This is a genomic window from Serratia sp. L9, assembly GCF_050632285.1.
Taxonomy (GTDB): domain Bacteria; phylum Pseudomonadota; class Gammaproteobacteria; order Enterobacterales; family Enterobacteriaceae; genus Chania.
Genome location: NZ_CP192591.1, coordinates 921590 through 979260, shown reverse-complemented (window position 1 = coordinate 979260; position 57671 = coordinate 921590). Strand labels below are relative to the sequence as shown.

The window sequence follows — 57671 nt, the reverse complement described above, 5'->3', positions numbered from 1 at the left end:
ATCAGATCCTGAGTGACGCGACAGGCGAAGATCCCCATGAACGTGAAAAGTTGGCCAGCAAGCAGGGCCGGAACGGAGCCATACTGAAACAGCATCACGCCGGCAGCGATCATTAACAAGGTGATAAAAAGGAAAGACTTCCTTGCCATGCCTTTAAAAACGGGAACGAGGATGGAACCTAAAAACATGCCGCCAGCGCTGACCGCATACATAAAACTGGCGAATTGATCACTGACACCGAGCTTGTTTTTTATGTAAAAGATGATCAATAACTCCAGTCCGCCCGTGGCGAGCGTTATGCAGATGATGAACATGATCAGCAGGCGCAGTGGCTTACTCTGGTGTACCCTAACCAGAGATTCTTTCAGCGAAAGGTTGGTTAGCACAAACTTCTCTCGCAGACCCTTTACCTGATGCTCCACCGCTTGCATCGACGGTATTTTTGTCCAGTAATTGGCGAGTAGTGGGGCAAGGTAGGTTAACGCGTTGATCAGCAGCAGCACGGTATAGCTGAAATATTTGAGCAACACGGCACCAATGATGGGGCCAATCATAAACATAGCCGTATGGATTGACGCCAGAGCCGTAGTCGCTTCCACGCGATCTTTGGCGAACAGTGCAGGGACGAGCGTCATTTCCGTCGTGCGCGATACTTCGAAAGCAACGCTGGTCGCTGCAGCTAAAACGCACAACAGCGCAAACGGAAGCGCATCAATGCTGTAAAGAAACGCGATCGTTAACCCGATAGCGAACTGAACAAGCAATGAACAAAAGAAAATATGTTTTTTATTGGAAATGTCGACGATGCTGCCGGCATAGATCCCCGGAAAAACACGGGGTAAAAACTGACTGATGGAAACAATGGCCATATTTTGCAGCGAAGCCGTCATATGGTAGACCATCAGCGGTAAGACCACGGTATACATGGCGTTGCCGAGGCGATCAAAAGCCAATCCGGTAGCCCATGCTGTGAATCTCGTATTATAGATAAGCGTTCTCACTCTTTTCTCCTTAGATCGAGGTGGCTTGCGCCACCTCTCTCCGGCCAGATTAAGGCCTTTACGATGTCAGGCAATTAGCCATTGCTCTGAACAATGCGGCGCTTAGGCTTGGTCATTGTGTATCCTCCCGTTTAATAGTAGCCAACTACGTTGGCAGTGAATGTCGAAGCCAGAGCCTCAACGTATTTTAAGTTAAATAGGTTTCCCGGATTTTATTCAGCTTGCCAGCCTCAACCCGATAACTGTTCAGGAAACCGCCACGCCCGCCGACAAACAGCACGACCTCATCATTGGTTCCGGGAAATGCGGCGAAGGCTTTGGTATAGTCGGGAAGGTTTTCTTCTAGATCGACAATTTCCCCGTCGGCGTATTGATAAACGCCAACCTGATAACCGTATCCGCCTGCAAAAATAAATCCGTTACTATACGCGCAGGTTTCTTTGGTACTGACAAGAAACTCACCGGTTTCGGATTTAACTTTCATATTGTTACTGTCAATTTCAAATACACCCCCGGGCCCAGTCACGAAAAGATGCCCATGTTTATCTGTAATTAACCGTTTCAGGCGGGCATTAAATGTTATGCTTCCTAAAATATCCTGAGACTCTGAGTGCATAAATATAACCTGCTGATGGAAATCGCAGGTAAATGCCCGGTTTCCTTCGCGGGTATAGGCACAGGCGTATGAAGGACCATTCAATTCAATCGTATCAATCAACCCACCATCATTAACGTTAAATTCGTAAACTTTATTTGCATCAGAAGACAGCAGGCAGCGGTTCTGTGCTTTATTCAGCGACAGCCCCCTTGGAACGCCAAGAACCTGTTTAACCCACAAAATATGCCCCTGCTCGCTGCAGTGAAATACGTCCCCTTTGCGGCTGATACCTATATAAGAACCGTCATTCAAGGGTTTGATATCTTTTACGATACCAAAACCGTGACGATGGTGTGCCAGTTGCTTAACCTGAAGGCTGCCGAATATCCCTTCTTCCCAAGTAAATATCGCTACACCAACATCGGTTCCCGCATAAAGATATTTATCATTTTCCGGATGTGGTTCAAGCATCCATATGCATTTATTAAGAAAATGAGTTCTGCCGACAATCTCACCGTCGCTGTTTAATTTAAAAATATCACCAGTCTGAAGCAAAGTATATATGTTGTTTTTTTCATCAACAACAGCGTGAATTATTTGAAACTCAAGTGGGCCAAAAATTTTTTCCAGCTTGAATTCTTTATTGCTATTGTCGAAAACAGATATCTTACCGTTGAAACCACCAATATATATTTTTTCATAATCAAAAGAGAACGTAATAAACTCATTATCTTCATGAGAAACCTTATATTCCTTTACATTCTCACCGTCTTTATCAATGGATATAATTCCGGTGCGTACGCATTTATCATCTCCTAGACCGCCATCCTGTGTGGTGCAAAAACGATCATGCCTACGATCATAAACCACGCCGTGAATCACGTTACTATCTAGTTTACGACTGATGGGAAAATAATTTTCCTCGAGATTACCGATATACACCGTGCCGTCAACGTCGGAAAGCATATGCGTTTCTTCATTTTCAACGCAAATCGCGTCAAAAAAGCTGGGTGACGGCGATTCCCTGATATCCAGCAGGCGGAAATCATTTACGTCAATCACCACGATCTGGCCGAAACCGTTATTAGTGTAGAGACGGTCATTTAAAACAGCAATGGCGCGATTGGGTGAGGGTGACGGCTCTTCACCATCGAACAATTTTTCGCGGTCACATAAGTTCTCCGCCTCATAAAAATCGATGGGTTCCAAGGTATCGCGCTGCCATTTTCCAACCGTGCCAAAACGATCTTTGGTGAAAATAAACGTTTTATATAGCACCACCGCATTGATAGGTTTGTTGTAGCCCAATGCCGGGGATGAACAAATAAGATTTAGTTCGGTGTCGAACTTATGTAAACGGCCTTTCACGTCGGAACAAATCAGTTCATTGTCTGCATAAAAGACACGCAGCAAGCGGTTTGGAATATTCACTACGTCACTCCTTATGGAATTATTTTTTCTGCCAGTCGAAAACCCATTACATAGAGTTCCGTATCGTATCTGCCGTGCCGCCTGCGTGTTCTACACAGGTCGCGAAAGCGGGTAAAGCTTCCGCCACGAGCCACAGGGTAATTTTCCCCCTGGGTCAGCCAAAGATCGTCTTTGATTTCGGGATACTTACCATAAGGTTGGTAGCTATCCTTGGTGTATTCTTCTACATTTCCCGCCATATCGAGATGTCCGAACGGACCTACACCCAGCGGGAACAATCCAACGGGCGTCGCGTCAATAATTCCGCTTTCCACCGAATTGCATCGATCCATCTCGAACCATTCTCCCCAAGGATATTCCCGCCCTTCGTTTCCAGCCGCCGCGTATTCCCACTGTGCCTCGGAAGGTAAATGGAATACACGACCCGTTTTCCTGCTAAGCCAAGCTGCATATGCGCTGGCTGCTGTGTGGGTAACGGAATAAACGGGATAGTTCGACCGTTGGCGCGGATATTCCCCGAATGGCCAACTGGTGGGTAGTTCTTCGTAGCCTGTATCATCAAGAAAAAAGTAATATTCCCGGTTCGTTACGCAATATTTCCCCAGCGCAAAGCTCTCCAGCGTTACCGTATGTGCCGGACACTCTTTGGCGATCCACTCCTCCAGAACCCCATACTGCCTAAAGGCGTCCGTCACACCAGCCACTGCGCTTTCATCTAGGCCGAGCGTTACTTCGGCCCCAGGGATCACGATCATTTCAGGGTCATAAACCCTGATGCGTGGATCGCCCTTAAGCGCCAGTAAATTTCCTGCCGCGTATCGACGGGAAAAGGGCGATGCTCCGTTAGAAATGATGTCGATCAGAGCTTCGCGGCCAAGAACTGACAACGTTTCATATTCTGAGTCAAGATTGTCCAGTTCGTTAATGCACACGTAGGGGGCAGGCCCATTGCTTCTCTGGCGCTCAAAGCATTAATCTGTTTGCCCGATAAATCAGCATTTTCCGTTAGCAATCCCGTTAAGGAGATACAGTTTGTTCGCATTTCCGTTTATCCCTGAAGTACGAATTCACATATGCCTTCGTAAGTTGAGAATACAAAATTATCGTCAGTGGCTTTAATGCTTGAAATACCTGAAAATGAACGCCGCTGCCAATATGACCATTGCTGCTCGGCAATATCGAAAATCCCTACCCACCCGGTGTAATTTCCGATGGAGACATGTCTTTTATCTTTGCTTAACGCTACACATTTAATGGAATTTAGGCTTGGTGTATCAATGACGGTTACGCCATCTTTATGCCAGAGACGTAGCTTGAGATCCCGGCTCACGCTGACAAAATTATCAGTACCGTTACCATCGCAGCCATTGGCAATTTTTCCATGGGCATTGGGAATATATTGGTGGCAACTTAAATCGTCAGTATTGTGAAATGCGGTTGAGCTGTCGGCGCAGACGGAAAAAATGAACACATCTGACAGCGCAACGCCTTTGATTGCATTGGCATGCAGCCCGATCACTTTGATAACCTGAACCTTGCCATCAACCTCGCGTAATACGATACCTTCACCGGTATAGGTGCCAACGACGCACATGGCATTGTCACCGCCGATACTGGCCGCACAGTTAAGCGGAGAATGATGTTGATAAACTATTTCACCCGTTTGGGCATTAAACAATGTACCCATCTGGCCGCCGGTAAGTAATATCCCGTTAAACTCGCAAATAAAGTTACAAAGACTGCCAATTTCTGTGACGATCTGCGATCCCCGATATACATTACCCGCGTCACCGACGCTCCAGAGCTCTCCATTAAACAGTTGTACTGCGTTCAAACCCTGCGTCGGTTTAATATGATCCAACTGCCAGGTTTTCGCAGAGATAATATATTGTGCATAGCTATCGCCGAATGAGGCGAAAACCAAGTTGTCTTCATTTAGAAAAGCACAAGAGCGTGGCCAAATAATGGCGGGCAAATCGGCGGTATGATAGTTTTCCAATACCCCGTCGCGCTCCCGCCACAGTTTCATTTTGCGGTCGTAACTCAGGCTGACCATAACCTGATGTTCCGCGTCATACACCAAGCGTTTGATGCCAGCCTCATGCGCTAGCGTCATGCGCATGGTGCCCTGCGCGATCGTAATGATTTCTCCGTTATCGTTACCGGCGAATATAGTTCCGCAGGGCGCAATCGCGATGGTGTCCGTTTCCACATTATCGAGATCAATACATTGAACCTGCTCGCCGCTGTCGGGATCCCAAACCCGGATTGTACCGTCGTCGCTGGAGCTGATAAGATTGCCACTCCGACCCCATTCGACAGAAATAACGTCTGCACAATGGCCTTTTAAATGTTGAATTGGATTGCCATTAAGATCGGAAATCACGATGGTTTTATCCCGTGAGCAGGTTGCTACCAACGGTTTTTCGGGATGAAAAGAAACTGACTCAACATCATCCTTATGCATCTTTATAATGCCGAACAGCATCAGTTCAGGGAATGTCCAGATTCTGCAACTGTAATCGCTGCTGACTGTCGCGACATAATGCCCACATGGGCTGAAGGTACACTGATTTGCCAAATGATCGTGGAAAACTCTATTAACCGGCATTTTATTTTTAGCATTCCATAGGATAACCCGGTTATCATAGCCTGCGGTTAATACCCAATCATTACCAATAGTAGCAACTCCGCTAATTGGCGCAGTGTGTTTATGCATAATCAGTGCCTTCACATATTAAGGAGATGGTTAGTTTTTTCTTTTTTGCCGATAAATAGTCTTTATTGAATTTATTCAGAAACGTCCCGGTATTCACCACTCTATTTACATTAATACCATGATGTTCGAGCTGTGTTTTTTTATCAGGATTATTACTCAATAAACAAATTTCAAAGATATCTAGAGCTTTTAGCATCATTGCAGCGATTGAAAACTCTCGCTCGTCATGAGAAAACCCCAGTTCAATATTTGCTTGATAAGTGTCCATGCCTGAGTTCTGTAATTGGTATGCATCGATTTTATTATATAAACCAATGCCTCGCCCTTCCTGCCGTAAATAGAGAAGTAGGCCACCTTGATCTTCCAGCAATGACATTGCTTCAGATAATTGTTCACCACAATCACAGCGCAGAGAATGAAATACATCGCCTGTCATACATTCAGAATGAATTCGTACCAGTGGCACGGGGTTATTCTCCCGGTGAGCGAAACGCAGCGCGATATGTTCCTTTTCTACAGGAAAACCACGGAAGGTTATAAACTCAACCGGTTTCGTTATCCCTTTCAATGGGATAAGGGTACGGTTTCTAATGCATAATTCATCCATAAAAAGTGGCCCAGTACCATAAAATTTTCTAATGTAACATTTATAAAAAACAGTACACAGAATGTCAATGTTTTATTAACAAAAAGTTCACATTAACATAATTATTTATCAAGTGTTTGATATTATTGTATATTTTAATTTGAGTGGACTATGCATAGGTAACAATCTGGATTGTTTCTTCAATGGAGCCCTTTCTACAACGTTAATGGGTTTACCAAACTGTTGGCCTGGTTGCCGACTTGAGACTGAGGTGATGTAAAAATCTGAGATTCCGGCTACAACTCCTGATCAAAGCTTTTGTGATGGGCTGGGTACGTCTGAAAATACACCCGTTGGAACATCGGGTGTACCTGACTATTGTGGCGAGACGCTGGAACGTTTCCGCGATCCCCGTTTCAGCGATGATCGGATTTATTTGTGGGTTCGGGAGATCTTTGCGCTGGCTGCCGACTGGCAATCCTCATCCAAAGAGACAACACGATTTCTTCAAACCTTGATTTGCGCCAAGCGTGAGCGGCGGCCAGGTTTCTAATGAATAAAAAGGCACCGGATATAAAAATATCGGGTGCCTTGCTGAATCAAGATCTATTCTTCACTTTCTTCGTTATATCGCTTTGCTTTATAAGCCGGGTGCATCAGGTTCTCTACAGAGAAGATATCGTCCAGTTCAGCTTCGGTTAGCAATCCACGCTCCAGTACTACTTCACGTACGCTCTTTCCGGTTTCTGCACAAATCTTGCCGACGATGTCACCGTTATGGTGGCCAATGAACGGGTTCAGATAAGTGACTATCCCGATTGAGTTAAATACGTAGTACTCACAAACTTCCTTGTTTGCTGTAATACCATTAATACATTTTTCCAGCAGGTTATAGCAGGCGTTGGTCAGAATGTGAATTGACTCAAACATTGCCTGGCCAATTACCGGCTCCATCACGTTTAGCTGCAACTGGCCTGCTTCGGCGGCCATGGTAACGCAGATGTCGTTGCCAATCACTTTAAAGCAAACCTGGTTAACAACCTCTGGAATAACCGGGTTCACTTTGGCTGGCATGATAGAAGAACCCGCCTGCAATTCTGGCAGGTTGATTTCGTTCAGGCCAGCGCGTGGGCCGGAAGACAGCAGGCGCAGGTCGTTACAGATCTTGGAGAGTTTCACTGCCAGCCGCTTGAGGGCGCTGTGTACCATCACATAGGCACCGCAGTCGGAGGTGGCTTCGATCAGGTCTTCAGCAGGAATGACCGGCAGATTACTGACTTCTGCCAGTTTTTGTACTGCCAGATGCTGGTAGCCTTCCGGGGTGTTCAGCGCCGTGCCGATCGCCGTAGCACCCAGGTTCACTTCCAGCAGCAGTTCCGCGGTGCGATGCAGGTTACGGGTCTCTTCATTCAGCAGGACGCTGAACGCATTGAACTCTTGGCCCAGGGTCATTGGCACCGCATCCTGCAACTGGGTACGGCCCATTTTCAGAACGGTTTCGAACTCTTTGGCTTTACGGTCAAAGCCTTCACGCAGTTGGTTGATGGCGTCGATCAGTTTCTGGTTGGAGGCATATACCGCGATGCGGAAACCGGTAGGGTAAGCATCGTTGGTGGATTGGCATTTATTGAGATGATCGTTAGGGTTAAGGTACTGATATTCGCCCTTCTGGTGGTCCATCAGTTCCAGGCCGATATTTGCCAGCACTTCGTTGGTGTTCATGTTCAATGAGGTGCCGGCCCCCCTTGGAACACATCCACAGGGAATTGATCCATGCATTTGCCTTTATCCAGCACCTCATCACAGGCCAGGATGATGGTATCGGCAATTTTACGCGGGATAGTTTTCAGTTCTTTGTTGGCCAATGCAGCGGCTTTTTTCACCATGACCATGCCCCGAACAAACTCAGGGACATCGCTGATTTTACTGTTGCTGATATAGAAGTTTTCAATCGCACGCAGTGTATGAATACCATAGTAGGCTTCTGCGGGGACTTCACGTGTTCCTAACAGGTCTTCTTCGATACGAATGTTGTTTGGCATAACAATCCTCTCTAATATTTTTATGTTAGATGGAATGACAGGAAATATCTCGAGTTAAAAACAATAACTACCCATGTTGAAAATCCAATGGCTTGGAAAAATAAATTAGGACAATTTTAAATTTGTAAGCCGGTATTTATTATTTGTAGTTCTTGCGGGGTAGAACCAATCAGTAAGCAATATTAACGTGTATAAGTTAATGCTTAGATGCTCTTGCCTGATACCAATTGATCGCCGATTTAACAAGTTCTTCAGTTGTATCAATATATTTATCTGGGTTGGCACTGACTTTGTCACTTAAGATTAAAGGAAGTTCAGTGCAACCCATAATAATGACTTCCACCCCTCTGTTTAACAAGGCGTTATGTACACCGTCAATGAGTTCTTTGGCCAATTCAATATTACCGGCTTTATATTCGTAAATGCTTTTCATTACGCTAGATTGTTCTTCTTTTGTAGGGAGAACACACGCAATTTTGTTATCCAATAGCCTGTTGTTATACAGTTGGCTGGAAATGGTTGCGTCAGTCGCCAATAATCCAACTTTTTTAACCTGGTTATGAACAAGCACTGAAAGAGTCGCATCAATGATACTTATCATTTCCATTTTCGTTACCGCTTTCAGTTCTTCGAACCAGTAATGTGCAGTATTACAAGGTATTATCAGGCACTGCGCCCCGGCATTCTCAATGAGCTTGGTGTATTGAATTAGTTTATTCAGCGGTGACTGTTCATGATTCAGTATACAAGCAGATCGATCAGGGATATCTGGTATAGATAAAGCAATAATGGGAATGTGTTCTTGATCCTTAGACGCATTAGTATTTCTTATTATTTTGGTCATTGCGTCAACCGTGGCCGCTGGTCCCATTCCGCCAAGAATTCCAATGATGTTATTCATAAAAACCCCTCTTTACTGCAAGTATGATTTTAATCTATACTTAATATCTCATAATTATAAAAAATGTGAATTGCTAAAATAAAATAGTTAATGTGAAAAATGCATAACTTTTCAGTCGATGATGTTAAATAGCACTTAATATCTACAGAGGTTGAACATGATGAAAAACATAGAAACTAAATGGCTTTATGATTTTCTGGCTTTAGAAGATAGTCGTAATTTCACCTTGGCAGCTGAAAGTTGTAATATTTCTCAATCAGCATTTAGTCGCCGCATCCGAAGCCTAGAAGAAGCCATAGGTTTTGATTTATTTGATCGAAACTCATCACCTCTTAGTCTCACAGAAAAAGGCCGTGTTTTTCACTCAAAAATAAGGAATATGCTGGATGAACTTGAGTATAGCTTGAGCACACTTCAAGGAGGGAGTAATGTGAAAAGCCAGGTTAAGATCGCTTCAGCACACTCTTTATCTATTTACATCATTCCGGCCTTATTTAAGCTCATCCCTGATATTAAAAATATGGTTTTTTTCGTTGAGGCTATTGATGTGAACGATACCATCATCAGCCTCAAGGAAGGGAAATCTGATTTCATTTTCTCATTTTATGATGAAATGCTAATGTCGGGACAATTTCAGCAATTAAAAATACTGGAGTCACACCTCTATCCTATTTGTGCATTAAACCAGCAAGGTGAACCGGCATTTAGCTTCGAGCAAGACTCTATTCCTTTACTGAACTATACTGATAGAAGTTATATGGGGCGCAAAGTCGACCAATATTTATCACGCAATAACCCAGAAAAATTTAATACTATCTTTGTCTCATCAATGAGTGGTCTGCTAAAAAGAATGGTGCTTCAAGGACAAGGTGTTGCCTGGTTGCCAGACTATTCAATTGAGCAGGAACTAGCAGATAATAAACTATGTATCCTGCCCAATTGTAACGCAGTAATCACAATGGAAGTCTATGCTTATCGTTTAAACTCCAAACTTAACCTGCCCTCTGAACGACTCTGGTCATTTATAAAGTCTGAATGCTGTAAAATTTTATAAAACTAAAGGCGCAATAATAAACCCGGAGATAACACCACCAATGACACCTATAACACCAGGTAACATAAATGGATGGTTAAGGATATATTTCCCTACTCGTGTAGTCCCCGTGGTGTCAAATTCCATGGCCGCTAATGTTGTGGGATAAGTTGGCAAGACAAATACGCCAGTGACAGCCACATAGGATGCTAGAATAGCCCAATGAGGAACATCAAGAGCAATGGCTAAGGGGATAATTATTGGTGTTGTAGCGCCTTGAGAATAAAGCAGTGCGCAAGTCAGGAACAGTACCAAAGCTATCAGCATAGGGTAATCTTGCAGGATATCCCCAGCAACCAGTTTTATACCATCAAGATGTGCGTCAACAAAAGTAGTACCAAGTGTGACAATCCCCAAAATAACGGCTATTGAACTCATGCCAGCTCGAAAAGTTGGGGTAAGTACCACTGAGACAGCACTAATTTTGCTGAAAATGACCATGAGGCAGGAAACACTCAGCATACAAACTACAATAATATCCCGGGTCCCCATGGTTTTACCAATGTCAAAGCCCGGCCGTATTGTGGGGAACGCAGCCATAATGACAATGATGACGGTGGACAGAAGAAATAACGCCACAGACAATTTGGCGGTTTTAACATTGCTAACCGTATTTTCTTGATATTTTTTTACCAAACCATCCTGCAAACGCTGTAAATAAACTTCATCATCCTTAAGTTCACAGCCCTGCCGTGATGCCACGAAGGCAGCAATCATTGCGGCAATAAAGGATGTTGAAATACATACTGTAATTACTTGTATAAAGCTTACCCCTTGAGTTTCCATAATCACCAGCAATGCAGCCATCGCCGCGCTAATAGGTGATCCTGATATAGCCAACTGCGATGCGACGACAGAACCACTGAGCGTCCTCGAAGGGCGGATCCCTGCCTCCTTAGATACTTCAGCAATCACTGGTAATGTTGAAAATACAATAAACCCTGTACCTGCCATGATAGTCATGGACCAGGTAATAATTGGAGCTATTATATTGACATGTTTTGGGTTTTTCCTAAGTAATCGACCGGAGACTTGTACAAGATAATCCATTCCACCCGTCGCCTGGAGTACTGCGGCAGCCATGACAACAGCCATAATGATAAGAATAACGTCAACAGGAGGAGAACCGATGGGCAAACCGAAGCCAAAAGTCAGTATTGCAATGCCTAGACCACCAAAAAGACCGATACCAATACTGCCCATTCTCACACCACAATATATGCATGTAAGCACTACAAGCGCTTGTAGCCAAATCATAGTATTACCCCACTAGGATGAAAAAGTTAAGTATGTAAACAGAAACTCCACACTGGTTCGTATTATGTTAATTTATTGTTTTACTGATGGCGCAAGTATTAATAGGGTGAAATAACTGTCCTGAAATTTTTTACTAAAAACATCAGTTACTCTCTATATGAACAACTAGTGCAGAAAATGTGAAATGCAATTGTGGCTATTGCGATGCAAAAAATGCATACAAAATATTTTATGCAGGAAGGAATAACAGCATGGGGGAGTGACAGGCGATCCAAAAGAGAGAAACTCAATTCTTATGACATTGTTCCGACACAAGAAGAGGCTTTAACTATCCAGAACAAACCGCATGTTGCCTGTACCGGTTATACCGAGCTTATCCGCCGGCCTGCCCTATATAGAGGTGCAAAGTTGATGTCACGGTGGCCAAAAACTACCTCAATCGGGATGAGGTCAATGAGCTTAATCCTGTAATCAACATGTGGCTGGGTTTTACCAAAGATCAGGTTCGGCGTCGCCAGCAGGTGTTTTTGCATGGCTGTCAGGAAAAGCGGGAACCGTTGCTGCAATTTAACGGCCAAGGTGCGGGGACGGTCAGTAAAAAAGTGTTTCCTGCCTCCTCAACCAGGGACTTCGCCCGCTTTATGTCGCCTCAGAAGGAGGCTGCCCATCATCCAACTTGCTATAAAAGCTCTCCTCTAACTTGGTTTCCAATATTGAACGAACCTTAACCGCCAACCCTTTATAGAAGTCGGAGAGTTCATCGTCCATGCACAGCAAAACGATCTTACGCCTTTCTTTGCGGTTGTTGATTCTGATGATTTTCAACTGGTCAGAAAACGCCGGGATAGTGGTAATAAATAGCGGTGTGGTCAGCGTCCACCCATAGCCACAAGAGATAAGCTTCAAAATATCATCGGCATTGTCCATTTCGAACTGAATAGCCGGAGAAAGGTTGTTCCATTTCAACCAGTTGAGCGTTTGCATGCCCGTTGGTGTATTGTTGGTGTAGGCGATGTAATCCCGGTTTTTGCAGAGCTCTTCCAGCCGGGTTTCAAGCCAGGCTTTGGGGCAAACGCATAAGAACTCTTCTTCAATAAGCGGGTAGATCCTGACGTTGGGCGGCATCTCGGTATGCAACATGGTAATCGCCAGATTAATGCCACCGGTATTCAGTACGGATAATAGACCCGATGCGGTTCCCGTGATCTGGTAAATATGTTTCACTTGGGGCTGTAGGAATTTAAGAATGTCCAGCCCAACAGATTTGCTAATCGAATCAACAAAGCCGATTTTCAAATGCGAAATATTCCCATGGCCTATCGCGTTGATGTGTTCTTGCAGATGGATGCCGCTATCAATAATCTTTTTCCCTAAGGGATAAAGCGCTTGCCCGGCGATCGTCATCTGGATCGGGCGTTGGGAACGGTTAATCAATTCCGTATTTAAGCCATTTTCCAGGTTAGCGATCTGCTGGGAGATGGAAGATTGAGTAAGGTTGAGTTTCTTCGCCGCAGCCGTAAATGAGCCGGTCTCTATAACCGTTAAAAAAGCCTGTAACTGCTTAAAATCGAAGTTAATATCTTTCATTCTCACCTACACTATTATTTTTTTAATAATGATTATTTATCTTTCAAATGATATTTTTATTTGAACAACTTCAAGTTATCCACTCTTCTTGCGGGTTAAGGTGATTATACACCCTAATCCTGAAAGAGAGTCTGAGATGCGTGAAGAAAAGGATCTATTAGGAAGTTTAATGGTACCCGACGAAGCTTACTATGGTATTCAAACTCAGCGGGCGGTATTAAATTTCTCGGTATCGGGACGAACGGCGGGCGAGATACCGTATTTCTTATGGTCTATCGCTGCCATTAAGCAGGCAGCGGCGCAGGCGAATAGCCAGATTGGCGCCCTGGATGGTCAGAAAGCGGCCGCTATCGTCAAGGCGTCGCAGGAGGTGATGGCCGGTGATTTTGATGCCCATTTCCCTATCGATGTTTTTCAGGGCGGCGGCGGTACTTCGACAAATATGAACATGAATGAAGTGGTCGCCAACCGGGCAAATGAGCTCCTCACCGGAACGCGCGGGTATGACAGCGTGCATCCTAATACTCACGTCAATATGGGGCAGTCAACCAATGACGTGATCCCTGCGGCCATGAAGATGACCAGCCGTGCCAATATAAAGCAGTTGATCGTGCAATTAGAAAAGTTGGAAGCGGTGTTGGCCGATAAAAGCCGCCTATTTGCAGACAAAGTGAAGTTGGGGCGGACCTGCTTACAGGATGCGTTGCCGATGACCTTTGGCCAGCAGTTTGGCGCTTACCGCACGCAGGCCAGCAGGCTCAAAGAGAAACTGGCGTTGGTGAATGAGGAGGCGCTGCTTCTACCGCTTGGCGCGACGGCAATTGGCACCGGATTATCAACACATGAGGGGTATGTTCCGCAAGTTTATCAGTGTCTTGAGACCATAACCGGGGAAAATTATCGCCCAGAAGCGGATTTCTTTGATGGCCTGCAACACGGTGATTTCTATATTGAATTCTCCGCTCAGCTTAAAAAAATCGCCGCGTTTCTTTCCAAAATGGCGACAGATTTCCGTATTCAGGGATCGGGGCCACGCGCGGGATTTAATGAAATCATTGTTCCTGCCGTACAACCTGGCTCTTCCATTATGCCGGGTAAAATTAATCCGGTGATGCCAGAGTTGGTTAATCAAATCGCCTATCAGGTTATTGGCAACGATCTCACGGTTACCATGGCCGTTGAAGGTGGTGAGCTTGATCTGAATGTCTGGGAGCCAGTGTTGCTGAAAGCGTTATTTGAATCCTGTTCGCTACTGAGCCGGGTGATACCGCTGTTTATTGATAAGTGTTTGGTAGATATTGCAATAAATGAAGAAGTTAGTGCTCGCTACGCACAGGAAAGTACCGCTTTGGCGACGATCGTGGCGACCTTGTTTGGCTATCAGGTGGGGTCACGAATTGCCAAGGCGGCTTATGCACAAAAATGCAGCGTCAAGCAGGTTGTCTTGTCGGAAAAATTGCTTACACCGGAGCAGGCTGATTATCTGCTTGACCCGATGATCATGACCGATCCGAAAAAGAGTACGGCAGCGATTAAACGCTATCAAACTGAAATGAACGCATAATAGTCGTCCGATCTACTAAAATAGTTTTTAAGTGCAGGTAATGAATATTTAACATTCATTACCTTACTCCTCGTTGCCGATAAATATAATTTATATTATAGCTAATAGTAGGGTAAATATATGGTGATATTACATGTTATTCTTTTACTGGGGACCATCATGCTTGCCGCAAGATGGGGTGGAATCGGTGTCGGGTTTGCGGGTGGGGTCGGGTTAGCCATTGCTGTTTTTATCTTTGGTGTTCCGGCTGGTGCTCCTCCTGTCGATGTTATGCTGATTATTCTATCAACGATCATTGCTTTATCGGTTATGCAGCAAGCCGGTGGAATGGATTATTTAGTCATTTTAACGGAAAAATTATTACGCAATCATCCTGGTTATCTAAATATTCTTGCCCCTAGTGTCACTTTTATCTTAACGGTTTTATCGGGAACCGGTTATACCGCCATGTCGGTGATGAACGTTATCCAGGAAGTGGCTAAAGACAACGGTATCAGGCCCAGCCAGCCACTGAGCTCCGCCGTTGTTGCTTCGCAACTGGGGATTACGGCATCACCTATCTCGGCGGCAACGGCGATCATGTATGGTACCGTTGAGGTGATGGGGATCAGTTTCGGTGATGCCATGTTGGTGGTGCTACCCACCGCGCTTTTTGCCATGCTGGTTGCGGCATTTATTGCCAGCAGGCAGGGAGTAAGACTTGCCGATGATCCGATCTGCCAAAAAATAATGCAGGAGAATAAAACCGCTCTGAATAAACATACTAAACGCAGTATTCCGCGTGGTGCAAAATCATCCGTAGTGATATTCCTGCTCGGCGTTATGTTTGTAGTCAGTATGCTGTTGTTTAAATCGCTTATTGGTCATGCTATTAACTCCAGGGATTTAATTATTATTACGATGTTTATTGTCTCAACGATTATTATTTTCACCTGTAAGTTGGATATGAAGGAGATTAAAAACTCACCGATATTTAAATCTGGTGCTGAATCACTGGTTGTCGTGTTAGGTATCGTCTGGCTGAGTAGCACCCTTATTGGCGCTCATATAGAAGAGATCAAAATGGGAGCCAGCGAAATTCTGCGCACCTATCCGGTGTTGCTGGCTGCCGTATTTTTCTGTACCAGTGCAATGCTGTTCAGCCAGGGGGCAACCAGCGCGCTGCTTATGCCTATTGCGGCCTCTATCGGGATTAGTGCGGATGCGATATTAGCCAGCTTTGTCGCAGTGAGTGCGCTGTATATAACCAACATTTACCCAACGACAGCATTTGCGATTGCGACTGATGATACCGGATCATTCCTCAGCAAACGCTGGAATGGCTCCAGGATCGTTAACCATCCCTTCTTCTTACCTGGATGTCTGTCGATCATCTGCTCGGTGCCTTTTGGTTTTTTACTGGCAAAATTGGTTTTGTAGCGGCGAATGCAGCAAGGGGAGCACCAGGTTGCTCCCCTTGTTACAAGAGATTGATCCCCGAACTGCGCCAACTGCTTACCGCAAAAGGCCGTGCTGGCCGGGTAAAGGATACATATTTGGAAAATCGAATATGTATTTTACCTCTTTCTTTTTCAGTGTATGCTTTCATCACGCAATGATGGAGCGAACATGACACCGAATCCCCTGCAACTTTTCAAAAATCTGTCCGACGAAACCCGGTTGGGTATTGTGTTACTACTCAAAGAGATTGGGGAGTTGTGCGTATGCGATCTCTGCACGGCACTTGATGAGTCTCAACCCAAGATCTCCCGCCACCTGGCAATGCTGCGGGAGAGTGGTTTATTGCTGGATCGCAAGCAGGGGAAATGGGTTCATTACCGCTTATCCCCGCATATGCCTTCATGGGCGGCTCAGGTTATTGAGCAAGCCTGGCAGAGCCAGCGGGAGCAGGTTCAGGCTATTGCCCGTAAGCTGACATCCGCAAACTGCACAACTAACGGCAAGGCTATATGCCGCTAAAAATTTGCCATAACATATTCGAAAAATCATATATAAAAGGAGGTTTTATGTTACTGGCAGGAACTATTTTCGTCCTGACCCTTGTATTGGTTATCTGGCAGCCGAAAGGGTTGGGGATTGGCTGGAGCGCAACGCTTGGGGCGGTGCTGGCGCTGGCGTTTGGCGTGGTTCAGGTTGCTGATATTCCAGTGGTCTGGAATATCGTCTGGAACGCCACCGCCACCTTTATCGCGGTAATCATCATCAGCTTGTTGTTGGATGAATCGGGCTTTTTCGAGTGGGCTGCGTTGCATGTTTCCCGCTGGGGCAACGGGCGCGGGCGCCTGCTATTTACCTACATTGTTCTGCTGGGTGCAAGCGTTGCCGCGCTGTTTGCCAATGATGGAGCCGCACTTATTCTTACACCTGTCGTTATCGCCATGCTGTTGGCGCTGGGGTTCAACCAAGGCACCACGTTGGCGTTTGTGATGGCCGCCGGTTTTATTGCTGATACCGCCAGCCTGCCGCTTATTGTCTCGAACCTGGTCAACATTGTTTCTGCCGATTTCTTTAAACTGGGTTTTCGCGAGTATGCCTCGGTGATGGTGCCGGTGGATATCGCTGCGATTATCGCCACGCTGGTGATGCTGCACCTGTTCTTTCGCAAAGATATCCCACCGACCTATGATCTTGAGTGCCTGAAAGAGCCAGCAAAAGCGATTAGCGACCCTGCAACGTTCACAACCGGCTGGGTAGTCTTATTCTTGCTGCTGGTTGGTTTTTTGTGCTGGAGCCCCTTGGCATTCCGGTTAGCGCCATTGCTGCCGTCGGGGCATCAGTTTTGTTTGCGGTGGCCAAAAGGGGTCATGCGATTAATACCGGTAAAGTGCTACGTGGCGCACCCTGGCAGATCGTGATTTTCTCGCTGGGCATGTATCTGGTGGTTTATGGCCTGCGCAACGCCGGTTTAACGCAATACCTCTCCGGCGTGCTTGATCTGCTGGCCGCTCACGGGCTTTGGGCGGCGACGATGGGAACGGGCTTCCTGACGGCGTTTTTATCTTCCATGATGAATAATATGCCGACGGTACTGATTGGGGCCTTGTCGATTGAAGGCAGCACGGCCTCAGGGGTAATAAAAGAAGCCATGATTTATGCCAACGTGATTGGCTGCGATCTGGGGCCGAAAATCACACCGATTGGTAGCCTGGCGACGCTGCTCTGGCTGCATGTGCTTTCACAGAAGAACATGACAATCACCTGGGGATACTATTTCCGCGTCGGGATTGTCATGACACTGCCTGTGCTGTTTGTCACTTTGGCCGCGCTGGCGCTACGCCTTTCTTTCAATCTGTCATGAGATGCTGATATGAGCGACATTACTATCTATCACAACCCGGCCTGCGGCACTTCGCGTAACACGTTGGAGATGATCCGCAACAGTGGCGAAGAGCCAGCCATTATTTATTATCTCGATACGCCACCTACGCGCGATGAACTGATCAAACTGATTGTGGATATGGGAATTACAGTTCGCGCGTTGCTGCGTAACAACGTCGAGCCTTACGAACAACTTGGGCTGGGAGAAGACCCGTTTACGGACGATCAGTTAATCGAATTGATGCTGCAACATCCGATCCTGATTAACCGGCCGATTGTGGTTACTCCATTGGGAACACGTTTATGCCGCCCAAGCGAGTTGGTGCTGGACATCCTGCCTGGCCGGCAACAATCGGCGTTTTCTAAAGAGGATGGCGAAAGGGTGATTGATGAATCGGGTAAACGGGTTAACTAAGCTTTATACCCTGAGCCACTTTCCCGCAAGGCCACAACCACCAGCGAGAACGCCGGAGACGGCTGTTTATCGTACCGGGAGCGGGCCATATGGATCTCTACGACCGTACCGACACGAACCCTTTTGTGAAGCTGGCCTCATTCTTTAAAGTGAACTTGAAGTGGCCCCCAGCCAGCCGCTCCCTTCTGAGCGGCTTTTCCCCGTTCTGTCGCCTAACGCCCAGGCTGGTCAAACTCAAACCTGCGTAGTTGCAGATATCAGGACAAAACTAGGTTAATTCTGGGAAAGTTTTCTATCCTGTAAGTCACACACTTTTATAACATCTTCCTCATTTGTAAAGAATTGATCGTTTTCAACGATCAGTTTGATCTTATCGATCTGCACAACCGATTATCTTTACCTTTCACTCACCGATAAGATCGGGCTGGGTGCCGTTCAGCATTTCTATCAATCTTGTCGGTAATATTAATTTATTTCCGATTCCAGGGAGAGGTTGACGAATTATGACCATCATCACTTAATGAATTAATACCGACATCTGCCCTAATGCGACTAACAAATGCCCTCTCCTTCGGGGGAGGGGTCAGGGTGAAGGGGAATAACATAAGCTAAAGCCTCTCACCTCGCCCCTCTCAAAGGGAGAACGGGGCGTGACTATAAACGGGTGCTGACTTATTGGATGTTTTATAGCTTAACTGATAAGCATCAGGCATCCGCACGCCTTTATTTTTGCTTCCTCAATGACTATTTCGACGTCTGTTCGAAAGAGGGACCTTTGCACTTTTCGAGACAACGGAATATGACGATAACCAATACTTCTGCCGTATCAGCAAATACTCATTGGGCTGTATTACCGAATAGCCGGTTACCCAACCTGCTGTTACACCGCGATCGGGTGCAACGCATCCTGGTGATCAAGCTGCGCCACTTTGGGGATGTCCTGTTGACTACGCCGCTGCTCAGTACGTTGCGGGCCAACTACCCTAACGCCCTGATTGACGTTCTGGTCTATGACGGCACCGAAGCGATGCTGGCAGGGAATCGGGATGTCTATCTGACCTATAGCGTTGATCGCAGTCTGAAACGTCAAGGCTGCAAAGCACAGTATCGCGGTGAGCATGCCTTGTGGAACAGCCTGCGCACCGGTCACTACGATCTGGTGATTAATCTGTCCGACCAGTGGCGGGCGGCGCTGTATTGCCGTTTTCTCAAACCGACCTTCAGCCTCGGGTTTGCTTTCCCCAAACGTAGCAACTGGTTGTGGCGGGCTTGCCATTCGTTGCTGGTGCCGATGGATGGGCATGAACAGCAACACACCGTGCTCAACAACCTCTCCATTCTGGCCCCGCTAGCTTTACCGACTCAGATCAACAGGGTGACTCAGGCTTATCGGCAGTGTGATATCGATGAGGTTGACCGGCTTGGCCAACGCTATCAACTGGCGGATTTTGTGCTGGTTCAACCCACGGCCCGCTGGGCATTCAAAACCTGGTCGGTGGCGGGATTTACGCAGGTGATCAGCCATCTCATCGCCAACGGGGAAACCGTGGTGCTGACCGGTGGGCGCTCTGCTGATGAAACCGCCATGATCGCTGCCATTCTTGCGGGGTGTTCCCTGCCGCAACGGGTGATCAATCTGGCTGGGCGGCTTGATTTGCCGGAGCTTGCGGTGCTGATTGATCGGGCCAAGCTGTTTGTCGGTGTAGATTCGGTACCGATGCACATGGCCGCTGCACTGCAGACCCCCTCTGTGGTGTTATTTGGCCCCAGCAACCTGCAGCAATGGTCCCCTTGGCAGTCTTCGCACACCCTGTTGTGGGCAGGGGATTACCGGTCATTACCGAAACCCGACGAAGTGGATACTGAAACGCCGGAACGTTATCTGGAGGCTATTCCGGTCAGCGAAGTCATTGGTGCCATTGACTGCCAACTGGCGGGGCAGGCCGCAATTGCCTGAACCTATCTTGCACGGTGGCAGACACCGTGTTTAATCTGTCCTGATGTGAGCCATCACCATGTCATCAACGAATCTGTCTTCGGTATCAACATTCACTCCCGCCTGTTTTCGGTTATTCAGCTTCACGGCTTTTTTACTCGGTGTTTCTTTTCCCACTTCCAACGCGTTGATGAATACGGCGTTGGGTTTGGTTGCGGTATGCCTGTTGTGGCAGCGGGACTTCCGCCACGTGATGCCATTGCTCAGGCAGCCGCTGGTGTGGTTGCCTGCATTGATGTTTGCACTTTTGGCCATTTCACTGCTGACTCAATACCATGACTATGGCCCGAAGATGGTTGGCAAGTATCAGAAGCTGCTGTTTGTTTTGCCGCTGGCGTTGTTCTTCCTTGCCGATCCCCGGCTTATTACCCGCTTTATCAACGGCTTTCTGCTGGCCAATTGCGTGATACTGGCCATCAGCCTGACGTCGGGGGTTGGGCAGGTGACGCTGGGTGGCCTTGATCCACTGAACCCCACCGTATTCAAACTGCAGATAACACAGAACGTGTTTATGGCGTTTGCTGCTCTGGTGTGGCTGTCCCGAGCTTTTGCTCAAACGGGCCTGAAACGCTGGGGATACGGGGCTCTGGTCTTGCTGGCCATCGCCAACGTGTTGCTAATGGTGCAGGGGCGTACCGGGTATATAGCCCTTTTTGTTGGCGTGGGGGTCTGGCTGTTACTGACATTACCCCGTTGGCAGCGCGTAGGTGCTCTCGTGTGTGGCCTACTGATTATAGTGGCGCTGGTCCTGACACCGAATCGTGCCACGGAGCGCCTGGTTCTCGGGATTGAAGAGGTTCGTAGTTGTGTTTTGGCACCGGCTGGGCAGGCCTATCAGAACTGTGATAATTCGATGGGGCAACGCACCGCTTTTGCTCGTGAGTCTCTGCGCCTGATAAAACAGGCCCCGCTGCTGGGTAACGGAGCCGGGAGCTTCTGGTATGGCAACCTAGAGGTAGGCTACAGTGTGTATAACCCGCATAACGAATACCTGCTGGAAACGGTACAAAGCGGTCTGTTGGGGCTGGCGCTGTTTTTGGCTTGGATGCTGTGTTGTCTGCGGGTGGCCTGGGGCCAGCCAGCAACCTGCCGCAACCTGTTGGTTGCCGTGATTGGCAGCTATATGGCTTGCCATCTGTTCAATTCGTTCCTGCTGGATTCTGCTGAGGGGCACCTATTTATGGTGCTGACGGCTCTATTGGCGGGTTACCGCATTACTCCTCAGCAAGGCTGAGATCTGCCGGGGCGAGATTGCACCCGGCTGATTTTTTTGGCATTACTGGTTAGCGCCCCTCTCCTTGATGAGAGGGGGGCCGGTGAGTCTTAACCGCCAGGCATTACGGCTGATTGAGCCTGGTTTCAATTGCGCAAGGCTAAGCTGGCGCTGCTCGTTTCGCTTTCATAGCGCGCATCCAGACAGAGATCGAACGGCTGTGGCTGCCATTTCACCAATGCGCGGATCTCAAACTGAATTATGCCATTACACATAGGGGACTTCTGGTCCCCCTTCAGGCCGATCATAATCGATTCTGGTATCAACCGTGGCTCGAAGCGGAGCAGTGCTTCGCGGATTATACGCTCAATCAGGGTCCAGTTATGGGGGTGGAATACCCCCCAACCAGTGCTGAAATACCAAAGTTCATTACCGATGCGGCCACCTCTTTGTGCTTGTGCTTGCTAAGGCGTTCCTCAATATTGGCCGTATTGAGGATGTCGATGATGTTACGTTGGATCATGGTACGCATTGCGCGTGCATCAAAGTGATACTTGTCCCATGCCTCGGTGCTTTTTTCGGCTCATCATCAAGCAGGCGCTCTAACAAGCAGGGCAGGAAGGCTTTACGCTTGGCGTTCATGATTCAACGGGTCAAATTGGATTTTCCCCGCCTCAAATAGCGAACATTCGCCCGTATTGCTGATCCACATCTTGCGCCCTTGGCCAATATAGCGGCCTGACCCTTGCTGTTGCCACGTTGTTTTTAATCCTGTTTTGAACATCGGCTCGTCACTTTTTGGCGGCAGGGGATAACGTGCAGGCAAGTAGCCAGACCAGGTTTTACCCTTGACCTCAAGCTGCGCAGGTGCCCAAACCAGATCCATCAACCCCTGTGGGGCGTTAACCTGCAATGATTGCATATCGGCAAAGGGCACCCAGCGATAGCCCCCGCACAGATAAATTCGCACACCGGCCCCAATCGTTCATCACCATCGATTAACCAAAGGAAGCTACCGAGAACCTCGCAATGCCCGGCCTGAGCCTGAGCGGCCTCCAGTGCATGCAGACGTAGTGCCTCACCTTGCTCGTATTGCCCAGAGGTGTACAACGCATTGGCACGTTGCAATAACTGCGTCCATTCAGGTAATTGCCCTTCCAATGAGCCTGCCTCACGGTCGCCAGACAACACTGTTTCTCGCAGGCGTTCGCTTAATAACAGATTCTTGTACAGCTCGCATTGGCGCTGCAATTCTGGGTCAATTTTTAACAAGGTATCAAGCTGGTGTAATGCCCGATCCCAATCAGCCTGAACGCAGTACAGTTTAAACAGCCGTAGGCGTGCCTCGATATTAGCTGGCATGCGTTTGACCTCACTCACGGCCTGCGTGGTCCACTCATTCAATTCCAGTGTCTCTAAACCGATAGTGACAATGTTGGTGGTCATAGTTTTTCCTTCTTGAAATTAAAGGTGGCTATCCAGCCCCAGTTTATACAGCTCTCGATAGAGCAATTCCGACACCGTGCGCCGTTCAATCCTTGCCAGATGTTCAGGGGCCAGCATGGTCAGCAGATCGGGCTGCTCATCCTCATTGATTTCCGGTTGGTTAAAGGCCATCAGTTCTTCCAATACGCGTTCGATCAGGCTGCCCTCATCAAAAATGCATTCCACCATGGTTTTATCCTTAACCGTCTCAATAACGTTATCGAGAAAACTATCGCGCGCAGGTAGCAGGTTTTCCTGCTGATCCTCTTGCTGCAAAAACTCGCGGCTCTGATCGCCCCACAGTAAAAATCGTTTGTATTCAAAGGAGAGGCGCTTAAGAACATCATCCTGTGCGCCCTCCATCACCGTGTCCTGCCAAGGGGTGAAATGCCCGCCGTGTGTCAACAGGCTATCCAGTTCAGGCCACTCATTTTGCTCATCGGGCAGTGCCCCGGTGTCGTTTGCTATTACCTTCAGACAAAAGTGACCAGCCTGGATCACTGTGCCGTAGCGTAGAGGCGTTCGCGCACCGGGTTGCAATCGTTGGCCGTTTATCGAGCAGATATATTCGTTGCTGTGGTATTCCATTACCGGTTCCGACTTCATCCAGTAAAACCGCAGGAAGCCTTGCCCTCCTTCTGGGCAGTTATTGCCCAATGTCCCTTGCTGTAGGCAAAAACAGTATGCTCGTTCAAGCGTAAGTGATTCATCCAACGGATAGGTTTGAGCGATCGGCGGCCAACTGATTTGCAATTGCATCGTAATTAACCGCCAATAAAGACGTTGCCAGATCCGCAGACAATCGACGCACCGCAACCGGTGACATCACCGACACGCGCGGCGGGTAGGCTATTGATAAACACCGTTCCTGAACCGGTGGCAACCGGTGATCCTCCATGCAGGCTGCATGCGGCTACACTCATTCCGACCATGGCGGCAGGAATGCTGTTGGTAAACACATCACCCGATCCCGAGGTGATAGCACCGCCATGGCTGATGGCGTCACCTACTCTTGCTGCTGGTTGCATCGTTTTTCTCCTTGAAAATATCAATATAGGCCCTGCATTTGCGGGGCCTGAGTAAATAACGTTTAAGCCTCTGCCTCCTCACTTGGTGACGGCGTCGGCGTCACTGTCGGCGTAGGCGTTGGTGTCACTGTTGGCGTCGGCGTTGGAGTGACCGTTGGCGTAGGCGTTGGAGTGACTGTAGGTGTAGGCGTTGGTGTCACTGTCGGCGTCGGCGTTGGAGTGACCGTTGGCGTTGGCGTCGGTGTTGGAGTGACCGTAGGCGTTGGCGTCACTGTTGGCGTAGGCGTTGGAGTGACCGTTGGCGTAGGCGTTGGTGTCACTGTTGGCGTCGGCGTTGGAGTGACCGTAGGCGTTGGCGTCACTGTTGGCGTAGGCGTTGGAGTGACCGTCGGCGTAGGCGTTGGTGTCACTGTTGGCGTAGGCGTTGGAGTGACCGTAGGTGTAGGCGTTGGCGTCACTGTTGGTGTCGGCGTTGGAGTGACCGTCGGTGTAGGCGTTGGTGTCACTGTTGGCGTCGGCGTCGGGGTAACCGTAGGCGTTGGAGTGACTGTTGGCGTAGGCGTTGGAGTGACCGTTGGCGTAGGCGTCACTGTTGGCGTCGGTGTTGGAGTGACCGTAGGCGTTGGCGTCACTGTTGGCGTAGGCGTTGGAGTGACCGTCGGCGTAGGCGTTGGTGTCACTGTTGGCGTAGGCGTTGGAGTGACCGTAGGTGTAGGCGTTGGCGTCACTGTTGGTGTCGGCGTTGGAGTGACCGTAGGTGTAGGCGTTGGCGTCACTGTTGGTGTCGGCGTTGGAGTGACCGTCGGTGTAGGCGTTGGTGTCACTGTTGGCGTCGGCGTCGGGGTAACCGTAGGCGTAGGCGTTGGCGTCACTGTTGGCGTAGGCGTTGGCGTCACTGTTGGCGTCGGCGTCGGGGTAACCGTTGGCGTAGGCGTTGGTGTCACTGTCGGTGTCGGCGTAGGTGTCACTGTCGGCGTAGGCGTTGGAGTGACTGTAGGCGTAGGCGTTGGAGTGACTGTAGGTGTAGGCGTTGGTGTCACTGTCGGCGTCGGTGTTGGTGTCACTGTTGGCGTAGGCGTCGGGGTAACCGTTGGCGTAGGCGTTGGTGTCACTGTCGGTGTCGGCGTAGGTGTCACTGTCGGCGTAGGCGTCGGGGTAACCGTTGGCGTCGGTGTTGGTGTCACTGTCGGCGTAGGCGTCGGGGTAACCGTTGGCGTAGGCGTTGGTGTCACTGTCGGCGTAGGCGTCGGGGTAACCGTTGGCGTAGGCGTTGGAGTGACTGTCGGCGTAGGCGTCGGCGTCACTGTCGGCGTAGGCGTTGGAGTGACTGTCGGCGTAGGCGTTGGAGTGACTGTCGGCGTCGGCGTTGGAGTGACCGTTGGCGTAGGCGTTGGAGTGACCGTAGGTGTAGGCGTTGGTGTCACTGTCGGCGTCGGTGTTGGAGTGACCGTTGGCGTAGGCGTTGGTGTCACTGTCGGCGTCGGTGTTGGAGTGACCGTTGGCGTAGGCGTTGGTGTCACTGTCGGCGTCGGTGTTGGAGTGACCGTTGGCGTAGGCGTCGGGGTAACCGTTGGCGTAGGCGTTGGTGTCACTGTTGGAGTCGGTGTTGGAGTGACCGTTGGCGTAGGTGTTGGAGTGACCGTCGGCGTCGGTATTGGTGTCACTGTCGGCGTCGGTATTGGCGTCACTGTTGGCGTAGGCGTTGGTGTCACTGTCGGCGTAACCGTAGGCGTCACTGTAGGCGTCGGTACTGGCGTCACCGTTGGCGTAGGCGTGACCGTTTGTGTTGGCCATGGCGTGCTCGTCTGCGTTGGCTCTGGAGTCCCTGTTGGCAACGGCACGGAGCTTTCCTCCGGTGGCGGTGGCGATGACGGATCAGGTGGAACAATAGGCAACGGGGGTAAAGGTAGTGGTAAACCCACTCCTCCCATAAGCGCGCGCGGTGCAACCATCCTGCCTAATCCGGCAAGACCGGCCATGCCGCCCAAACCGACACCGCCACCGCCGCCGCCACCTCCGCCGCCGCCACCACCGCCACAGCCGCCGCCATCACCCGGGTTGATCTGTACTTCTCCCCCTGAATGATCACCTTTTCTTTACCGATGATTTTGACGATAGTTCCGGTCAGTAATAGCTCCCCGCCCGCGCTAATGGCGACTGCACCACCGCCCACGATGGTGGCAGCGCCACCAACGGTAACCTGCCAGGCACCGCCTACGCAGGTAGCCTGGTAACCACCGACGTTTGTCAGGTTAACTCCCCCGACGTTCAGCATGTTTGCGCCACCGATGCTCGTCATATTGACGCCACCGATGTTCGTCATATTGGCACCGCCAACGTTCAGCATGTTTGCGCCACCGATGCTGGTGGAGTTAACGCCACCGATATTCAGGGTGTTGGCCGCAGCTATGTTGGTTGTCGCCACCGCCCCTACGCTGACCGAGAGCATTCCCCCGATGGTTTCGCTGTGTTCGGCTCCTACCTGGAAGGTTGAGCTACCGCCAATCATCTTGGTAGAAACACCGCTGATGCTTTTGCTGTAGTTTGCGCCCACCACCACGCTGCGGTTGGCGCCGATACTAAGATCCGAATTTGAACCAATATTGTAGGTAGAATTAGAGCCAACATTCTTGGTGTAATCGGTGCCTACCACCACGTTACGGTTGTTGCCAATGCTCAAATCGGCATTGACCCCAATAGTCTGTGTTTCATTATTCTTGGTGAGGCGATCCATATCGCGCTCTGCCTGCTCCCAGTACTGCTCCAGACCGGGTTTATCTTCAAAGCGCAGGCCGTTGTAGTTGCTTTTCCCTCCGCCCACGGTGCGACTGATCAAGCCACTTTGCGTGGCGTTAGCTGGGAGATCCCAGGGGGAGCGTCACATTGTTATACAGGCTGCCGATAATCAGGGGGCGATCGGGATCTCCATTGATAAAGTCGACGATCACTTCATGGCCAATTCGAGGGATGTAGATCCCCCCAAAGCTGTTACCTGCCCACGCCTGGCTGACACGTATCCAGCAAGAATCAGCCTCACTGTTTTGTCCATAACGATCCCAGACAAAGCGTACCTTGACGCGGCCATATTCGTCCGTCCAGATATCCTCCCCTGATGGCCCGACCACGATGGCATTTTGTGGGCCATGGGTACGCGGCTTCAAAATGGTTTGTGGATGACGGTAGATTTTACTGGTCGGCTGTACGGTAAACTGGCACTGAACGCTGAACTGTTCCTGATGTGATAGCTGGTCTACCTCCTGCACGGTCAGGCGGCTGGAAATGACCATATATTCGCGATTGACCTTTTCAAGCGGGTAGCCTTGCAGCTCGAAATTGGTTCCACAGACAACGCCGCGCAGCTCGCCGCTGCCAATGGCCCGCGAGCCTAATGCACCACGTTCTTCGATGCGGATTCGCGCCAGTTGTTCACCGATGCCAGGCTGATCGTAATCCCCGGGCCAGTGGTAGACTTCCAACTCATTGAAACTGGTCTTGCGTGGCTTTACGTCAAGGGCGAGGATATCTGCGCGCGATTTGGTAAAGTCATAATCGTTGGTCACCCAGCGGCCGCTGGTCAGCATCTCCTGATGGTGGAGTTGCTCGATATATTCGGCTCCCGCCTTGGGGACATCTGGCGCATATTCAATAATGCGATAAGCCTCACTGGAGTAGGGCTTGTGGGCACCCACATGGTCGACCAGAACCAGCTTGTGCTTATGATCCTGATGTTCAAAGAACCAGTAGATACCCCACTCTTCCATCAGGCGCTCAACGAAGTCGAAGTCGGTTTCACCGTATTGCACCTGAAAATCGAGCTGTGGATACATCGCCGTCAGTCGTTTCTCAAACGAGAAGTGATATTCAGAGAGCACTTCTTCGATAATGTCGACAGCGGTTTTATTCTGGAATATTTTAAAATCACTGGTTAATTTGGTCAGATAGAGCCAGGGGCGGATAACGATTTCAAACATCGCCTGATTGGCATCGCGGCCGATATAACGCGCTTTTTCTGCCAGCCCGGAAATTTCACGCAGGCCTTTGCCTAATCCTCGGACATCGTCCAGGCCGTTGCCGTCCAGTTCCATCTCTATCGTCATTTCTTTACCGATCAGCGCCTTGAGATCGACATTTGACGCCGTCTGCCAAGGGATCAGCGGGTTGGCTGGTGTTTTCACCGTTAAGGTGTAGGTATAGAGAGTTGAAAAAGCTTCCTCGCCTTCCAACCGGTTTAATACCAGAGCGGGCTCGCCCAGTAATAGGGGCATCGCCGGGCTGTTCAGTGTTATGGTGCGCGACATAATTATATCCAGACTTTATTTATTGGTTAGTTCACTCAAATTTAAATTGGCTAATTTTTGAGACTCAATTACTTTTCCATGCCTGCTTTGCCTCCAGATCCAGATTATTTCGTCATTCTGAATGCAGCCAGGCCACTCCATCCATGGCATCGCATCCACTCCATGTTCACTGCCGAGAGCAAAGTCGGCGTCACATCTTTCCTCGCGCAAACCTTCCCGCGGCCTGAGGTGATTGGCAGAAATGGCGTGCTTTCGGCCCATCAGCATGCGTTGCAGCAACTTGCACCAGCGGTGTACTTCCACCTCGCAGCCAACAGAAAAGGGGGCCAGCACTCGTGCCAGCCAAAAGGGTAAACTGTCCCGCTCGTTCAACTGACTGAGCAGCCAGGCTTCGCTGACCAAGGCGTACAGCACCGGAGGTAACGCGGTGCTCGTCTGTGTTTCAGGGAGAAAGGCGCCAATAAAGTAGTGTTTCGCTCGTATGGCATTGGCCGGTGCAACAAAGCACCAGGGGTAGGGGGTAACTATCGGTGCCTTCATCCTTGAAGAGGCCATCAGTGGCAGGGCCTGTTGTAGTAGGAGGTGTAACGCCTGCTTTGTGCGACGATGTTGCCCGAAACGCCCTAACAGGCCTTGCCGATTGCCCGGTAAACAGGCGCGAATCACTATCCGGTTCAGCATTAGCCACGCCCTTTCGCCGGGCAGCGGAAACTGCGGAGCAGATCGCCCGGCGTCTGCCCTGAGGCGCGTAACCCTTCAATCTCCAGTTCAAGGCGTTCCTGGCCAAGCTTCCAGCCAAACAGCTGGGTGTCGTGGCCTGCTCCACGAACCGTATCGGCATCATCCAGCCAGCGCAGCAGCGCCCACGGGCCACGATAAACCTGATTGGGCAGCGCCGCCGCCAGTGGTTTACGTGCAGTGATACTGACCAGCCCACCACGGCGATCGCCCGGCCAGCTCAGCTCTTCAGGAATCACCGGGCCATGTGCGTAGCTGAATTTGTTGCCATCAATATTGAGAATGAGTTGGGTGGCGGTGGGTGACAGATAGCGCACCGATACGGAGAAGTTCAGTGCCATTTTTCGCCCTTCGCCACCGGCAAAAAAGACGTTGCGTATACGTTCTGCCCGTTCAAAAAACGCCAGGCCAGAGCTGTCTGCTGTGCCTTTGAAACGCCAGGGGTGGCCGGAGGTATCTACTTTTGCCGCCAGGTTCTGTTTAAACCAGCTGTCTGCCACCCCCCGGCAGCAAAAAAACGCTCAAAGTCCACGAGCGCCACGTTCTGCTCGCTGTCGGCAAAAGGGTAGCGCCCCTGCAGGCTGGTGCGGCAGATCTCTCCTGGCCCTTTGTCGATCGACTCGACATCAAGCTTGAGCAACCGTTGTTTGATTTTCTCGTAAGAGCGGGTTAGCAGCGGAGAGACAATATTCTTTACGGGTTCCGGCCAGGTACCGGATTCAGCAGCAATGCGGGCACTTTCTTCAGTCAGTGGCGGAATATCGCCATACTCAAAGGCGCTGTTGTACACCACAAAGCGGGTGTACTGGTCGCTGAGCAATCTCATCACATGATTCAGCGCGGTCCCTTGCACCTGCGCAAAGTCGGCAGGGCCACCCTGTTGCTCGCCACGCACAAAATGGCGCAATGCGCTGAAACGGTCATCAAGGTGTTGTCCAATCAAGCGCTGTTCACGAAAGTGCAGGGTCTGTTGCAGCTTTACCGCCTGCTGTAATACCCTCCCTTGGTTCAGATGGCTGTTTAACCCTTCGGCGATGGTTTTATCATTACTGACCAGGGTAGTTTCATCGACGCTTCGGTTGAGCAGGGCGCGCAACGGTGAGTTATCAGACACCAGTGCGCGCAGTAAGGCGATATTGAGGGAGGTGCCCCGGGAATTTGCCTGTTCTTCCCCGCCGACGGGGATCAGCCGTACACTGCTGAGCATACGTTGCCAGTAACCGGTATATTCCTGCAGATAGCGTGTAAGCACCTCTTCACGAAATGCTAACGGGTTAGGCGAGGTTGCCCCCGCCCCCATCACCCACCCATCTTCGTTTTGTAACGGCAGCAGAGAGGTCAGGAGTTTTTTTAACTTTTTGTTGCCAACCTTCCCGGGTATAAATCCCCGGGATCCCCTGTTGCAGCAGTTCAGCGTCGGTAAGGGTAAACACCAGCGGTGATTGCCCCCTGCCAGTGTTCGCAGCGTCAGGTTGGCCGGAGCCTCGGCCATCAACTCCGTTTTCAGGCGCTGCCAGACGCGGGCGCTTTGCGGTTTCTCTGCCAGCCTGGCACGTGCTTCTTTCACCAACGCTGGGTCCTGCGCCTGACCATATTGGTGCCAGCCGGGGTGAGAAAACAGGGCGTTCAGATGGCCAACAAACAGGCTCCTCTCCTCATAGGGACGGATAGCACCGCTGCGCTCAAAGTTTTCGGTAAGCTGTGCTACCAGCCAGGTCTGATCCTGTTTACCGGTACCATTTAGCATCAGATAGAGTTTTAACGCCTGCCAGACGGCATCATCATCAGCTGATCGCAAAGCGTTTTGCAGATCCTCTACCGCCTGCTTTTCCAACTGGGGCAGCAGATAGCGCTGTAAAAAGAAATGGTATAAAGCATCAGCCCCTTTAGCGACAGTTCCGCCGGTGTAGAGCCCATAACGCCAGTCCATCTCCGGGCGTTCGAGATCCAGGTTGTCATAGCGCGCCAGATTCTGCGCCCCGAGTAACACTCCGGGCAGCAAGGGAGCGCTGGGTTTTTTGACGTACTGTGTCACCTGCCCGCTCAGCACGCCGAGTTTACCCGCTAATGCCTGCAGATAGCCCTGGTTAAGCTGGTAACTGGTCAGTAAAGCGCAGAACAGCCATAGCCCCACGCCCCAGGTTGCCATATGCCCGGCGACAGTCTGCAAGCGATGTTTGGATTGCAACTGGAGGTTATAGCTGACCAGATTGCGATCCGGGGTAATAACATCACTGAACAGGCGGGTCAAAAAGTAGTGTTTTCCCCATGCCGCTTCGGTGATCAACCCTTCCTCATCCCCCTTGCTGGCGAGAGAAGCGGGGGTTTGCGGCCAGACCTGCCGGATCAGATTGCTCCATTTTTGCAGCAATGTGTTGTTATTGAGCAAACCGACTGTGCAAGGGTGGCAGTTACTTAGAAAATAGACGCCTCGCAACGTGGCGTGGAACTGGGTTTCGTCGTAGCGAGAAGCAAAAAAGATATTCTGCACCACCTCGGTAACGTTCTGCGATAGCAAGCGGAAATCCTGCGGTAGCGCATACATACGCTTACGGTCTCCGACGTCATACTCTTCTTGCTGGCGTAGATACATCACACGGCTAAGGCGATTTTCCAGCAGCGATAATTCTTGCTCCAGCTGTTCTTTCAGTGCCCCTGCCGTCATCGGCTGCTCGTTATCCCAAGGCAGGGTCACGCCCCATACCTGCTCTCTTTCCATCGCCGTCAGATTGCGGAAATACTCTTCGAACCCTGCCAACAGATCCAGTTTGGTGATGGTGACATATACCGGGAAGCGCACACCTAACTGCTGACGCAGTTCATCCAGACGTGATCGCAGCGTCGCGGCAATGGTCAGAAGCTCCGCCTTGCTTTTATTCAGAATATCCACGGTGGATAACGTCAGAATGACGCCGTTAATTCCCCTGACTGGGCGATGTTTTTTCAGCGCCTTGACCAGGCTTGTCCACTCCTCCTGCGCCAGCCGATCTTCACCGGCATACTTCCCTGCGGTATCAAGAAATAGCGCCTCATTGGTAAACAGGCACTCACAGTGTGCCGTGGGTGGGTTCTCTTTATCTTTGCGATTAAGTTGTTCCGGCAGTGGAAACTCTTGGCCGGACGAGAACAGCATGGCGGTTTTACCCGCCGCAGGCGTACCCATGACCAGAAACCAGGGTAACCAACTGCGGCGGTGATCGGTTGAAAAGAACCGCCGCCAAATAGGCACGGTGCGATGGATGCGGCGCATATAGCGCTCACCACCTTCAATGACCGCGTTGATCGCCGCATGCTCAATACGCTCTTCCTGCTTGGCCGGTTTTTTCTTGATAAAGTTATCCAGCAGCGCCGGATCCAACGCTAATGCGCGCATGAAACGCCATAGGCCATACAGCAGCGTGATTATCAGGATTGCCAACATCAGGATGCCGCGATGCCCGGCGCTTTCCAGCGGATGCTGCTTACCGATTAACAGATAAGGCCCAATAATCCACACTGTGGCTATTGCGATCAGCGCCAGGGAAAGAAACAGTGGCAGATAGAACCAGTAAGCCAATAGCAGCAGAAACAGCACCAGCAGCGCAATGATGCGCCCCTCGGCAGGTTCCAGTGGGCGTGCGTCGCCAAACCCCAGCCACGGCCCGAGAAACCAGATAGCGACGGCCAGCAGCCCAAGGGTGACGATCAGCAATAGGCGCTTTAATCCACGGCCTGAAAATAATTGATAAAACAATGACATGACGGGTCCATTAATAATTGACAAAGATTTCCACGCGGCGGTTCTGTGCCCGACCTTCCAGGGTCTGGTTACTGGCTCGCGGTTCGCGCTCCCCCGACCTTCGGAGTGGATATCACTGGCCGGAATACCCGCTTGTGGTAGCAAGCGGGCCACGCTGGCGGCTCGTTTCTCTGAAAGCACCTGGTTATTAGGTAAACCTGGCTTGTTGATTGGCATGGCATCGGTGAACCCCACCACCAGCACGCGTCCTTTCACCCGGTGGATCTCATCCGCGACGCGTTTGAGCACCGGTAACATTTCCGGGCGTACGCTGTCTGAGCCAATGTTAAACATCGAATCGCCCCGGAAGATCACCTGGCTGTGCCCGGCAGTTTCATCCACGCTGACCAGCCCTTGGGCAATTTCTGCCCGCAGCAGCACCGCCAGACGCAACCGTAATGGTGGTGTGGGCTGGTGTATCGGTAAGCGTGTCAGCGCCTGCATCTGTTTGAGCAAGCCGCTTTCCGGTACCACCAGCAGATATTTGCAAACGATAAAGGTGCTGATAGTCAACACCCCGGCAAACAGCAGGGAAACGCGGACCGGAACAAAAAAGTCGCGACGTTTTCTGACCCGTCGCTCCGGGATGGCGTGTGGTGCGAGCGCACCAGGTATGCCGTCGCGGGTGCTTTGCAACAGGGTTAACAACCGTTGACGGATTTTTGTCAGTTGGCGCTCACCGTTCTCGATAATGCTGTAACGGCCTTCGAAACCGAGCCCGAGGATGCGTAATAGAATTTCCAGCACATCGGCATATTCCTGAGGGCTCATCGAAAGCCGCCCGACCAGCAGGAAAAACTTGTTGCCGCCATCATTGTCGCCTTCGAAGTGGTTGAGCAGGTTACTCTGCGACCAACCTGCTTCTATCCCCCAGGGGCGGGCATGTGCCGCTTCATCCAATGCGGTACACAGGCAATAGCGGATAATGGCCATTTTCTTCCACGAAATATCTGCCTCGTCACATACCACGCTAAACAGCGTTATCTCGTTTTTCAGGCTCTGCTTTAACAGCCAGACCTGATCGCGTTCGCTTACCGCTTCAGGCATTTCGCTTAAGGCCCGCAGCAGAGGCTGTGCGGCCTCAAGCAGTGGCGTGGCTGAGGCGATTACATTTGCTACACGCTGTTGCACACTTTCACTGCGCAGTTGGCTTACGTCATAACGGCTATGGGTGTTCCCCGGTATTTCTGCGTTGTATGCCTCCCGGCCTTCTGCCATCGGAACCTGGCTATCCAGCAGAAAGTGGCCCAATGCCTGCGTATTGTCTTTGTCGTTGCCCAGCGGGGAAAAGGCGGCGAAATCCCCGGTCAGATTCAGTTCGCTGCTGTCACTCATCAGTCTCTAATTCCCCAGAGCTCCATCTTCAGCCCAGGGAAATCGCCCGCAACGTGCGTGGCAATGGCTCCTGTGCTGGCGATCTTTTCCCAGAAGGGCCCACTTTTAATCAGTTCGAAATAGACATAACCCGCGCTGTAAGGGATCTGGCGCGGCGGCACTGGCAATGCGTGAAGCTCCAGGCCGGGAAGGTGGGAGCGCACCAGCTCATGCAGTTGCTGCGGCGCGCTGAATTTAGCTTGCGCGGCATACTGATGTTGCAGCACATCCATGGGCAACTGGGCCGCAACTGCCAGTACCAGGCTTGAGAAGCTGCGCAACTCGCCCGGCAGTATGGTGGCCGACCACACGCCGTTACCGCGAGATTCCAGAGGGATCATCTGCCCGGCGCGTACCAGGATCTGGTTGAGTAATTCATGAATATCATCCACCAGTGGGCGAATGGAGGGATAGAGTTGGGCATGGTCATAGCCAGGCGCGGGACGAGGTCGCCGTGTCTTGATGCGGATAAAAGTGGAGAGCTCCCCGGCAAATTTCGCCAGCTCCTGGTACAACACAATCGGTGGCATTTCCGGAATGTGCCGCAAATGGTCGAGCACAGGCTCATATTTATTGAAGATCTGCAGCAGCAGATAATCGACGATTTCCGCGCTGGCGCTGGCTTTGCCATCGCTGTTGGAGAGGCGTTGCGCTAACATCTCCGCACGCATCTTGACCAGGCCATTCAGGTGGGTTAACCACTCGGTTAGCAAAGAGTTGGCGGCGTAGCCCGTCACCGGAGGAATGTAATCTTCGGTGTGCAGCAGCACACTGCCATCTGGCTGTATTGCCCGCACGCGCGTCAGCGGCAAGCCAATCCAGGATTCGGTCATCTCGCTTTCCAATACCAGACGGAGACGCAGCTGTGCCAGTTGCACCGGCTTTGGTCCCTGACGAATGGCATTGGTGTCGTTCAGCTCGGCTTCCTGTGCGCTAAAACGCGCCAGGGAGCCCAGGTCATACTCGTCAAAGATCGTTTCATCGCTATTATCCAGCCGTAGCGGTACCGCCAGGTAGATAAGCTTACCCAGGTGTTCAGAAGCGATTGTCAGGGGTTCTGGCAGAGCGGCATGGCCGGGAATATCAAACGGAGTGCCATCCGGTAAAACTCCCCGTCCAGAACGTAATACCAGCTTGCCATACGACAAAGCCTCATGATCGATTTCATATTGGGCGAATCCCCAAAAAAGGGAGTGATGGTTGCTGCGCGCTTGTGGGCGTAATACTCCAAATAGCGCTCTTGCTGCTGGAAAAGCTGCGGACGAAGAAAAAGACCCTCACTCCAGACGACTTTATTTGTTCTCACGGCTTAATCCATTTTTTTAATTGAGGTAGTCAAATGTTCCATACGAACCATCATTTTTGGTCGCCAGACTTCACTGCCTGGCCATATCTTTCGATACCAGCGCACTAGAGGCTTTTGTGAAATAATATAAAACGCTTTCCATTGCGCCTCAGAGATATTCCGATAGGCCGTCACCACGCCGATTGCCGTGATATCATGATTAACTGATAGCGTTATTTCTTTTTTCTCCAGGCACCATGATGACGTCATAACTTTTATGAACCTGTGCGTTTAATTCCACATCCTTACCTTCACTCAGGCTTAAATAATCACTGGCAAGAAATTCATCGCTCAGGGCTAATTTATATAAGGTCACGCGTACCGGACTTGCCTTGCCATGTACGTTTGGGTTCACATCGCTGGCCATTTGTAGCGTCACCTGCACGCTATCCACGCGGGTATCAGGTGGTGGTGAGCTACAGGAAATCACCGATAGGGCAATCAGCGTCATTAATAGCCACCGCCACTCCCCCTGAAAGCGAGCCTCGGTTTTTTTGTGCATGTCATTCATCACTGCTGCGTGCCTTTATCTCTGCATACTTCTCTGACGGTTAAACCCTGCCGCCCAAAGAGCGGCAGGGAAACGACAGAAAGCAGCGATTAACCGTGCTGGTTAGCTTTCACGTCATAACTGGCGGAAATAACACCAGATTTATGACCTTCCGCATTCTGCATCACATAATCCTGTGTCATTTTGGTAAAGGAGAAACGAACCTGCTCACGTGGGCGAGTTTCATCATCAATAGAACCCGCCATGTCGACCCGGGTAATAATGACGTCGATGAATTTAATGATCAGGTATTCCAGCGGATCGCCACCGGCCTTACGTACCACGAACTGAATGTTTTTAATATGCCGACCTGAAAGACAGTAATTCAGCAGGTTAGGGCTGGCTTTATCCATATAATGTTCGAACAGGAAATCCGTAACGCTAGCTTTACCGGAACCACCACCGGAACCGCTATGCATGTTTGAATGTTGTGCAACATCCCAACGCCATGACAAAACCTGGATTTCATTTTTATGGGTGGTATCTAAAGACTCCCCTTCGATACCATCGATCTTGATAAACATATCCTGTGCCATAATATCCTCTTTAAGCACGTTAAACATATTCCAATGCAAAGCATTGGGTTGTAAGCAACCCTGGCGCTGAAATCAGCACCGAATGTTACCTATGCGAGTTGTAATGGAGATCATTACAATTTTACCCGTCGTCTTTCAATTTGTAGCGTTGTTACCTACAAATTGAAGTCCGTGAAGTAAATATTTATTACATCAAGTTAAATAAGGTCGTTATTTACTCTTAAGCCACATCTTTGAGCGAAGGTAATTTAGCTACCATGCGCAGAGAAACGGTTAAACCTTCCAATTGGAAATGAGGGCGCAGGAAGAATTTCGCCTGGTAATAACCTGGATTCCCTTCCACATCCTCAACAATCACTTCTGCCGCTGCCAGCGGCCGGCGTGCTTTGATTTCCACCGAAGAGTTAGCCGGATCGCCATCGACGTAGTTCATAACCCAATCGTTCAGCCAGCGCTGCATCTCGTCACGCTCTTTGAAAGAGCCGATCTTGTCGCGCACGATGCACTTCAGATAATGAGCGAAACGTGAACAGGCAAACAGATAAGGCAGGCGCGCCGAAAGATTAGCGTTGGCCGTCGCATCCGGATCATAATACTCTGCCGGTTTTTGCAGCGATTGAGCGCCAATAAAGGCGGCATAATCGGTATTTTTACGGTGTACCAGCGGGATAAAACCATTTTTCGCCAGTTCTGCTTCACGGCGATCGGAAATTGCGATCTCGGTCGGGCACTTCATGTCCACGCCGCCGTCATCGGTCGGGAAGGTGTGACAAGGCAAGCCATCTACCACGCCGCCACTTTCCACACCACGGATCAGCGTACACCAGCCATGTTCTTTGAAAGAACGGTTGATGTTGACTGCCATGGCATAGGCTGCGTTAGACCAGGCATATTTACTGTGGTCGGCGCCGTCCGTCGTCTCTTCAAAATGGAAGGCATCTACCGGATTGGTTCGAATGCCGTAAGGCAAACGTGCCAGAAAACGTGGCATTGCCAAACCGATATAGCGGGAGTCTTCCGACTGGCGCAATGAGTTCCACGCCGCGTACTCCAGGTTCTGTGTGAAGATCTTGGTCAGGTCGCGCGGGTTGGACAGTTCCTGCCAGGATTCCATCTGCAACACATTAGGTGATGCCCCAGCGATAAAGGGAACGTGTGCCGAAGCGGCCACTTTACCGATCGATGCCAACAGATCCACATCGGGTGCGGTATGGTCGAAGAAGTAATCCGCCACCAGGCAGCCATAAGGCTCGCCACCAAGCTGGCCATATTCCTCTTCGTATACCTTTTTGAACAGTGGGCTTTGATCCCAGGCCACCCCTTTGTAGCGCTTCATGCTACGGCGCAGCTCCTGCTTGGAAAGATCCATAAAACGCAGTTTGAGTTTTTCGTCGGTTTCGGTGTTATAGACGAGGTGATGCAGGCCACGCCATGCGCTTTCCAGTGCCTGGTATTCTTTATGATGCAGGATCAGGTTGATTTGCTCAGAGAGCTTGCGGTCAATTTCCGCGATAATCGAGGCAATGCTTTTATATGCATCATCAGAAACGGTCACGCTGTTGCTCAGCGCCTGCTCTGCCAGCGTTTTTACTGCACCTTCAACTGCGGCTTTGGTCTGTTCTGATTTCGCTTTAAATTTTTTGGTCAGTAAAGAATTAAAATCGTCAAAACTTGCGGCCGCCGCCGCTGTATTTTTATTCATTGCTGCTTGCGATGTAGACATACTTCCCTCTTTACTTAATCTTCCAGGGGCAAATTAACTGCTGCCTGCTTATCTTTTGGCGCAGACGCCAAGGCTTTCAACAGGGATTTATCCTGCAGCAAAGTCATCACCAATTCTTCCGCACCGGCTTTACCATCCATATAGGTTTGTAAATTTGCCAATTGCGTACGCGCATCCAATAAGTGCGACAGGGAGTCGACCTTTTTCGCAATCGCATCCGGTGCGAAGTCATTCATGCTTTCAAAGGTCATATCAACCATTAATTGACCTTCGCCGGTGAGCGTATTAGGTACTGCAAAGGCAACGCGCGGACGCATGGCTTTCATACGCTCATCGAAATTATCGATGTCGATACTCAGGAAATGACGATCGGCAACCGACGGTAAAGGCTCAAGTGGCTTACCAGACAAATCTGCCAACACCCCCATCACGAAAGGTAATTCGACTTTTTTCTCGGCACCGTAAATCTCTACGTCATATTCGATTTGTACGCGAGGAGCACGGTTGCGCGCGATAAATTTTTGCGAGCTATTTTTACTGAACATAATACCCTTTTACTATGTCATTTTTTTAAAAAAACCCAGAGAGCACTCCGAGCTGGCGGAATAATACAGCGATGAAAAATAATCTTTACACCCCCTTATTTGTATTGTAATTCAATACCTGAAAAAGTATTCACCATACCAGGGGTGACACTCTTTGAACTTTTAGCGTAATAGCTGGCGCTATAATATTGCGTTACCTCATCACCATTTGACGGAATAAGGTATTGTTGGTAGCTGTTAATATCATCAATGCGCAACTGTATGCCGGAAGCATTACGCAACCGGACTTGTACCCCCTGGCTCATGCCGGTTCCTGTGCGGTTGGTCAGATTACCCGTGTCACTATCTGCCGCTATTCCATCGGAAATAAAATGCAGAGCAACCGGGCGGCCTGCCGGACAGGATTTGAGCGTAATATCAAATTGTCTACTGCCTGCTTCATCACCGCTACGCTGCAACTGTGCAGTTGCTATTTTGGGTAGTGTGACGAGGTTCTCGGATGCCCCGCCGTTGATGCTGATTTCACAGGTTTCTTCCTGATAAACACCGGTAAAGGTGACAGGGATCCGGCAGCTATCCGTTGCCGTGCAGGTTTCCGCCTGCGCTGCCAGACTGAGTAGCCCCAGCATTGCGCTTTGCCAGCGCCTTATTGACCGTTGCGTAAACATGTCACCTCCAACTGCGTAATCTGTGTTGCCAGGGTGTTGATTGTTCTGTTTGACGTACTCACACAGCGTCGTTTTTTACCCTCCAGTACCACGTAAAGCGGTTGTTCTGCCGGTTGCCAGCCACGGACAAAAGCTTGCCCGCCTTGCCCGATAATCCCCTGGCTCACGCCTGCGGCGTTTTGCAGCACGGTGCCAATCGGCAGGACATCCTGCTGCTCATCCCGTACCGTTAACACCTGCGGTGCACCAGTAATGGTTTGCATATCTACCGCAATCGCAGCCCCCATACCCGGCACCACCACTTTTTCATTTTCCAGCACGTCTACCGTATCGGGTAACCCGCGCGCATCCAGGGAAACCGTATTTTCACGGTAAGGTGACAGCGACGGCATAATCGCATAGCCATGGCTGTCAACCTTGGCACCACGGCCATTAAGTAAGCGTGCCCCGGTGGCTCCTTTTGCCCCAATGATGGCAAAAGGGGCATCTCCAATCGCAGGTCCAATGGTGATGCCGCCTTTATGTGCCACGATACTGCCATCGCCAGAGACCGAGAGCTGCTGTGAGCGACGATTATTCGCAGAAGCCGAAAGGCCAAACCGCCCGAGGCCGGATTGATAACTCAGATTACCCGTTACCGATTTCTCACTGTTTCTGTCGTTACGGTGGCCAAACGTTCCGCCGATCCCGTAAGACAACGCATCTTGCTCCCCCTGGCTACCGTTCATTAGCGTCTGCAACTGGGTGTCACCCCTGTTATTGTGGCTCAGCGTGCTATAGAGTGAGTTGAACAGCGGTTTACTCAGGTTGCGCTCCCCTAATGGGATGTTGACCGAGAGCAGCAGGCTGTTTTCATCACGGCCTTTTTCATTTCGTGCCCGTATCGCGGTCAACCCATAGCTGAAATTGCGCAGCGAATGGTTAATGGTCGCAGAATATTGCCGTGAGCTACTTCTGCCACCCCAATAGGTGTACAGGCTACCGTTCAATAACAGCGTCATGTTGTCCTGGATCCGTTGTGAAAGGGTGACGGATAAACGATGTCGCGAACGAAAATCTACGCTGTCATTTTCATCCTGCCCACCGGTTCGTATCTGGTTGGACTCACGGAAGGTATAAAATCCGCTTGATGAATAGCGGTACGCCGCCAGCGTCAGGTGAGTATCTGTATTCTCAAGATACTTGGTGAAGCTGACCTGCACGCTGTTACCCGATGCATGCTGGCGGTTACCTAACCCACTTTTTGCATGTGTGACGTCAACTGCGATGCCGCCAATTGGCGTATTGAAGGCATTGCCTACTGCTAGCGCCTGATATTTATCCGCCACCTGTGCTCCACCGTAGAGCGTCCAGGAATTGGTTGCGCCGTAGCGATAGCTCCCTTGGAGAATGCCGGGGTAATCTTTCACCTTTTCATCTTTCAACTGACCGGCAGATATTTCAAAGCGTGATACGCCCTCACGCAGCAATATCGGCGGCACGGAAAAGGAAATATTCTGTTGCTGCTGCCGTCCGTCCGCTTCGGTAACAATCATGGTCAGATCGGCGCCATATCCCATAGTGCCGATATCGCTGAGTTCAAACGGCCCTGGCGGTACCACGGTCTCAAAGATGGTCAACCCACGCTGAATCACTTTCACCCTGGCATTGGTTTGCGCAACGCCGCGCAACACTGGGGAATAGCTACGTAATGAATCGGGTAACATGCGTTCATCTGAATGCAGTAGCACACCGCGCAGGCCATAGCTGTCGAACATATCCCCGATGGTGTTGGTTTCGCCCAACACCAGCTCACTTTTCAGTGCGGCCACATCGCGTGCGATATAGCCATACAGGTTCTGTGTCGTCGGCGAACTGCCGTTCACCCAACCTAAATTAAGTCTTTTGCGTAAACGCCAGCGGCCAAGATTGATCCCTCCAGCCAGTAGCAAATTACTGGTATAGCTATTTTGTCGCTCCGATCCATCGTTCCCCCCATGGAATAGCGAATACACGTTGCCCCGATAATCCAGAAAACCCACTGTTTCACCGGCATCCCAGCGGCTGGGATCGATATAACCGCTTGGGATGGAACGCTTATAAAGCTGAGGTACGCCTAGATTCAGCTCAAAATCACTGCCGTTGTAGTTGCTGTTACCCTGGGCAATCCAGTCGCTGATAAAAGCGCACTGGCTCTGTGCCTCACGTGGCAAGGGCGATTGCAGCTCCTCAACCCAGATCCCTGCCTGCGACAACTGGTTTAAGGTGAAGCAAGGTTCAGCACTGACCTGCTCTGGGGGCAAGACAAATATCACTGTCTGTTTGCCACGGTTTTCACCATTAACGAATAAAGTAACGTCATATTTTCCTGGTAATACCGGATTACGTTCACTAAAGCGGGAAACATCAATACCGGAGCCATGGATAAACTGTGGATTAAATTCCATGCTTATGGCCTCGGGCTCTCCCTTAATTGGCAAAGCAGGGAGCGGGGCGGTCCATCCCCGGAGACAAAATAACACCGAACCCATCAGCACAAGCGTCAATGGTAATGCTGCCGGCGACCGCAGTCCCTTTTTCGTTTTGATGCTTCTTGCATTCAAACGTTTCACTGGCAAACTCCCTTTATTGCGGCGGACAGTTAGTTGTTATTCGCGATAAATCCCTTCCCTGCAGACCAGTTCAATTTTTTGCCATTAGAAGCACCGTAATCATTAATCAGCCGATACTCGAGGCTGGAAATTTTTTCAGTACCACTCAATTTGTTCTTCGGATAAAAAACACGCGAGCTGGCGGGAGCGACCATGTCGATATCCAAGGCAATCTTTCTTCCTTGATACATCACATTGATGGAGTCAAAGGAGAAATAATAAGGGGTCACATTGGTGACTTTAATTCCCAGGCCCTGCTGGTCATCGTTGACGGCTTCCCATTGCAATTTGTTTTTCTCAAATTCAGAATTGCTTTTCTCTATCGCGCTTGGGCGATAAAAAATCTTGATTCGGGTGCGGAATGCCAGTTCCAGTTTCTGACCGGTACCATCGTCGTTGGCTTTCGGCGGAATTTCCAGCATGTTAAACCAGAATACCGACTCCCGATCTTCCGGCAATGTCATACCGTTATAAATCATTCTCACACTCTGGCCTTTTCCGGGCTCTACGCGGAAAACGGGTGGTGTGACAAGAAATGGGACCTTCACCTGATTCAGGTTTGCGTTGGTATTACCATCATCCACCCACACCTGAACCAATGCGGGTAATTTCCCCTTATTATTGGTACGAACAATAACTTCTCGTTCCGTTCCGGGGAAAACAACCCTGGTGCCGCTAATGGTCATTGATGCAATAGCAGGGGCACAACCGGCCATTAATGCCGTTGCCAGTACAAATAATCTAAATGTCATTTTCAGCCCTATTCTTTTTTATTCTGGCAGATCCGTTGATGTTATTTATTTTCCTGCCAGCAACGAGAGAACCGTCTCTCGCGATATCCTTCAAGGGGCGGTCCGCATTATCGCGGACCGCAATGCTATATACCGGACAAGCTATTAAGGATAAGCCAGCACGTACTGCACCTGGGCACGCACCGGGCCTGCCGCTGTGGCGCCAGTCGCGTAGTAGCCACCTGCGTAGGTCATGGTTGATTTATGGGTGGTAGCGTCAATTGGGAAGAAATGGCCAGTTTGACCCATAGCAATTGGCTTGCTGTCATCGATGTTGTAGAGACGTACCTGTACGTTTTTGGCCGGGGCAGGCTCAGCCGGGGCGCTGTTTTTCAGGTTGCCGGTAGCGGGATCGAAACCTTCGTTGACGATCGCTTCAAAGTGGGCCGCGACTTTAGTAAAACCTTCCGGGCAGTTCTCTACCTGAATATCAAAGGTGGTTGAACCCGCCTGATCACCATCTTTCACCAGACGCTGAATAGCGATTTTTGGCAGAGAAACGGTAATATCTTTACTGCTTTCTACGACTGAGCAGGTTTCAGCAAGCAGAGCGCCGCTAAAGGTAACTTTTCCATCGGTTGACGCCTGTGCGCCCGCTGAAACGACCAGTGCCAGTGTGCAAATAGCACATTTGATTTTATTCATAGAATCTGTCCTTAATTAAAAAATCCGTTGATTAAAAATTAATTGCTACATTTTAATTTAAAAATAGTTGGGTGCTTCAACCTCCTTGGTAAATGTCACTGTAAAAGCATCGTTTTCGAGGTTAATTGCAATAATGTTCTCTGTTGGCGCCCGTGGGGTTTGCAAGATCGTTTTCCCCAGCAGTGGCGTAATATTCTGTTCAATGTAACGAATTAACAGCCGTGCACCGGTTTCTGCAATTGGGCACTGTGCAACTACATATTCCACCACCGCTTCGCTGTAGTGCAGCGATAACTGATGCTGCGTTTGCAGGCGCGAGTTAAGCCGTTCCAGATGCAGGCTGACAATATGATTAAGCGTTGTGGTATGCAGTGGTAAATAAGGGATCACCGTCACCCTGCCAAGAAAGGCCGCCGGGAACGCTTTCAGCAGTTCGGGTTGTAATGCGCTGGCCAGTGTCGTGCTGTCTGGCGCCGTTTCTTCATCGGCATAAAGTTGGCTAATCAGTTCGCTACCGACGTTGCTGGTCAGTAGCAGGATGGTATTTTTAAAGTCGATCTGCCGACCTTCGCCATCTTCCATCTGCCCCTTGTCAAATACCTGGTAAAAGAGTTCGTGGACATCCAGATGAGCCTTTTCAACTTCATCAAGCAGCACCACGCTGTAGGGTTTACGACGTACCGCTTCGGTCAGCACTCCTCCTTCGCCATAGCCAACATAGCCTGGCGGGGAGCCTTTCAATGAAGAGATGGTGTGCGGTTCCTGATATTCACTCATATTGATGGTGATCAGGTTCTGCTCACCGCCATACATGCTTTCGGCAATCGCCAGCGCTGTCTCGGTCTTACCTACGCCGGAAGGGCCTACCAGCATAAATACACCCAAGGGTTTACGTGGATCCGCCAGCCCGGCACGGGCGGTCATGATGTTCTCACTGAGCTGTTCCAGCGCGGTAGGCTGGCCAATAACGCGCCCGTTAAGCCGCTGCGGCAGTTCCATCACCGCCCGTAACTCATCTTTCAACATCTGGCCTACCGGGATCCCGGTCCAGTCACCGACGATGTTTGCAATTACTTCTGCATTGACTTCCGCCTGCACCAGCATTTGATCCTGGCGCAATTCACCCAACAGCGTTTCCTGAGCGATAAGTTGTTGGCGGATATCTTCCAGAGCCTGCGAAGAGGGGTCCTGTGCAACCTGTTGTGCGATCTGCTGGCGGCAAGACACAATCATTGCTACGCATTCGCGTTCCTCCCGCCAGCGGTGCACCAACGCATCGACGGCTACGCGATACTGGCTTATTTCTTCCTGCAGTTGAGCAATACGTTCCGCTTGTTCTTTGCCGAAGTGGCGCGCCTTTTCCAAGGCGAGCAACTCCGTTTGCGCCGTTTCCAACTGCCAGTTCAGCCGCTGCAGTTCAGCAGGCGGTGCAAATTGCGCCACCGCGATACGCGCGCAGGCAGTATCCAATAGGCTGATGGCTTTATCTGGCAATTGCCGGGCCGGAATATATCGATGAGAGAAACGAACCGCGGCCTGTATCGCTTCATCCATGATCCACACGCAATGATGCTGTTCCAATGACGGAGCAAGGCCACGCAGCATCGCGATGGCGCTATCCTCCCCTGGCTCCGCCACCTGTAGCACTTGAAAACGCCGTGTCAGCGCCGGGTCCTTCTCAATATGGCGTTTAAACTCACTCCAGGTAGTGGCACCGATAGTGCGTAGCTGGCCACGTGCCAGTGCCGGTTTGAGCAGGTTTGCCGCATCTCCGGTTCCCGCATTGCCACCTGCGCCTACCAGCGTATGGACCTCATCAATAAACAGGATCACCGGTTGTTCAGAACTCATGGCTTCATCGAGCACCGATTTAAGGCGTGCCTCAAATTCCCCCTTCATGCTGGCCCCTGCGGAGAGCGCCACCACATCCAGCGTCAATAAACGTACCTGGCTTAATGCGGGGGGACTTCGCCTGCGACGATCGCCAATGCCAATCCTTCGACGACGGCGGTTTTGCCAACGCCAGCTTCCCCGGTTAACAGAGGGTTGTTCTGGCGCCGGCGCAACAGGATGTCGGTCATCGTGGTGATTTCCTGGCTGCGGCCCAATACCGGGTCGATTTTGCCTTCGCGAGCCAGCGCGGTGAGATCGGTGGTGTAATTTGCCAGCGCGGTGGCGTTTTGGATAGAGATTGCCTGGCTAGCCTCACCCGGCAGCGCCCCTTGGTAGCCTGGCGTACCGTCACTGGCGATTTCATCGGCTTCCGGGGAGCCCCGGGTGATGTAATTCAACTCACTGCTGAGAACGTCAAGAGCCACTTTTTCCAGCCCAGGAATTATTGCCAACAGGGGGCGGCGCAATTCCATATTACTTAATAGTGCCAATAGCAGATGGCCGCCACGAATGCGGTTTTCCAGGCATTCCAGACTGGCGCACACCCACGCACGTTCAATGGCTAATTCGATATGGTATGAGAAATCAGAAATTGAGCTGGCACCGGTTGGTAAACGCGCCAATGATTGTGCGATACTCCGTTCGAGCATTTGTGCGTCAACTTCAAAATAGCGAACGATATGTTTGAAATCATTATCGTCATGATGCCAAAGCTGATTGAGCCAATGTACCAGCTCTACATAAGGGTTACCGCGAAGTTTACAGAATGTAGTGGCACTTTCAATGGTATTGAAAAGTGTATTATCCAGTTTCCCAAACAAATTCGTCCTGATAATTGCCAAAATTACATCCTTTTATTCGAATAACTTGATTTAGGTAAGGTTTATATTTCCCAAGAAAATCCTTACCTAATGGTACGCCAACCATTTTTCTCATTGGAAGGCTTTTCTTAATTTTAGGAATTAATTCTAATAAAGTTCCTAAAAATAATTCCGGCGCTCGAGATGCATTGAACTATTGGCTTTATTAAAATATAACTGTATGGAATTTGAAATGATCTTACTTATCGTTGCCAAAGTTTTACTCGATTAATGACGTTTATTTAGTCGTTTGAATAAGATGTATGTGGTATTGGAAATACGTTCAAATAAAAATAACAATGGAATTAAACTGGAAAAAACACTCGCGCCTTACTAGAAGATTATTCCCTCATCAAAGCAGTCAAATTCAGGCGCAGTGCTGGGCTATGACAGGCAAGGCAGGAACCCCCCATCACTTCAGGTAATGCTCGTGGATCATAAATTTCTTGATTATTACAATAAAGAACTCACCTTTATGCGGGAAATGGCGCGTGAGTTTGCAGACAAGCATCCCAAAATTGCCGGGCGGCTTGGTATGCGTGGCATTGAGGTCGCCGATCCTTATGTCGAACGCCTGATTGAGTCCTTTTGTTTTTTGTCCGCCAGAACGCAAATAAAACTGGATGCGGAATTTCCCCTTTTTACTCACCGTTTACTGGATATTGTTTATCCCAATTATACGGCTCCGACCCCTTCAATGGGGGTCATTCAGCTACAGCCTAATTTGAAAGAGGGCGACCTGACTCAGGGCTATTGTGTTCCCCGGCAGAGCGCCTTTTTCACACCAATTGCTCCTGGGGAAATTACGCGATGCGAATTCCGCAGCGGGCAGAATGTACAACTCTGGCCATTAGAAATTACCGAGGCGCGTCTTACCTCGATCCCTCCTGATATTCCCAATCTGGAGCGGCACCGTATTTCCGCTCACCGCCTAAAGGGCGCCCTGCGTATCAAACTGAAGCTGCTGGGGGATTTGACCTTCTCTCAATTGGAAGGGTTGGATCGCCTGCCGATCTATATTAACGGTGATGAACGGGTAGTTTCCCATATCTTTGAACTGATCCATGCCAGCCATGTTGCCACTATTGTTCGGGCAGGGTTGGGGGAGCAGGCGAAAGACACCATTATCAGCTCTGAACCTCTCGCCTTCGAAGGGTTGTCCCCAGACCAAAGTTTACTGCCCGTGGCGTGGAATATTTTTCATGGCCATAACCTGGTGCAGGAGTACTTTTCGTGTCGCCAAAGGTTCTATTTCTTTACCCTGACGCAACTTGGCCATAGCCTGAAACATAATGATTCCAATGAAGCCGAGATCATCATTCTGCTCGATCGGCTGGACCAGTCGCTGGCAGGGCATGTCAGTGCCTCACGTTTTTTGTTGTTCTGCACGCCGGTAATTAACCTTTTTCCACGGCGCATGGACAAGCTCGAGATTAACCGTGCGCTGAATGAATTTCATGTGGTCCCCGATCGCAGCCGGCCTCTCGATTTTGAGATCTACTCCATCAGCAAGGTGTTTGGCCAACAGGCTGAAACCAGTAAAGAGGTGGTATTTAACCCGCTTTATCAGACACGTCACAGTGATAACGGTAACTTCGGGCGTTATTTTTCTATTACGCGTAAGAATCGGCAGGGCAGCAACAGCACCCGGAAATACGACACCCGCACGGCTTACGCCGGTACGGAGGTGTTTCTGTCGCTGGTTGACCAACAAGAGGCGCCTTTCAGTGATGATATTCGTTACCTGTCCATTGACGCGCAGGTAACCAACCGTGATTTGCCCCGCCTGATCGCCGCCAGCGGCAATTTTTCATTGACCATGCCTGATTCTGCCCCGGTACATGGTGCACGCTTTGTTTTCCAACCCTGTGCCCCTCGTCCGCCCTTTGCCAATGGTGAATCGGCCTGGCGTTTGATCCGGCAACTGAGCTTTAACTATCTGCCACTCTCCGACATGCCCCACAGCCAGGGGGGAATCCCTGCGTAACATGTTACGGCTGTTTGTCAGTAGTTATGATCATGAATCCAACACCCAGATTGACGCCCTGGTCGGCTGTCAGAGTGAACCGGTTATCCGACGCCTGCCGGGTAATGGGCTACTGGTTTATGGTCGTGGTGTGCGTTGTACCCTCACCGTCGATGAAGAGGGTTTTTCAGGCATCAGCCCCTATCTGTTTGGCATGATCATGGAAAACTATTTTGCCCGCCATGCGGCAATTAACGTCTTTACCGAGACCGAACTGCTCTCCATGCAGCGCGGGCAAGTTGGTCAGTGGCAAGCCCGACCAGGACGGCGAGGGGTGTTGTAATGGCAACGGATCGATTCACCGATGCCGCAGGGTTGGAAAACGCCCCGTGGAAAAGCAGTTTTTTAAGCACCATGCGCACCTTGGCAGCACGCTCGCCGGAGCAGCCGCAACCTGGTACCGCCAGCCTGCCATCACAAGAGTGTTTCCGGCTTGGTCAATCGGCCCATATGATGTTTGCCCCCCGTGAAGTTGCTCACGTCAGCGAGCAAAACGGTAAGACGCATCTGCAACTGTTTGGTCTGGGTATATGGGGGCCGCAGGGGGCTCTGCCTCTGCATCTCACTGAACTGGCTTATACCCGCGCAGAAGGTAACGACAGCACGCTTAATGACTTTGTCGATCTGTTTCATCACCGTGCCATCTCACAGCTTTATCGCGCCTGGTATGTCTCTCAGGATACCGCTTCACTGGATCGCCAGCATGATGAAGTATTTTCGTTTTATGTTGGCAGCCTGGTCGGTCTGGCCCCCCATGAACTGGCGGGTAATGAGCTGCCGCTTCATCCTCGCCTTGCTTCATCACCTCACCTGATCCGCGAAGCACGCAATCCAGAAGGGCTGGTCGGTGCCTTGCATTATTACTTCGAAGTGCCGGTACAAATCTGCGAGTACGCCACCCAATGGATTTTTCTGCAGCCCGACGATCAGACCCAGTTGGGTACCAGTCGTGGCGCTATGTTGCTGGGTGATGGCGCGATCCTCGGCAACACGGTTCTAGACCGACAACACAAGTTCCAACTCATTTTCGGACCATTGAGCCTGCAGCAATATCTGCGCTTCAGCCCTTGGGGGCAAGATTTACCGGTGCTGCGTGAATGGGTGCGTAACTTTGTCGGTTTTGAATTTGCCTGGGAGGTCAAACTGGTGCTGGCTGCAGACCAGGTACCCTGCGCAACCCTGGGGGAAACTCATCAGTTGGGTTACACCAGTTGGCTGGAACGCTACGATCACCTTACGCCATTGGCCGGAATGAGCTTCGATCCGGAGATGCAAAGGGATCTTGGATAGGCCCACAGGCCACAACGTAAAAAGGGAAATAACGTGAGTGAATCAAGCCGCATACTTTGCCCCCAATGGTATCAAGCCGTGTTACACCCCTGTGTGGAGCACCCGCCCTGTGGTGAAAACCTAGAATATGATGCCAGCTTTATACTGCTGCAAAGCAAGCTGCAACCAAAGCAAGCCGCAGAATATGGCAACTTTGTTGAAGCCGTAGAACCGATGAACTGGGCCGAAATTGAACGTGATGCGATGGCTCTGTTAACCCGCAGCAAAGATATCAGGCTGATGATTACCCTGATGCGTTGCCGCCTGCGGCAAAAAGGTGTGCAGGCAATCTGCGAGGGGCTGGAAGCCTTACTCCTGATGCTGGAACAATGGCCGGATGAGCTCCATCCACAGTTGCTTGACGAGGGGGAGTTTGATCCGCTGATGCGGGGGAATGCCTTTGCCGAGATGGTTGCACCCGACGGGCTGCTTGCCGACCTGCGCCAACAAACGCTGCCCAAGGCGGCAGGGTTACAACCGAGCGTAAGGGATATTGAAAGGGCTTATGCCTCGCCGCGCGAAGAAGGGGCGCTGTCTGAATTGACCATGGCGGCAATCCAGCAGGCTTGGCAACAGCAGCAAGAGACTGCCATTACGTCATTGCAGCTTGCCAGCCAACGCTTAAATCAATTACAGGCGCAATTGCAGCAATCATTAGGGGATGACACCCCAGACTTTAGTCAATTGCAGGTCCTGCTACACCACTTTTGCCCGATTACCACATCCCCATCAGCCGCTGTTGCCGTCAGCGAAGGATCCACGGCGGCGGTGGTTATCGCGCAACCGCAGGTAGCGATAGAAACCGTCACACCTGCCCCTGTAGCCATTCCAGCAAGCGTTATCACCGCGAAGGAAATTGAGTGCAGAGCGGACGCCTTGAGCCGCTTACTTGAGGTACGCGCCTGGTTTACCCGCGTGGAGCCGAGCAGCCCGGTGATTGCGCTATTAGCCTTTACGGAACAAACCATTGGTAAAAGTTTTGTCGAGCTACTGCAATACCTCCCCGCAGAGCTTATCGCCAAGCTGGAAACTGTACAGGAGTCTTCGTCGTGAGAAAACTGCCGTTTTTGCTACTGATTTTAACCGCGTTGGCCAGTTTACCCTCCATGGCTATCTGTGTGCTGGATACCAAACCACCGTATGGGGGTAGCCCACCTGTCACTATGACTATTGCTCCGTTTACTATCAGGATTGACGCAGATGCACCTGCCGATCGCTCCCTGATGATCTCTGAACAAAAATCCACTATGGGTGCTCTTGTCAGTTACGAGTGCGTACCCGGCGATATATATGGAAAGGAAACACAGGCGCCGTTGGGCCCAACTACGCAGGACAAGATGTTCGCGACCGACATTCCCGGCATTGAAATCAGGCCCATTTTTTCCACAGGTAGGGCAACAGGTAGATTCCCTTCGACTTCAAAGGTGAGTACGGGGCGTGTTAACTTTCCTGCTACCTCGTCTTACAGCATTGAGGTTTACAAAACCCAAAAGCGCCTCAACCTGAGCAATCCAGCGGGAGATGTGGTCATTGGCAGCGGTATTATCGCCTACACCTGGATTAACACTATTTCGCCTGATACCTACTCTTTCCGGTTACAGATTGGTGAAATTCGTATCATCAGTACCCCGGTTTGCCGCCTGGACGGTGAGAAAAGCGTAGATTTCAATATTGTTTCCGCAACCAACGTCGGCAACGGGGTAAAGCGCCCGCTGGACTTCAGCCTGGTCTGTATCACGGACTACGGCAATTATACCGCCAGCGCCTCCTTATCGACACAAACGCCGACCAGCGATAACGCCTACATTCAGGTGGTGGACAGTGCTGGTAACAGTGACAGATTGAAAATCCGCGTAGATGACAGCAACGGTAATCCATTGCCTGTCGATGCCTCACGTGCGGAAGTTAAAAGCAATATCGCCACCGACACTCCCGCCAAATTCACCTGGAATGCGACGCTGTTGCGCGCCTCCGGCAGCGCTTTGCCTGAGAATGGCAAGTTCAATGCCCGCGCTGAAATTGTCTTGCAGGTAAATTGACGCCTGCGGTCGTTATTTTTTTGACATGGAAACGTTATGAAGCCAGATGCCACACTCTTTGTCAGCATAGCCAGCTACCGGGATCCCGAACTGATCCCGACCTTGATCAATTTGATCGAAGAGGCAAAACATCCACAACGTTTGCACATTGCCGTTTGCTGGCAGGATGAAGGTGACGTTCAACTTTTTCTCAACGCGGGTATGACTCCAGGAGACGAACAGCACTTCGATGGATATCGGCTGTTTCATTATCAGTACCAGGGTGCCGTTATCGAGGTGCTCTCCGTGCATTACTTTGACAGCCAGGGCGCTTGCTGGGCGCGCAATTGCGTGGAGTCGCGCTATCGGCAGGAGGATTATTTTCTGCAGATCGATTCCCACTGCCGGTTTGTCACTCACTGGGACAGCGAAATGATCGCGATGCTGGAAGGGTTGCGCGAGCAGAGCGTGCAACCGGTTCTTTCCAGCTATCCGCCGGGTTATACGCCAGGAGAAGATGAGCAGCGCACTGACTACGTCAGTCGGTTGGTCTTCAATGGTTTTACCGAAGAGGGGATTGTGCGGTTGACCTCTACCCCTTTTGACGCTAATGCCCCGCGCCGGTGTGGTTATCTCGCCGCAGGCTTTGTTTTTGCCGACGGGCACTTTGTCACACGGGTTCCGAACGATCCGCAAATCTTCTTTATGGGGGAGGAAATCGCCATGGCAGCGCGCGCCTGGACGCATGGATATGATATCTGGTCCCCCCACCGTATTCTGCTGTGGCATTTCTATATGCGTAATACTCACCCCAAGGTCTGGGGCGATCACTCCAACGAGGCGAAAGAAGAAGGGACTGTCGATAAAGCCTGGTGGGAGCGGGATAAAATAGCCAAGCAGCGTGTGCTCAGCGTGTTGAATACCAGTGATACTCCCTGCGACCTTGGGATTTACCGGTTGGGTAATCACCGCACATTGCAGGAGTTCCAGTACCGCATTGGCGTTGAGTTTCGTGAACAGCGGGTACACCCGGCCGTTACCGGTGTAGAGAAAACCACCTGGTTTGACGATTTACCCCCGCATCACCATCAATGGCGCCAACTGCTTCAGCATATCAACGAAAAGGCGCTGCAATTGAACGTTGAGGAAGCAGACTTGACCCGTACGGACATCGCCTGGTGGCATGTAGGGGTCTACAGCGCACATAACACCGCATTAAAGGTCTGGCAGTACACGCCCGAGGCAATGCGCAAAAGGGTGCGGCAGACCGATGCCAATACCCTGGAAATGAAGATTCATTTTATTACCGCCAACCGTTCACCGGCACACAACATCCGAATTTGCCCCTATTTCGCTCATGAAGGATGGGGGGATGTGGTGGAGAAATCCTGGTGAAGCAAAATACCCACGTTTTTACTGAAATCTTGGCGACCTGCACGCTGGTAGCCATGCGCGGCATTATCCCTTCACTGCTGGCATTTCAGGACCAACTCAAGCAACGCATCGAACAATTCTGTCAGGGGTTGGAGGCGGAAAAACAAGATGCCAGGACCATTGATGCCTTACGCCGATTAATTTGTCTGGTGGTGGATATTCATGCCCGGCAAGGTCTTGAGGCACAAAGGATGAGCTGGCATAGCTATGAGCTGGAACACGTATTTTATGGCCGCAACGATAGCCCCTTGCTGACCGAACAACACGTTGTGATGTTGTTTAATGCCAAGGATAAGGCTATTACCCACTATGCCTTGCAGCTTTTCGCGCTGTCGCCGGTGCCGCTACCCGGTGATGAATTGCGCCCCTCTCTGGAGTTAGCCAACCCCGACGTAGTGGTGGGGAACCCCATTCAGCCAGCCGAAGTGGCGCAAAGTTTTGAACCAGCTCCCCGGCGCGATCACGGAGTGCCGGTACTCGCGCAATTTTTAATGATTTCAACGGTGTTGGCTCTATTGTGGTTCATCTGTCGGCAGTATCTTATGGGGGGCTATAAATGCGCTGGTGGACAGGACGACGCACTCTTGTGGTGCCGCAATCGAAGCCGCTGACCGCGCCGCTGCTACCAGTGGTGTTGATCCTGGGCCCTTATGCGTCAAAGTGGTTCAGCCAGCAAGACCTTGGCGACAACGCCCGCTATGCTGGTCAGGTAGCCTGGCTGCTGATTTCAGAACCGCAGGACCTGGCCAAACGCCTGGCACATATTCGTCAACACACGCCGGGCGTGCCGGTGATGGCATTTTTCCCTTTGCTGCCCGATGGGCATGAGACCAGCGAACTGATGGTGAACAGCCTTATCAATTGGCAGCATCACTTTTCAGGGGAAGTGGATTTCCCAGCTTTGCCTTGCACTATCGCGCTCTATGCCCGTTTGAGCAATGAGCGCCGGAATAACAGCAGATCAAACACGACCTGGATCGGCAGCCTGGATATCAGCCAACGGAAACCGAAAGACTTTTCTAAGGTGCTTGAAGATTTACAACGCGCCATGATGCCGAATATGCAGTGCTCTGCAGACCAGATACAACGTGCGGCAATGGGGAAAAATCTCCTGGACTGGTTGCATGAGAATGGTGTTATCCAGGCATTGCAGCGGCTTTTCGCACATACCCCTTTGCAACCACAGAGCATGATGCTCTGTGACTATGGCAATGGATTTACCCGCCATGGTGCATGGGCCAATTGGTTGGAAGAGCATTACGCCATTTTACCTGCGCTGTGCTCCAGCCTCTCGTTTCCCCCATTGCCGAAGATGATTACTCCAACTTCCAGAGTATTGCCTCCGCCACCGCTTTTAGCGCCTCTTCCGAAGACGCGTTACTGGAGCATCGGGTTGTTCCTGTTGCTCAGTGCTTATATGTTGGGTAATACCTGGCTGGCAGGTCAGCAATTACGGCAGTTTCACCAGCAGATATTGCCCATGGCGCGGGTACAGGAACTGTCGGTACAGAAAATTGAACGATATATCTCCGATCTGAAGCAGTACCAGAAGCGGTTATCTGGCTGCGGACCTGCGCATTTGTTGCTGCGCTGGGGGCTTTCGTCCTGCTCAATATTAGCTAAACAAACTGAACGCCATATCGCCCAGTTGCAAGAGATCGCTACGCTCACTAGCGCTGGGCCTAATGCCATGTTTGATTCCAGTAGTACCAAGTTGCAGCCGGGGGCCCAAGAGATGCTGCAAAACATGGTCGCACTGGCCAATGCCTATCCGCAACATAACCTGTTAATCGTCGGACATTCGGATAACACCGGTAATGAGGAGCGTAATCTGTTTTTGTCTGAGCAACGAGCCAGGGCGGTAGGTGATTGGCTGAAACAACAACGCATCAACCCTGAGCGGCTGATGATTCGTGCGGCGGGCAGTGCAGAACCCGTCGCCACTAATGATACGCCAGCAGGGCGGCAGCAAAACCGTCGCGTAGAGATACTGGTTCTACCCTTAGAAAAAACTAACAAGGAATTAACGCACCAATGAGTATGCAAAATATCAGTTATAGCCTGTATGAAGGCTCGTTTATAAGTCCGCAACCAGTATTGGATCGCAGTATTAATCTGCTGATGTTTCGCGATCCCGATGCAAAGGAATATCAGATCATTATTAATCGTGCGACGTTGGCAGAAGATCAGGATCTGGAAGCCTGGTGTGAGGCAGAAATAAACAATCTGCGCAATAAATTACCAGGGTTTCAAACGGAGGGAAAATTACTTAAACATGAAATTGGACCGGCGAAGCTATCGGTGGTACAAATAGCAAATCGTTATCTGAATGATGGCGACACCATTCGTCAGGTTCAGTCTATTGTCAGACTGCCACAACACCCGCGCTATAATAGTATGGGATATGACATCTTAGTCTTCACGCTAAATGCTGCAGAAGAGTTTACCGATTATCAACGAAAGCATTATGTGCAAATGATCAACAGTTTTGCACCTGATATCGAGACCAGATAGTTATAGTTGTTCAATATTTAGCTTGGCGAATGCGATCAATGGATAAATGGTCTTCATTTATCCAAAATTAACTTAACAATAGTCATTACATTTCTAAAAATTTATCATTTTGATGGTTTTATTCTTTTAAAGTATCTTTTTTTATATACAAAATATTATCTATAAATAGAGCTAATAATGGAATGGATCGGTAAATTCATGGAATGGCAAGGAGTATAACATGATGTTGAATATTAATATCAGATCGCATAATGAATTTTATAAGCTTGGCTTGTTAAGCTTCTTGGAAGACAGTCTGCAAAGTGAAAATAATGGCCCCTATACGATAATGAGCGATCCCAATTCAGATATTATCAATGGTGCCAATATTATATTCACTGAACAGATGGCCATTTTAAATATCTTCTCTCCTAATAAGGTCACTGATAATGGAGCGGTCAATCATCCCCATATAACTATCCATATCACATTAAATACCAGTTGGCTTTTCCTGGAAGGTGCGTCGACAGTAGTAGGAAGAATCATTAATTGGGCTAGATTGAGTTACAAAGAACTCACTCTGGATGAATTCTATCGCAAAATGATGGCGCGTAACCATACGCAGTTGTCGAGAACAGAAAATCAAGTGGTGATGCTTATGAGCCAGGGGTATGACACTTTTAATATATCGAAAATACTCAACCGCTCTGAAAAAACCGTTTATACTCATCGGCGTAACGCAATAAAAAAGCTTGGCATGCATAATCGTCTCGAACTTTATAAATATACCCTTTTGCTTAAAGAGTTTTATTGTCGGAAGAACATTTTTCTCTGCCTTTGAGTGTTGACATCGGTGCTAACCTGTACGCTAAGGGAGCGGTGCAAACCCGCACAGCCGCTGCCTGATGAGGCACAGTGCGCGAGGGAGCAAGCCTACCAGCGTCAGCCCGTATTATCCCAGGCAGTCAATCTGCTCGCCCTTCTGTTGGCGATAGTTTTGTGTTTGTGATGTTAGAGCAATATCAGATCGCTTAGTTTTATCGGTTTATCAAAGGCAGACTCAGGAGTGATGTATGTTGAGAGACGATGTGTACAAGAAGCACCGCAAGCAGAATAATGATTTTTATCTGGCAGAATCTTCATGGCAAATTAGACATCATGCGGCTATTAAGGTTGTTTGAAAATAATTTTAATCTTTGGTGTGACAAGGTCAGGGAATGTATAATTTAAATTAATAAAACCCAGTTCAATAATGATGCCAGCCCTAACTTAGATGATTCTGTTATCTGCTTTTCTTCGATTTATGTAAGTGTTGTGGAGTTATAAAGAAAACATGGCATAATAGCAGGCGTTTATTTACTCAAATGTATTATCGGTGTGCTTATTATCTTCGGCAAGGTGCCAAGTAACTCAAAAATGTATAATCATTCAATTCTTAGTTAAGAACCTGCCTTTACGTTAATAAAATTAGCGATAATTTAATTGCAAGCCATCCGTGTTATTTAAAGACTACGATTAAACAGATTCACTATGGGTATGGCATTAGCTCCCTGTTCCAAAAACGATAAACCTTAGTAATCAAGAAATGACAGGCCAGAATGCACTGAATCTAATTGCCTTATCTCATGCGTCACATTATCTCGGCATTACCGAGATGTTTCCTGCTGTGTGGTATAGAGTATTGCTACTTGATGTGTAGGGGAGTATAAAACAAGACGGCTCTCAATTGTCGATATAAATTGCAGTTCAAATATTGAATGTAT

General features: G+C 50.1%; 43 protein-coding genes and 7 pseudogenes (1 of these 50 cut by a window edge). 19 read left to right on the top strand and 31 right to left on the bottom strand.

The genetic code is table 11. The features are described 5' to 3' along the window. From ACQ86O_RS04565 to ACQ86O_RS04545, 5 genes are all read right to left on the bottom strand, one after another. Positions 1-1001, bottom strand: partial view of an MFS transporter gene (locus ACQ86O_RS04565; protein ID WP_431224300.1) — the 5' portion only. Its footprint begins 235 nt before the window's first position; the window shows 1001 of its 1236 coding nt (coding positions 1-1001); it begins with the start codon at positions 999-1001; its stop codon lies off the left edge, out of view. A 187-nt stretch (positions 1002-1188) separates the two neighbouring features. After that, a complete protein-coding gene (locus ACQ86O_RS04560; RefSeq protein WP_431224299.1) occupies positions 1189-3030 on the bottom strand; it encodes a YncE family protein in 1842 nt (613 codons plus the stop codon). An 11-nt stretch (positions 3031-3041) separates the two neighbouring features. Continuing rightward, positions 3042-3962 carry a formylglycine-generating enzyme family protein gene (locus tag ACQ86O_RS04555; RefSeq protein ID WP_431224298.1) on the bottom strand — a complete coding sequence of 307 codons (921 nt, stop codon included), beginning with the start codon at positions 3960-3962 and terminating at the stop codon, positions 3042-3044. Positions 3963-4078: 116 nt separating this feature from the next. Then, positions 4079-5749, bottom strand: a complete 1671-nt coding sequence (locus ACQ86O_RS04550) for a WD40 repeat domain-containing protein (protein ID WP_431224297.1) — start codon at positions 5747-5749, stop codon at positions 4079-4081. Further along, positions 5742-6356 (bottom strand): GTP cyclohydrolase II, encoded by a 615-nt coding sequence (locus ACQ86O_RS04545; protein WP_431224296.1) that lies wholly within the window; start codon positions 6354-6356, stop codon positions 5742-5744. The genes ACQ86O_RS04550 and ACQ86O_RS04545 overlap by 8 nt, the downstream gene beginning before the upstream one ends. Before the next feature lie 268 nt (positions 6357-6624). On the opposite strand from ACQ86O_RS04545, the gene rhuM (ACQ86O_RS04540) reads away from it, so the two are divergent. Continuing rightward, positions 6625-6888, top strand: coding sequence for a RhuM family protein (rhuM, locus tag ACQ86O_RS04540; protein ID WP_431225647.1), 264 nt, complete (start codon positions 6625-6627; stop codon positions 6886-6888). 53 nt (positions 6889-6941) lie between these two features. Here the strand turns inward: rhuM (ACQ86O_RS04540) and aspA are convergent. Both aspA and ACQ86O_RS04530 read right to left on the bottom strand, forming a co-directional pair. Further along, positions 6942-8377, bottom strand: a pseudogene (aspA, locus tag ACQ86O_RS04535) (aspartate ammonia-lyase). 196 nt (positions 8378-8573) lie between these two features. Continuing rightward, a complete protein-coding gene (locus ACQ86O_RS04530; RefSeq protein ID WP_431224295.1) occupies positions 8574-9278 on the bottom strand; it encodes an aspartate/glutamate racemase family protein in 705 nt (234 codons plus the stop codon). 157 nt (positions 9279-9435) lie between these two features. On the opposite strand from ACQ86O_RS04530, the gene hypT reads away from it, so the two are divergent. Next, positions 9436-10332, top strand: a complete 897-nt coding sequence (gene hypT / locus ACQ86O_RS04525) for a hypochlorite stress DNA-binding transcriptional regulator HypT (protein WP_431224294.1) — start codon at positions 9436-9438, stop codon at positions 10330-10332. On the opposite strand, the gene ACQ86O_RS04520 is transcribed toward hypT, so the two are convergent. After that, positions 10327-11628 carry an anaerobic C4-dicarboxylate transporter gene (locus ACQ86O_RS04520; protein ID WP_431224293.1) on the bottom strand — a complete coding sequence of 434 codons (1302 nt, stop codon included), beginning with the start codon at positions 11626-11628 and terminating at the stop codon, positions 10327-10329. The two genes, hypT and ACQ86O_RS04520, sit on opposite strands and share 6 nt — an antisense overlap. 419 nt (positions 11629-12047) lie before the next feature. Here ACQ86O_RS04520 and rhuM (ACQ86O_RS04515) point away from each other — a divergent pair, with 419 nt between their 5' ends. After that, positions 12048-12356, top strand: coding sequence for a RhuM family protein (gene rhuM, locus ACQ86O_RS04515; protein ID WP_431224292.1), 309 nt, complete (start codon positions 12048-12050; stop codon positions 12354-12356). Here rhuM (ACQ86O_RS04515) and ACQ86O_RS04510 read toward each other — a convergent pair. Continuing rightward, entirely contained in the window at positions 12268-13215 is a 948-nt protein-coding gene (locus tag ACQ86O_RS04510) for a LysR family transcriptional regulator (protein ID WP_431224291.1), read from the bottom strand. The genes rhuM (ACQ86O_RS04515) and ACQ86O_RS04510 overlap by 89 nt on opposite strands. A 136-nt stretch (positions 13216-13351) precedes the next feature. Here ACQ86O_RS04510 and ACQ86O_RS04505 point away from each other — a divergent pair, with 136 nt between their 5' ends. From ACQ86O_RS04505 to ACQ86O_RS04475, 7 genes and pseudogenes are all read left to right on the top strand, one after another. Further along, positions 13352-14779: an aspartate ammonia-lyase gene (locus ACQ86O_RS04505; protein ID WP_431224290.1), complete on the top strand. Its 1428-nt coding sequence runs from the start codon at positions 13352-13354 to the stop codon at positions 14777-14779. Positions 14780-14899: 120 nt separating this feature from the next. Next, positions 14900-16198, top strand: coding sequence for an anaerobic C4-dicarboxylate transporter (locus tag ACQ86O_RS04500; RefSeq protein ID WP_431224289.1), 1299 nt, complete (start codon positions 14900-14902; stop codon positions 16196-16198). Between the two features lie 189 nt (positions 16199-16387). Beyond that, positions 16388-16738 carry a transcriptional regulator gene (locus ACQ86O_RS04495; protein WP_431224288.1) on the top strand — a complete coding sequence of 117 codons (351 nt, stop codon included), beginning with the start codon at positions 16388-16390 and terminating at the stop codon, positions 16736-16738. A 47-nt stretch (positions 16739-16785) separates the two neighbouring features. Next, positions 16786-18077, top strand: a pseudogene (locus tag ACQ86O_RS04490) (arsenic transporter). 9 nt (positions 18078-18086) lie between these two features. After that, complete coding sequence (gene arsC / locus ACQ86O_RS04485; protein WP_431224287.1) at positions 18087-18512, top strand: glutaredoxin-dependent arsenate reductase; 426 nt, start codon at positions 18087-18089, stop codon at positions 18510-18512. A gap of 799 nt (positions 18513-19311) precedes the next feature. Then, positions 19312-20469, top strand: coding sequence for a putative lipopolysaccharide heptosyltransferase III (gene rfaQ / locus ACQ86O_RS04480; RefSeq protein ID WP_431224286.1), 1158 nt, complete (start codon positions 19312-19314; stop codon positions 20467-20469). 58 nt (positions 20470-20527) lie between these two features. Beyond that, a complete protein-coding gene (locus ACQ86O_RS04475) occupies positions 20528-21742 on the top strand; it encodes an O-antigen ligase family protein (protein WP_431224285.1) in 1215 nt (404 codons plus the stop codon). A 125-nt stretch (positions 21743-21867) separates the two neighbouring features. Here the strand turns inward: ACQ86O_RS04475 and ACQ86O_RS04470 are convergent. From ACQ86O_RS04470 to ACQ86O_RS04365, 22 genes and pseudogenes are all read right to left on the bottom strand, one after another. After that, positions 21868-22363: pseudogene (locus ACQ86O_RS04470) on the bottom strand (type VI secretion system baseplate subunit TssE). Then, on the bottom strand, positions 22347-22643 hold the full coding sequence (locus ACQ86O_RS04465) for a type VI secretion system accessory protein TagJ (RefSeq protein WP_431224284.1): 297 nt from the start codon (positions 22641-22643) through the stop codon (positions 22347-22349). Before ACQ86O_RS04465 ends, ACQ86O_RS04470 begins: the two are co-directional and overlap by 17 nt. Continuing rightward, entirely contained in the window at positions 22607-23167 is a 561-nt protein-coding gene (locus tag ACQ86O_RS04460; protein WP_431224283.1) for a hypothetical protein, read from the bottom strand. Before ACQ86O_RS04460 ends, ACQ86O_RS04465 begins: the two co-directional genes overlap by 37 nt. 18 nt (positions 23168-23185) lie before the next feature. Beyond that, positions 23186-23965 carry a TagK domain-containing protein gene (locus ACQ86O_RS04455; protein WP_431224282.1) on the bottom strand — a complete coding sequence of 260 codons (780 nt, stop codon included), beginning with the start codon at positions 23963-23965 and terminating at the stop codon, positions 23186-23188. 5 nt (positions 23966-23970) lie between these two features. Further along, positions 23971-24234 (bottom strand): PAAR domain-containing protein, encoded by a 264-nt coding sequence (locus tag ACQ86O_RS04450; RefSeq protein ID WP_431224281.1) that lies wholly within the window; start codon positions 24232-24234, stop codon positions 23971-23973. Positions 24235-24312: 78 nt separating this feature from the next. Further along, positions 24313-26028: a hypothetical protein gene (locus ACQ86O_RS04445; protein WP_431224280.1), complete on the bottom strand. Its 1716-nt coding sequence runs from the start codon at positions 26026-26028 to the stop codon at positions 24313-24315. Positions 26029-26539: 511 nt separating this feature from the next. Continuing rightward, positions 26540-28499, bottom strand: a pseudogene (locus ACQ86O_RS04440) (type VI secretion system Vgr family protein); the annotation flags it as partial. A gap of 48 nt (positions 28500-28547) precedes the next feature. Continuing rightward, positions 28548-29213, bottom strand: coding sequence for a hypothetical protein (locus ACQ86O_RS04435; RefSeq protein ID WP_431224279.1), 666 nt, complete (start codon positions 29211-29213; stop codon positions 28548-28550). Further along, positions 29213-29770, bottom strand: a complete 558-nt coding sequence (locus ACQ86O_RS04430) for a type VI secretion IcmF C-terminal domain-containing protein (RefSeq protein ID WP_431224278.1) — start codon at positions 29768-29770, stop codon at positions 29213-29215. Before ACQ86O_RS04430 ends, ACQ86O_RS04435 begins: the two co-directional genes overlap by 1 nt. Beyond that, a complete protein-coding gene (tssM, locus tag ACQ86O_RS04425) occupies positions 29728-33009 on the bottom strand; it encodes a type VI secretion system membrane subunit TssM (RefSeq protein WP_431224277.1) in 3282 nt (1093 codons plus the stop codon). Before tssM ends, ACQ86O_RS04430 begins: the two co-directional genes overlap by 43 nt. Before the next feature lie 10 nt (positions 33010-33019). Then, positions 33020-34383 (bottom strand): annotated as a pseudogene (gene tssL, locus ACQ86O_RS04420) (type VI secretion system protein TssL, long form). Then, positions 34383-35728 (bottom strand): annotated as a pseudogene (tssK, locus tag ACQ86O_RS04415) (type VI secretion system baseplate subunit TssK). The pseudogenes tssL and tssK overlap by 1 nt, the downstream one beginning before the upstream one ends. Before the next feature lie 199 nt (positions 35729-35927). After that, positions 35928-36278 carry a type VI secretion system lipoprotein TssJ gene (gene tssJ, locus ACQ86O_RS04410; protein WP_431225646.1) on the bottom strand — a complete coding sequence of 117 codons (351 nt, stop codon included), beginning with the start codon at positions 36276-36278 and terminating at the stop codon, positions 35928-35930. An 89-nt stretch (positions 36279-36367) separates the two neighbouring features. Beyond that, positions 36368-36853: an Hcp family type VI secretion system effector gene (locus ACQ86O_RS04405; RefSeq protein WP_431224276.1), complete on the bottom strand. Its 486-nt coding sequence runs from the start codon at positions 36851-36853 to the stop codon at positions 36368-36370. 220 nt (positions 36854-37073) lie between these two features. Continuing rightward, positions 37074-38576 carry a type VI secretion system contractile sheath large subunit gene (gene tssC / locus ACQ86O_RS04400; RefSeq protein WP_431224275.1) on the bottom strand — a complete coding sequence of 501 codons (1503 nt, stop codon included), beginning with the start codon at positions 38574-38576 and terminating at the stop codon, positions 37074-37076. A 14-nt stretch (positions 38577-38590) separates the two neighbouring features. Continuing rightward, positions 38591-39121 carry a type VI secretion system contractile sheath small subunit gene (gene tssB, locus ACQ86O_RS04395; RefSeq protein ID WP_431224274.1) on the bottom strand — a complete coding sequence of 177 codons (531 nt, stop codon included), beginning with the start codon at positions 39119-39121 and terminating at the stop codon, positions 38591-38593. Between the two features lie 95 nt (positions 39122-39216). Beyond that, positions 39217-39789, bottom strand: coding sequence for a fimbrial protein (locus tag ACQ86O_RS04390; RefSeq protein ID WP_431224273.1), 573 nt, complete (start codon positions 39787-39789; stop codon positions 39217-39219). Then, a complete protein-coding gene (locus tag ACQ86O_RS04385) occupies positions 39768-42215 on the bottom strand; it encodes a fimbria/pilus outer membrane usher protein (protein ID WP_431224272.1) in 2448 nt (815 codons plus the stop codon). Before ACQ86O_RS04385 ends, ACQ86O_RS04390 begins: the two co-directional genes overlap by 22 nt. 194 nt (positions 42216-42409) lie before the next feature. Next, positions 42410-43171, bottom strand: coding sequence for a fimbria/pilus periplasmic chaperone (locus tag ACQ86O_RS04380; protein WP_431224271.1), 762 nt, complete (start codon positions 43169-43171; stop codon positions 42410-42412). 144 nt (positions 43172-43315) lie between these two features. Next, positions 43316-43855: a fimbrial protein gene (locus tag ACQ86O_RS04375; RefSeq protein ID WP_431224270.1), complete on the bottom strand. Its 540-nt coding sequence runs from the start codon at positions 43853-43855 to the stop codon at positions 43316-43318. A gap of 57 nt (positions 43856-43912) precedes the next feature. Further along, positions 43913-45778, bottom strand: coding sequence for a type VI secretion system ATPase TssH (gene tssH / locus ACQ86O_RS04370; RefSeq protein ID WP_431225645.1), 1866 nt, complete (start codon positions 45776-45778; stop codon positions 43913-43915). A gap of 29 nt (positions 45779-45807) precedes the next feature. After that, on the bottom strand, positions 45808-46569 hold the full coding sequence (locus ACQ86O_RS04365; protein ID WP_431224269.1) for a hypothetical protein: 762 nt from the start codon (positions 46567-46569) through the stop codon (positions 45808-45810). A gap of 469 nt (positions 46570-47038) precedes the next feature. Between ACQ86O_RS04365 and tssF the strand changes: the two are divergent. The 9 genes and pseudogenes from tssF to ACQ86O_RS04320 all read left to right on the top strand — a co-directional run bounded on the left by tssF (position 47039) and on the right by ACQ86O_RS04320 (position 56749). Further along, a pseudogene (tssF, locus tag ACQ86O_RS04360) lies at positions 47039-48917 on the top strand (type VI secretion system baseplate subunit TssF). After that, a complete protein-coding gene (tssG, locus tag ACQ86O_RS04355) occupies positions 48917-49924 on the top strand; it encodes a type VI secretion system baseplate subunit TssG (RefSeq protein WP_431224268.1) in 1008 nt (335 codons plus the stop codon). The pseudogene tssF and the gene tssG overlap by 1 nt, the downstream one beginning before the upstream one ends. A 33-nt stretch (positions 49925-49957) precedes the next feature. Further along, positions 49958-51016, top strand: a complete 1059-nt coding sequence (locus ACQ86O_RS04350; RefSeq protein ID WP_431224267.1) for an ImpA family type VI secretion system protein — start codon at positions 49958-49960, stop codon at positions 51014-51016. Continuing rightward, positions 51013-52002, top strand: a complete 990-nt coding sequence (locus ACQ86O_RS04345) for a fimbrial protein (protein ID WP_431224266.1) — start codon at positions 51013-51015, stop codon at positions 52000-52002. Before ACQ86O_RS04350 ends, ACQ86O_RS04345 begins: the two co-directional genes overlap by 4 nt. A gap of 36 nt (positions 52003-52038) precedes the next feature. Further along, a complete protein-coding gene (locus tag ACQ86O_RS04340) occupies positions 52039-53376 on the top strand; it encodes a GlcNAc-transferase family protein (protein ID WP_431224265.1) in 1338 nt (445 codons plus the stop codon). Further along, positions 53373-54026 (top strand): hypothetical protein, encoded by a 654-nt coding sequence (locus ACQ86O_RS04335; protein ID WP_431224264.1) that lies wholly within the window; start codon positions 53373-53375, stop codon positions 54024-54026. The genes ACQ86O_RS04340 and ACQ86O_RS04335 overlap by 4 nt, the downstream gene beginning before the upstream one ends. Beyond that, positions 53972-55453 carry an OmpA family protein gene (locus ACQ86O_RS04330; protein WP_431224263.1) on the top strand — a complete coding sequence of 494 codons (1482 nt, stop codon included), beginning with the start codon at positions 53972-53974 and terminating at the stop codon, positions 55451-55453. Before ACQ86O_RS04335 ends, ACQ86O_RS04330 begins: the two co-directional genes overlap by 55 nt. Continuing rightward, complete coding sequence (locus ACQ86O_RS04325; RefSeq protein ID WP_431224262.1) at positions 55450-55929, top strand: DcrB-related protein; 480 nt, start codon at positions 55450-55452, stop codon at positions 55927-55929. The genes ACQ86O_RS04330 and ACQ86O_RS04325 overlap by 4 nt, the downstream gene beginning before the upstream one ends. Positions 55930-56149: 220 nt before the next feature. After that, entirely contained in the window at positions 56150-56749 is a 600-nt protein-coding gene (locus ACQ86O_RS04320; protein ID WP_431224261.1) for a helix-turn-helix domain-containing protein, read from the top strand. The last annotated feature ends 922 nt before the right edge of the window (positions 56750-57671 follow it).

What these genes read in the sequence shown, in the direction of transcription:
- tssB (WP_431224274.1), bottom strand. Translation starts at nt 39,121, where the DNA reads ATGTTCAGTAAAAATAGCTCGCAAAAATTTATCGCGCGCAACCGTGCT.
- tssG (WP_431224268.1), top strand. Translation starts at nt 48,917, where the DNA reads ATGGCAACGGATCGATTCACCGATGCCGCAGGGTTGGAAAACGCCCCG.
- ACQ86O_RS04460 (WP_431224283.1), bottom strand. Translation starts at nt 23,167, where the DNA reads ATGACCACCAACATTGTCACTATCGGTTTAGAGACACTGGAATTGAAT.
- hypT (WP_431224294.1), top strand. Translation starts at nt 9,436, where the DNA reads ATGATGAAAAACATAGAAACTAAATGGCTTTATGATTTTCTGGCTTTA.
- ACQ86O_RS04550 (WP_431224297.1), bottom strand. Translation starts at nt 5,749, where the DNA reads ATGCATAAACACACTGCGCCAATTAGCGGAGTTGCTACTATTGGTAAT.
- ACQ86O_RS04500 (WP_431224289.1), top strand. Translation starts at nt 14,900, where the DNA reads ATGGTGATATTACATGTTATTCTTTTACTGGGGACCATCATGCTTGCC.
- ACQ86O_RS04330 (WP_431224263.1), top strand. Translation starts at nt 53,972, where the DNA reads ATGCGCTGGTGGACAGGACGACGCACTCTTGTGGTGCCGCAATCGAAG.
- ACQ86O_RS04475 (WP_431224285.1), top strand. Translation starts at nt 20,528, where the DNA reads ATGTCATCAACGAATCTGTCTTCGGTATCAACATTCACTCCCGCCTGT.
- ACQ86O_RS04465 (WP_431224284.1), bottom strand. Translation starts at nt 22,643, where the DNA reads ATGCAATCATTGCAGGTTAACGCCCCACAGGGGTTGATGGATCTGGTT.
- ACQ86O_RS04450 (WP_431224281.1), bottom strand. Translation starts at nt 24,234, where the DNA reads ATGCAACCAGCAGCAAGAGTAGGTGACGCCATCAGCCATGGCGGTGCT.
- ACQ86O_RS04325 (WP_431224262.1), top strand. Translation starts at nt 55,450, where the DNA reads ATGAGTATGCAAAATATCAGTTATAGCCTGTATGAAGGCTCGTTTATA.
- ACQ86O_RS04340 (WP_431224265.1), top strand. Translation starts at nt 52,039, where the DNA reads ATGAAGCCAGATGCCACACTCTTTGTCAGCATAGCCAGCTACCGGGAT.
- ACQ86O_RS04320 (WP_431224261.1), top strand. Translation starts at nt 56,150, where the DNA reads ATGATGTTGAATATTAATATCAGATCGCATAATGAATTTTATAAGCTT.
- rfaQ (WP_431224286.1), top strand. Translation starts at nt 19,312, where the DNA reads ATGACGATAACCAATACTTCTGCCGTATCAGCAAATACTCATTGGGCT.
- ACQ86O_RS04435 (WP_431224279.1), bottom strand. Translation starts at nt 29,213, where the DNA reads ATGCTGAACCGGATAGTGATTCGCGCCTGTTTACCGGGCAATCGGCAA.
- arsC (WP_431224287.1), top strand. Translation starts at nt 18,087, where the DNA reads ATGAGCGACATTACTATCTATCACAACCCGGCCTGCGGCACTTCGCGT.
- tssJ (WP_431225646.1), bottom strand. Translation starts at nt 36,278, where the DNA reads ATGAATGACATGCACAAAAAAACCGAGGCTCGCTTTCAGGGGGAGTGG.
- ACQ86O_RS04510 (WP_431224291.1), bottom strand. Translation starts at nt 13,215, where the DNA reads ATGAAAGATATTAACTTCGATTTTAAGCAGTTACAGGCTTTTTTAACG.
- tssM (WP_431224277.1), bottom strand. Translation starts at nt 33,009, where the DNA reads ATGTCATTGTTTTATCAATTATTTTCAGGCCGTGGATTAAAGCGCCTA.
- ACQ86O_RS04495 (WP_431224288.1), top strand. Translation starts at nt 16,388, where the DNA reads ATGACACCGAATCCCCTGCAACTTTTCAAAAATCTGTCCGACGAAACC.
- ACQ86O_RS04545 (WP_431224296.1), bottom strand. Translation starts at nt 6,356, where the DNA reads ATGGATGAATTATGCATTAGAAACCGTACCCTTATCCCATTGAAAGGG.
- ACQ86O_RS04445 (WP_431224280.1), bottom strand. Translation starts at nt 26,028, where the DNA reads ATGGCCAACACAAACGGTCACGCCTACGCCAACGGTGACGCCAGTACC.
- ACQ86O_RS04505 (WP_431224290.1), top strand. Translation starts at nt 13,352, where the DNA reads ATGCGTGAAGAAAAGGATCTATTAGGAAGTTTAATGGTACCCGACGAA.
- ACQ86O_RS04385 (WP_431224272.1), bottom strand. Translation starts at nt 42,215, where the DNA reads ATGGAATTTAATCCACAGTTTATCCATGGCTCCGGTATTGATGTTTCC.
- ACQ86O_RS04405 (WP_431224276.1), bottom strand. Translation starts at nt 36,853, where the DNA reads ATGGCACAGGATATGTTTATCAAGATCGATGGTATCGAAGGGGAGTCT.
- ACQ86O_RS04530 (WP_431224295.1), bottom strand. Translation starts at nt 9,278, where the DNA reads ATGAATAACATCATTGGAATTCTTGGCGGAATGGGACCAGCGGCCACG.
- ACQ86O_RS04455 (WP_431224282.1), bottom strand. Translation starts at nt 23,965, where the DNA reads ATGCAATTGCAAATCAGTTGGCCGCCGATCGCTCAAACCTATCCGTTG.
- ACQ86O_RS04390 (WP_431224273.1), bottom strand. Translation starts at nt 39,789, where the DNA reads ATGTTTACGCAACGGTCAATAAGGCGCTGGCAAAGCGCAATGCTGGGG.
- tssC (WP_431224275.1), bottom strand. Translation starts at nt 38,576, where the DNA reads ATGTCTACATCGCAAGCAGCAATGAATAAAAATACAGCGGCGGCGGCC.
- ACQ86O_RS04375 (WP_431224270.1), bottom strand. Translation starts at nt 43,855, where the DNA reads ATGAATAAAATCAAATGTGCTATTTGCACACTGGCACTGGTCGTTTCA.
- ACQ86O_RS04380 (WP_431224271.1), bottom strand. Translation starts at nt 43,171, where the DNA reads ATGACATTTAGATTATTTGTACTGGCAACGGCATTAATGGCCGGTTGT.
- ACQ86O_RS04520 (WP_431224293.1), bottom strand. Translation starts at nt 11,628, where the DNA reads ATGATTTGGCTACAAGCGCTTGTAGTGCTTACATGCATATATTGTGGT.